Annotated in this window: 57 protein-coding genes and 1 pseudogene (2 of these 58 running past the window's edge); 24 read left to right on the top strand and 34 right to left on the bottom strand. The window is 71.5% G+C overall.

All coding sequences use genetic code 11. The annotated features are described in order from the left end of the window. Positions 1-105, top strand: the 3' end of a protein-coding gene (locus CUC05_RS15895) for an AMP-binding protein (protein WP_205712371.1). It extends 2,682 nt beyond the left edge of the window; only the last 105 of its 2,787 coding nucleotides appear in the window; its start codon lies beyond the left edge, outside the window; the stop codon is at positions 103-105. Between the two features lie 69 nt (positions 106-174). Here the strand turns inward: CUC05_RS15895 and CUC05_RS15890 are convergent, their stop codons facing one another. Next, positions 175-756, bottom strand: coding sequence for a Uma2 family endonuclease (locus CUC05_RS15890; protein ID WP_157965638.1), 582 nt, complete (start codon positions 754-756; stop codon positions 175-177). A 135-nt stretch (positions 757-891) separates the two neighbouring features. On the opposite strand from CUC05_RS15890, the gene CUC05_RS15885 reads away from it, so the two are divergent. Then, complete coding sequence (locus CUC05_RS15885; RefSeq protein WP_108667103.1) at positions 892-1,941, top strand: LLM class flavin-dependent oxidoreductase; 1,050 nt, start codon at positions 892-894, stop codon at positions 1,939-1,941. A gap of 7 nt (positions 1,942-1,948) precedes the next feature. On the opposite strand, the gene CUC05_RS15880 is transcribed toward CUC05_RS15885, so the two are convergent. From CUC05_RS15880 to CUC05_RS15860, 5 genes are all read right to left on the bottom strand, one after another. Then, positions 1,949-2,620: a hypothetical protein gene (locus tag CUC05_RS15880; RefSeq protein WP_108667102.1), complete on the bottom strand. Its 672-nt coding sequence runs from the start codon at positions 2,618-2,620 to the stop codon at positions 1,949-1,951. 69 nt (positions 2,621-2,689) lie between these two features. Further along, a complete protein-coding gene (locus tag CUC05_RS15875) occupies positions 2,690-3,235 on the bottom strand; it encodes a hypothetical protein (protein WP_108667101.1) in 546 nt (181 codons plus the stop codon). Between the two features lie 198 nt (positions 3,236-3,433). Continuing rightward, a complete protein-coding gene (locus CUC05_RS15870) occupies positions 3,434-4,669 on the bottom strand; it encodes an MFS transporter (RefSeq protein ID WP_108667100.1) in 1,236 nt (411 codons plus the stop codon). 42 nt (positions 4,670-4,711) lie between these two features. Continuing rightward, the gene (locus CUC05_RS15865) at positions 4,712-5,368 is read right to left on the bottom strand and encodes a nuclease-related domain-containing protein (RefSeq protein WP_157965637.1); all 657 of its coding nucleotides are present in this window, start codon (positions 5,366-5,368) and stop codon (positions 4,712-4,714) included. Between the two features lie 95 nt (positions 5,369-5,463). Next, positions 5,464-7,713, bottom strand: coding sequence for a cell wall-binding repeat-containing protein (locus CUC05_RS15860; protein WP_108667098.1), 2,250 nt, complete (start codon positions 7,711-7,713; stop codon positions 5,464-5,466). A gap of 89 nt (positions 7,714-7,802) precedes the next feature. Between CUC05_RS15860 and CUC05_RS15855 the strand changes: the two genes are divergently transcribed. Both CUC05_RS15855 and CUC05_RS15850 read left to right on the top strand, forming a co-directional pair. Further along, the gene (locus CUC05_RS15855) at positions 7,803-8,267 is read left to right on the top strand and encodes a GNAT family N-acetyltransferase (protein ID WP_205712370.1); all 465 of its coding nucleotides are present in this window, start codon (positions 7,803-7,805) and stop codon (positions 8,265-8,267) included. A 180-nt stretch (positions 8,268-8,447) separates the two neighbouring features. Beyond that, a complete protein-coding gene (locus CUC05_RS15850) occupies positions 8,448-9,107 on the top strand; it encodes a hypothetical protein (protein ID WP_108667096.1) in 660 nt (219 codons plus the stop codon). Between the two features lie 31 nt (positions 9,108-9,138). On the opposite strand, the gene CUC05_RS15845 is transcribed toward CUC05_RS15850, so the two are convergent. The 4 genes and pseudogenes from CUC05_RS15845 to CUC05_RS15835 all read right to left on the bottom strand — a co-directional run bounded on the left by CUC05_RS15845 (position 9,139) and on the right by CUC05_RS15835 (position 14,408). Then, positions 9,139-12,804 carry a DUF3427 domain-containing protein gene (locus CUC05_RS15845; RefSeq protein WP_240606269.1) on the bottom strand — a complete coding sequence of 1,222 codons (3,666 nt, stop codon included), beginning with the start codon at positions 12,802-12,804 and terminating at the stop codon, positions 9,139-9,141. 120 nt (positions 12,805-12,924) lie between these two features. After that, positions 12,925-13,059: pseudogene (locus tag CUC05_RS26130) on the bottom strand (HIT family protein); the annotation flags it as partial. A gap of 203 nt (positions 13,060-13,262) precedes the next feature. Next, entirely contained in the window at positions 13,263-13,784 is a 522-nt protein-coding gene (locus CUC05_RS15840) for a nuclease-related domain-containing protein (RefSeq protein WP_157965636.1), read from the bottom strand. Positions 13,785-13,967: 183 nt separating this feature from the next. Further along, positions 13,968-14,408, bottom strand: coding sequence for a hypothetical protein (locus tag CUC05_RS15835; protein ID WP_157965635.1), 441 nt, complete (start codon positions 14,406-14,408; stop codon positions 13,968-13,970). Between the two features lie 337 nt (positions 14,409-14,745). Here CUC05_RS15835 and CUC05_RS15830 point away from each other — a divergent pair, with 337 nt between their 5' ends. Beyond that, positions 14,746-16,854, top strand: coding sequence for a DUF6351 family protein (locus CUC05_RS15830; protein ID WP_108667093.1), 2,109 nt, complete (start codon positions 14,746-14,748; stop codon positions 16,852-16,854). Between the two features lie 70 nt (positions 16,855-16,924). On the opposite strand, the gene CUC05_RS15825 is transcribed toward CUC05_RS15830, so the two are convergent. Then, positions 16,925-17,764 (bottom strand): sigma-70 family RNA polymerase sigma factor, encoded by an 840-nt coding sequence (locus tag CUC05_RS15825; protein ID WP_108667092.1) that lies wholly within the window; start codon positions 17,762-17,764, stop codon positions 16,925-16,927. A 187-nt stretch (positions 17,765-17,951) separates the two neighbouring features. After that, on the bottom strand, positions 17,952-19,211 hold the full coding sequence (locus tag CUC05_RS15820; protein WP_205712369.1) for an alkaline phosphatase PhoX: 1,260 nt from the start codon (positions 19,209-19,211) through the stop codon (positions 17,952-17,954). 70 nt (positions 19,212-19,281) lie between these two features. Between CUC05_RS15820 and CUC05_RS15815 the strand changes: the two genes are divergently transcribed. Both CUC05_RS15815 and CUC05_RS15810 read left to right on the top strand, forming a co-directional pair. Further along, positions 19,282-20,589: a carboxymuconolactone decarboxylase family protein gene (locus CUC05_RS15815; protein WP_108667091.1), complete on the top strand. Its 1,308-nt coding sequence runs from the start codon at positions 19,282-19,284 to the stop codon at positions 20,587-20,589. Positions 20,590-20,721: 132 nt separating this feature from the next. Next, entirely contained in the window at positions 20,722-21,249 is a 528-nt protein-coding gene (locus CUC05_RS15810; protein ID WP_108667090.1) for a hypothetical protein, read from the top strand. 42 nt (positions 21,250-21,291) lie between these two features. Here the strand turns inward: CUC05_RS15810 and CUC05_RS15805 are convergent, their stop codons facing one another. From CUC05_RS15805 to CUC05_RS25905, 5 genes are all read right to left on the bottom strand, one after another. After that, positions 21,292-21,507, bottom strand: coding sequence for a hypothetical protein (locus CUC05_RS15805; RefSeq protein WP_108667089.1), 216 nt, complete (start codon positions 21,505-21,507; stop codon positions 21,292-21,294). Between the two features lie 6 nt (positions 21,508-21,513). Continuing rightward, positions 21,514-21,966 (bottom strand): organomercurial lyase, encoded by a 453-nt coding sequence (gene merB / locus CUC05_RS15800; protein ID WP_108667088.1) that lies wholly within the window; start codon positions 21,964-21,966, stop codon positions 21,514-21,516. A gap of 108 nt (positions 21,967-22,074) precedes the next feature. Further along, positions 22,075-22,407: a YciI family protein gene (locus CUC05_RS15795; RefSeq protein ID WP_157965634.1), complete on the bottom strand. Its 333-nt coding sequence runs from the start codon at positions 22,405-22,407 to the stop codon at positions 22,075-22,077. Positions 22,408-22,521: 114 nt separating this feature from the next. Beyond that, positions 22,522-23,691, bottom strand: a complete 1,170-nt coding sequence (locus CUC05_RS15790; protein WP_108667086.1) for a flavin-containing monooxygenase — start codon at positions 23,689-23,691, stop codon at positions 22,522-22,524. Positions 23,692-23,836: 145 nt separating this feature from the next. Continuing rightward, the gene (locus CUC05_RS25905; RefSeq protein WP_108667085.1) at positions 23,837-25,564 is read right to left on the bottom strand and encodes a LuxR family transcriptional regulator; all 1,728 of its coding nucleotides are present in this window, start codon (positions 25,562-25,564) and stop codon (positions 23,837-23,839) included. Between the two features lie 130 nt (positions 25,565-25,694). On the opposite strand from CUC05_RS25905, the gene CUC05_RS15780 reads away from it, so the two are divergent. Further along, complete coding sequence (locus tag CUC05_RS15780; RefSeq protein ID WP_170128036.1) at positions 25,695-26,534, top strand: nuclear transport factor 2 family protein; 840 nt, start codon at positions 25,695-25,697, stop codon at positions 26,532-26,534. A 48-nt stretch (positions 26,535-26,582) separates the two neighbouring features. Here CUC05_RS15780 and CUC05_RS25150 read toward each other — a convergent pair whose 3' ends face one another. Next, entirely contained in the window at positions 26,583-26,828 is a 246-nt protein-coding gene (locus CUC05_RS25150) for a hypothetical protein (protein WP_170128035.1), read from the bottom strand. Positions 26,829-27,060: 232 nt separating this feature from the next. Here CUC05_RS25150 and CUC05_RS15775 point away from each other — a divergent pair, with 232 nt between their 5' ends. The 4 genes from CUC05_RS15775 (at position 27,061) to CUC05_RS15760 (ending at position 32,611) form a co-directional block, all read left to right on the top strand. Further along, on the top strand, positions 27,061-28,182 hold the full coding sequence (locus CUC05_RS15775; protein ID WP_170128034.1) for an N-acyl amino acid synthase FeeM domain-containing protein: 1,122 nt from the start codon (positions 27,061-27,063) through the stop codon (positions 28,180-28,182). Then, positions 28,179-30,011, top strand: a complete 1,833-nt coding sequence (locus tag CUC05_RS15770; RefSeq protein ID WP_108667082.1) for a cyclic nucleotide-binding and patatin-like phospholipase domain-containing protein — start codon at positions 28,179-28,181, stop codon at positions 30,009-30,011. The genes CUC05_RS15775 and CUC05_RS15770 overlap by 4 nt, the downstream gene beginning before the upstream one ends. Beyond that, a complete protein-coding gene (locus CUC05_RS15765) occupies positions 30,008-31,315 on the top strand; it encodes a cytochrome P450 (protein WP_157965632.1) in 1,308 nt (435 codons plus the stop codon). Before CUC05_RS15770 ends, CUC05_RS15765 begins: the two co-directional genes overlap by 4 nt. Positions 31,316-31,429: 114 nt before the next feature. Continuing rightward, positions 31,430-32,611: a TlpA disulfide reductase family protein gene (locus CUC05_RS15760; RefSeq protein WP_108667080.1), complete on the top strand. Its 1,182-nt coding sequence runs from the start codon at positions 31,430-31,432 to the stop codon at positions 32,609-32,611. A 13-nt stretch (positions 32,612-32,624) separates the two neighbouring features. On the opposite strand, the gene CUC05_RS15755 is transcribed toward CUC05_RS15760, so the two are convergent. Together CUC05_RS15755 and CUC05_RS15750 are read right to left on the bottom strand one after the other, a co-directional pair. After that, positions 32,625-32,930, bottom strand: coding sequence for a hypothetical protein (locus tag CUC05_RS15755; protein ID WP_108667079.1), 306 nt, complete (start codon positions 32,928-32,930; stop codon positions 32,625-32,627). Positions 32,931-33,020: 90 nt separating this feature from the next. Then, positions 33,021-34,184 carry a PrnB family protein gene (locus CUC05_RS15750; protein WP_157965631.1) on the bottom strand — a complete coding sequence of 388 codons (1,164 nt, stop codon included), beginning with the start codon at positions 34,182-34,184 and terminating at the stop codon, positions 33,021-33,023. Positions 34,185-34,318: 134 nt separating this feature from the next. Between CUC05_RS15750 and CUC05_RS15745 the strand changes: the two genes are divergently transcribed. The 3 genes from CUC05_RS15745 to CUC05_RS24770 all read left to right on the top strand — a co-directional run bounded on the left by CUC05_RS15745 (position 34,319) and on the right by CUC05_RS24770 (position 36,525). Then, a complete protein-coding gene (locus CUC05_RS15745) occupies positions 34,319-34,921 on the top strand; it encodes a hypothetical protein (RefSeq protein WP_157965630.1) in 603 nt (200 codons plus the stop codon). Beyond that, complete coding sequence (locus tag CUC05_RS15740) at positions 34,918-36,204, top strand: HNH endonuclease (protein ID WP_108667076.1); 1,287 nt, start codon at positions 34,918-34,920, stop codon at positions 36,202-36,204. Before CUC05_RS15745 ends, CUC05_RS15740 begins: the two co-directional genes overlap by 4 nt. Before the next feature lie 108 nt (positions 36,205-36,312). Further along, positions 36,313-36,525, top strand: coding sequence for a hypothetical protein (locus tag CUC05_RS24770; protein WP_157965629.1), 213 nt, complete (start codon positions 36,313-36,315; stop codon positions 36,523-36,525). 194 nt (positions 36,526-36,719) lie between these two features. On the opposite strand, the gene CUC05_RS15735 is transcribed toward CUC05_RS24770, so the two are convergent. Next, a complete protein-coding gene (locus CUC05_RS15735; protein WP_157965628.1) occupies positions 36,720-37,100 on the bottom strand; it encodes a CBS domain-containing protein in 381 nt (126 codons plus the stop codon). Positions 37,101-37,260: 160 nt separating this feature from the next. On the opposite strand from CUC05_RS15735, the gene CUC05_RS15730 reads away from it, so the two are divergent. Then, complete coding sequence (locus CUC05_RS15730) at positions 37,261-37,617, top strand: hypothetical protein (protein ID WP_108667074.1); 357 nt, start codon at positions 37,261-37,263, stop codon at positions 37,615-37,617. After that, positions 37,614-37,952, top strand: a complete 339-nt coding sequence (locus tag CUC05_RS15725) for an MGMT family protein (RefSeq protein WP_108667073.1) — start codon at positions 37,614-37,616, stop codon at positions 37,950-37,952. Before CUC05_RS15730 ends, CUC05_RS15725 begins: the two co-directional genes overlap by 4 nt. A gap of 217 nt (positions 37,953-38,169) precedes the next feature. Here CUC05_RS15725 and CUC05_RS15720 read toward each other — a convergent pair whose 3' ends face one another. Further along, complete coding sequence (locus tag CUC05_RS15720; RefSeq protein WP_157965627.1) at positions 38,170-39,594, bottom strand: S1C family serine protease; 1,425 nt, start codon at positions 39,592-39,594, stop codon at positions 38,170-38,172. 187 nt (positions 39,595-39,781) lie between these two features. Between CUC05_RS15720 and CUC05_RS15715 the strand changes: the two genes are divergently transcribed. Then, complete coding sequence (locus CUC05_RS15715; protein WP_108667071.1) at positions 39,782-40,294, top strand: GNAT family N-acetyltransferase; 513 nt, start codon at positions 39,782-39,784, stop codon at positions 40,292-40,294. Next, a complete protein-coding gene (locus CUC05_RS15710) occupies positions 40,291-41,202 on the top strand; it encodes a GNAT family N-acetyltransferase (RefSeq protein ID WP_108667070.1) in 912 nt (303 codons plus the stop codon). Before CUC05_RS15715 ends, CUC05_RS15710 begins: the two co-directional genes overlap by 4 nt. Positions 41,203-41,218: 16 nt before the next feature. Here the strand turns inward: CUC05_RS15710 and CUC05_RS15705 are convergent, their stop codons facing one another. From CUC05_RS15705 to CUC05_RS15685, 5 genes are all read right to left on the bottom strand, one after another. After that, on the bottom strand, positions 41,219-41,884 hold the full coding sequence (locus tag CUC05_RS15705) for an SDR family NAD(P)-dependent oxidoreductase (RefSeq protein ID WP_108667069.1): 666 nt from the start codon (positions 41,882-41,884) through the stop codon (positions 41,219-41,221). Beyond that, positions 41,881-43,182 carry an NAD(P)/FAD-dependent oxidoreductase gene (locus CUC05_RS15700; RefSeq protein ID WP_108667068.1) on the bottom strand — a complete coding sequence of 434 codons (1,302 nt, stop codon included), beginning with the start codon at positions 43,180-43,182 and terminating at the stop codon, positions 41,881-41,883. The genes CUC05_RS15705 and CUC05_RS15700 overlap by 4 nt, the downstream gene beginning before the upstream one ends. Positions 43,183-43,299: 117 nt before the next feature. Beyond that, positions 43,300-43,710, bottom strand: a complete 411-nt coding sequence (locus CUC05_RS15695; RefSeq protein ID WP_108667067.1) for a nuclear transport factor 2 family protein — start codon at positions 43,708-43,710, stop codon at positions 43,300-43,302. A gap of 76 nt (positions 43,711-43,786) precedes the next feature. Beyond that, positions 43,787-45,469: a TM0106 family RecB-like putative nuclease gene (locus CUC05_RS15690; protein ID WP_108667066.1), complete on the bottom strand. Its 1,683-nt coding sequence runs from the start codon at positions 45,467-45,469 to the stop codon at positions 43,787-43,789. A 75-nt stretch (positions 45,470-45,544) separates the two neighbouring features. After that, positions 45,545-45,790 (bottom strand): hypothetical protein, encoded by a 246-nt coding sequence (locus CUC05_RS15685; protein ID WP_108667065.1) that lies wholly within the window; start codon positions 45,788-45,790, stop codon positions 45,545-45,547. A gap of 159 nt (positions 45,791-45,949) precedes the next feature. Here CUC05_RS15685 and CUC05_RS15680 point away from each other — a divergent pair, with 159 nt between their 5' ends. Next, positions 45,950-46,426: a VOC family protein gene (locus tag CUC05_RS15680; protein ID WP_108667064.1), complete on the top strand. Its 477-nt coding sequence runs from the start codon at positions 45,950-45,952 to the stop codon at positions 46,424-46,426. Positions 46,427-46,432: 6 nt separating this feature from the next. On the opposite strand, the gene CUC05_RS25145 is transcribed toward CUC05_RS15680, so the two are convergent. Then, positions 46,433-47,134: a DUF6308 family protein gene (locus CUC05_RS25145; RefSeq protein WP_170128032.1), complete on the bottom strand. Its 702-nt coding sequence runs from the start codon at positions 47,132-47,134 to the stop codon at positions 46,433-46,435. Between the two features lie 78 nt (positions 47,135-47,212). On the opposite strand from CUC05_RS25145, the gene CUC05_RS25140 reads away from it, so the two are divergent. From CUC05_RS25140 to CUC05_RS15660, 3 genes are read left to right on the top strand one after another with little or no spacing between them, the layout of a single operon-like run. Continuing rightward, the gene (locus CUC05_RS25140; protein ID WP_170128031.1) at positions 47,213-48,013 is read left to right on the top strand and encodes an arginine deiminase family protein; all 801 of its coding nucleotides are present in this window, start codon (positions 47,213-47,215) and stop codon (positions 48,011-48,013) included. Between the two features lie 46 nt (positions 48,014-48,059). Continuing rightward, a complete protein-coding gene (locus tag CUC05_RS15665) occupies positions 48,060-48,386 on the top strand; it encodes a TfoX/Sxy family protein (protein ID WP_108667061.1) in 327 nt (108 codons plus the stop codon). Then, positions 48,383-49,423 (top strand): oxygenase MpaB family protein, encoded by a 1,041-nt coding sequence (locus CUC05_RS15660; protein WP_108667060.1) that lies wholly within the window; start codon positions 48,383-48,385, stop codon positions 49,421-49,423. Before CUC05_RS15665 ends, CUC05_RS15660 begins: the two co-directional genes overlap by 4 nt. Positions 49,424-49,605: 182 nt before the next feature. Here CUC05_RS15660 and CUC05_RS15655 read toward each other — a convergent pair whose 3' ends face one another. Continuing rightward, positions 49,606-50,052 carry a DUF3293 domain-containing protein gene (locus CUC05_RS15655; protein WP_157965626.1) on the bottom strand — a complete coding sequence of 149 codons (447 nt, stop codon included), beginning with the start codon at positions 50,050-50,052 and terminating at the stop codon, positions 49,606-49,608. A 119-nt stretch (positions 50,053-50,171) separates the two neighbouring features. Then, positions 50,172-50,795 carry a hypothetical protein gene (locus CUC05_RS15650; protein ID WP_157965625.1) on the bottom strand — a complete coding sequence of 208 codons (624 nt, stop codon included), beginning with the start codon at positions 50,793-50,795 and terminating at the stop codon, positions 50,172-50,174. A gap of 56 nt (positions 50,796-50,851) precedes the next feature. On the opposite strand from CUC05_RS15650, the gene CUC05_RS15645 reads away from it, so the two are divergent. Then, positions 50,852-51,298 carry a cupin domain-containing protein gene (locus tag CUC05_RS15645; RefSeq protein WP_108667057.1) on the top strand — a complete coding sequence of 149 codons (447 nt, stop codon included), beginning with the start codon at positions 50,852-50,854 and terminating at the stop codon, positions 51,296-51,298. A gap of 114 nt (positions 51,299-51,412) precedes the next feature. Here the strand turns inward: CUC05_RS15645 and CUC05_RS15640 are convergent, their stop codons facing one another. From CUC05_RS15640 to CUC05_RS15625, 4 genes are all read right to left on the bottom strand, one after another. Next, positions 51,413-53,215, bottom strand: coding sequence for a DEAD/DEAH box helicase (locus tag CUC05_RS15640; RefSeq protein WP_108667056.1), 1,803 nt, complete (start codon positions 53,213-53,215; stop codon positions 51,413-51,415). A 140-nt stretch (positions 53,216-53,355) separates the two neighbouring features. Next, entirely contained in the window at positions 53,356-53,595 is a 240-nt protein-coding gene (gene mbp1 / locus CUC05_RS15635; RefSeq protein WP_108667055.1) for a microaggregate-binding protein 1, read from the bottom strand. A gap of 146 nt (positions 53,596-53,741) precedes the next feature. Then, positions 53,742-54,668 (bottom strand): hypothetical protein, encoded by a 927-nt coding sequence (locus CUC05_RS15630; RefSeq protein WP_157965624.1) that lies wholly within the window; start codon positions 54,666-54,668, stop codon positions 53,742-53,744. 320 nt (positions 54,669-54,988) lie between these two features. Next, a protein-coding gene (locus tag CUC05_RS15625; protein WP_157965623.1) for an AfsR/SARP family transcriptional regulator crosses the window boundary here: on the bottom strand, positions 54,989-55,034 show its end. 2,978 nt of this gene lie beyond the right edge of the window; the window shows 46 of its 3,024 coding nt (coding positions 2,979-3,024); the start codon falls outside the window, past its right edge — the gene reads right to left on this strand; it ends in the stop codon at positions 54,989-54,991.

Here is a 55,034-nt window from a genome sequence, read left to right as displayed (position 1 = left end):
GACCCGATCCTCCCCTCGGGGTCGGGCTGGGCCGCAACGCTGCAGCTCCGCGATGCCGCCCGCGCCCACATCGGCCTGCACTGCGGCGAGACCGACCTGGGCTGAGCGGCCGGTCGCGTCCGGCCAGGGGTGTTCGGTCGCACCTTGCAGCGACAACAGGCCAAGCGGCGTGCCTCAGGCGGTCAGCGAGAACACCGTGGCGAGCGGGACCGTGACCCCGAGCACCTCGACCTCGGCGTTGCCCGGCATGGCGTCCACGTCCCTGGCCTCGACGGTCCGGTAGGCCCCGTCGACGGGGTCGGTGTGGACGACCAGACGACGCTGGACCAGGTCCAGGACCCAGTACTCCGGCACGGCCGCCTCGGCGTACAGGCGGGCCTTCACGACCAGGTCGCGCCGGCGGCTGGAGTGGGCGACCTCGACGACCAGCTCGGCAGCGGTGACGGCGTCGGTGATGGCGTGGAAGTCAGCGGTCCTGACGATCGCGAGGTCCGGTACCGGCTGGCTGAACTCGCTGACGGCGTACGGGTGGGAGACGCCCACCATCCGGTCGGGGTCGAGGTGACGGGCGACGTGGTTGGTCAGCCACATCACCACCTTCAGGTGCGGTCCACCCTCGGCTGCCATGGCCACGATCACCCCGTCGATCAGCTCGACCCGCTCGTCGTCGAACCAGCCGTCGGCACCCCAGGCGTTGAACTCCCGACGGGAGATCGGGCGGATGGTGTCTGACAGCTCGGCGAGCACCTCGGTCATGGCCATGACGGTAGTGGGACACGTCCGGGAACGTCCGTCAAGGTCGCTTCGGCTGTGGACAATGGGGACGGGAATGCGGCATCCACCCATATCGTTATAGTTCTAACTATTGCTGCTGCGAGTGGAGGAGAGGTCATGGAGTCCCGCATCGAGCTGGGTGTCGACACCTTCGGCGACGTCACCGTCGACGCGTCGGGGAACCGGCTGCACCCGGCGGAGGTCATCCGCAACGTCGTGGAGGAGGCCGTGCTTGCCGAGCAGGTCGGCCTGGACTTCATCGGCATCGGCGAGCACCACCGCGACGACTTCGCCGTGTCCTCGCCGGAGGTGGTCCTCGCGGCCATCGCGGGCCGGACCTCGCGGATCAAGCTGGGGTCGGCCGTGACGGTGCTCAGCTCGGACGATCCCGTTCGGGTGTTCCAGCGGTTCTCCACCCTCGACGCAGTCTCCAACGGGCGGGCGGAAGTCATCCTCGGCCGGGGGTCCTTCACCGAGTCCTTCCCGCTGTTCGGGCTGGACCTGCACGACTACGAGCGGCTGTTCGAGGAGAAGCTGGACCTGTTCGCCCGGCTGCTGGAGGAGGGCCCGGTCACCTGGCAGGGCACCGTCCGCGCGGGCCTCGACGAGCAGGTCGTGTGGCCGCCCACCGAGGGTGGGCTGAAGGCATGGGTCGGCGTCGGCGGCAGCCCCGAGTCCGTCGTCCGGGCCGCCCGCTACGGCCTGCCGCTGATGCTGGCCATCATCGGCGGCTCACCCGTCCGCTTCACCCCGCTGGTCGACCTCTACCACCGAGCCCTGGACCAGCTGGGGAAGGACCGCCAGCCCGTCGGGGCGCACCTGCCCGGCCACATCGCCGAGACCGACCGTCAGGCGCTGGACGAGCTGTGGCCCCACCACCGCGCCCTGCATGCCCGCATTGGCGCCGAGCGGGGCTGGCCGCCCATGACCCGCGAGCAGTACGAGGCCGCCGCCGGGCCCGAGGGGGCGCTGATGGTGGGCTCGCCCGAGACCGTCGCCGCCAAGCTGGTCGAGGCGGCGAAGGACCTGTCACTGGACCGCATCGACCTGAAGCTGTCCGCCGGCACGCTGCCCCACGAGGCGATGATGCGATCCATCGAGCTGTACGGCCGCGAGGTCGCCCCCCGCGTCCACGCGGCGCTGGCGGAGGAGGTCTCCGCCAGCTGATCGCACGTCAACCGGCGGCCGCCGCCAAGAACTGGCTGGCCAGGTCCGTCAGCTCGTCCAGCGTGTAGCCCTCGAAGGTCTTGACGATCAGGACGAACCTGTCGTTCAGCAGGACGTGGACCCCGTTGGTCGCCTCGGTCGAGGCCGTCAGGGCCGGGCGACCGAGGCTGGTCAACGGGGCGACCTCGGTGTTGGGGTTGCCGGGAGTGGACTGGGCGAGCAGGGTCTCGCCGGTGGCGTCGTCGGGGTCGTCAGCGACCCACGTGCCGAAGTCGATCGTCCGGCCGTCCGACGGCAGCCACAGGCAGCGGTCGTCCCCGGGCTGCAACGGCACGTCCGTGGCGTCGTTGACGGCGCTGAAGTCGAGGTCGGCCACGACCCCGCAGATGGCCTCGCCGGTCGGCTCCAGCTCGATTGGACCCAGCGGCTCGGCAGCGACGGCCGGTGCGCTGCTGTCGTCGGTCGTGGCTGGCTTGGTCGTGGCCGGCTCGGTCGTGGCTGGCTCGGTCGTGGCGGTGTCGGTCGCCGGGGTGTCGGCGGTGGGGGTTGCCCGTGTGTCCTCGGACTCCACGGTGGCGGTCGCCTCGCCGGCGGCGTCCGCCCCGGCGGAGTCGTCGCCGCATGCCAGGCAGGTCAGCAGCAGCAACAGGGCAAGCACGGAGGTGGAGGCGTTTCGCATGCCCGCACTCCACACCGGGGCCGCATCGGCGGCATCAGGGGGGTACCCCGAACCTCGCGGCGCGGCAGGTCAGGTGGCGAAGGCCTGCTCGAACGCGGCCTCGAACGCCGGGGTCGCCGGACCGCTGTAGCCGCAGTAGTTGACGGTGTCGTTGGAGGCGGTCAGCAGGTACCGCTGGCCGACCCGCAGGTCGAACCCGGCGATCAGGCCGTCCATGCCGGCGGGGGCATGCAGCATGACCGTCTCGGCCTCGCCACCGGCGAACCAGCGGTCGACCGACAGGGTGACCGTCCCCTCCTCCACGCTCGTGGCGGTGGCCGCGAAGGCGGGGGACATGTCGGCGAGGATGGCGAGCTCGAACGGCAGGCAGCTGGCGAGGGCGTCGGCCTGGCCGAGGGACAGCTCGAGGGTGTCCTGCGGACCGGTCGTGGGGTCGGCGTCGGCGTCGGTGTCGCCGACGTAGAGGTAGACGGCCGTCGTCAGCGCGGCGATGGCCACGGCGAGGGCGATCGCGGCGGTCGACCGGCCACCCGGGCCGAGGCCGTGGATGGGCGGGGGCTCGTCGAGGACGATGATGGTCGGGCGTGGCGCGGCGGGGAGCTTGGCGGTCTGCATGGCCTCTCCAAGTGGTGGTGACGACGCGGCGTCACGGGGGTGTGGAACCTGGCGGCCCGGCGGGATTGGGTCCGTGGTCGGGTCGACATCCGCACGACGTGTCCGGGGTGGACCACGTTGCTCGGGGGTGTCAGCACTTGAGACGCGCAACCCCTCGGGAGGGTTCCCAGCGCCTCCGCGATTCGGCTGGCCGGGGGTCTACGCGGTCGCGGGCATCGTCTCGCGCATCCTCACCGCGAGGGCCGCGGCGCCCAGCAGCAGGGCGGCGGTGGTGACGAAGGCGCTGGTGAAGCCGAACCCCTCCACGAGGGCGCCGAGGACGAGCGGCCCGCCGACGGAACCGAGGTCTCCGGCCGTGTTGAGCACACCGACCGCCCTGCCGGCCCGGTCCCTGCGGACCACGTCACCGACGATGGCCGCGGGCAGGGGGTTCGTGGCGCCGGTCACCAGCCCGAAGGCGGCCATCGCGACGAGGAACGGCCAGGTGCCGTCGAGGACGACGAAGCCGAGCGAGACGATCGCGAAGGTCGTGAAGCCGATGATCCCCACGGGGCGTCGACCGCGGATGTCGATCAGGCGGCCGGCGGGGACGACCAGCAGCAGCTGGCCGACCGAGGCGACCGTCAGGCCGATCCCGAGCAGCGCCGGGCCCAGGGACAGCACGTCCTCGGCGAACAGCGGCACGACGGAGAACCGCAGGCCCGAGAGGGTCCAGCGGACGGCGGCCATCATGACGAGGGCGGCGATCAGCTCGCGGGTGCGCAGCAGCTGGCCGAAGCCGGCGAACGGGTTCCTCGAGCGGTCGGGCAGTGCGTCGTCGTCGGTCGGTGCCTCGGGGCCGGGCAGCCGACTGAAGGCGACCAGCCCGGCGATGCCGCAGGCGGCGGCGTAGATGACGAACGGCCAGCGCAGGCCGAGGGGTTCGGCCAGCGCGCCGCCGACGGTCGGGCCGAAGGAGGACCCGATGAGGAAGGAGGACTGGATGGTGCCCACGGCGCGACCGCGGAGGCTGGCCGGGGCGGTGACGAGGGTGAGGGTGACCAGCGCGCCGAGGAACAGGGCGCTGCCGAACCCGCCGATGCCGCGGGCGAACAGGAACCACCAGTAGGTCGGGGCAGCGGCGCTGGCCAGCGAGGACGCCCCCACGATCAGCGCCCCCCAGCCGACTGCCCGCCGCATGCCGATGGTGTCGATCAGCGGCCCCACGGCCAGGTTTGACACCAGCCGCACACCGGCGAACACGCTGACGATCGCCGTGGCCGCGAACACCCCCACCCCGAAGGACCGGGCGAACGCCGGGATGATCGGGATGACCAGCCCGAACCCCAGCCCCACCACCACCCCGATGGCCAGCGCCGCGGTGAACCCCGGGACCGCGCGCAGGTCGGCGAGGCCGGGTCGGCTGTCGGTCGGCGCGTCGTCGTGTTCGGTCATCGGGACCCGAGCATGCCCGACCGACGTGGGGGCAACAGGCTGTCAGGAACGAGTGGGCGGCCGCTTCGGAACGGGCCAGGTGCTCGGCCGCAGTGCAGCTGCACGCAGGACCGCTGCGTGGTGGGGGTCCATCGTCACAGGACGTCTGTTCAGCCATCGGCAGATCACCTGGTCAGTGGTGATGCCGACGTCTCGCGGTAGCTGTTCGATCGTGATCCGTCCCCGTCGGGCGATGAAGACGAGGACGGGGAACACGAAGACCCTGCGGCCAGTCGCCGCCGACAGGAGCCGTGCGGTCGTCGCCGCCTCCCAGCGTGCCGTTCGGAGGTAGGACGTCTTCTGACCGCTGACCATGACCGTCCGTTCCCCCACCCAGACGCGTCCACGCAAGTTCTTGGTGTTGAGCGCGTACGCACCGGTCGGGCCGATGACCAGGTGGTCCAGGTTCGAACCCCTCTCGTTCAGCGGGAGGTCGTGGACCACCGTCCACCGGTCGTCCAGCGTGGCGAGCGAGTGACCGACCTGCTCTTCCCCCTCGGCCCCCACGCGCCACGCACGTTCGGCATCGTGCGCACCGAGCAGTCGTCGAGCCAGCCTGAGCCAGCCAGACGTTGCGCTCGCGGCATGGGCCTGCATGGCGCGCGCGCCCTGTCCCGCCCGGGGCTGGCGAGGAGGCACGGGACCGGTCGTCCATTCCATGGACCGCTGCATCGGCTTCCGAACGAAAAGTCTTGAATGAATGGGTGGTTCGTTCTTCAGCCGCGAAACGGGGGACGCCCCCTGTGCGCAGCTGATCAGCGGGTTGTCCGCGCCGGCCCGCCCCTGAACCGTGCGGCGACCTCCTGGTAGACGGCAGGGTCGACGGTGTCCTCGACCGCGAGCAGCTGCAGGCGGGTCCCGCCCAGCCGGTCGAGCTCGGTCAGCACCGACGGCGCGATGACGTCGTCGCCGACCAGCAGCAGCGGCGCGGCGTGGGCCCATGCCGCTGACGCCGCGATCAGCGCCTCGCCGAACCGGTCGCCGGAAGCCATCAGCACCGCGTCGGCCCCGCGGTGGAACCGGTTGGTCGAGACGGCCACCGAGGTCTGCTGACGGGCGGGGCCGGCCAGACGGATGACGTTCGGGGCGTAGTCGGTCAGCGCGGCCAGCATCGAGTCGGGGATGACTGACTTGCCGCCGAGGACGACGATCTCGTCCGGCTCGAGGCTGCGGAGGGCCGCGTCGGTTTCGGGTGGCATCCGTCCACCGTCGACCAGCAGGACGGGCGCGCCCTCGACGGCGGCGGCTGCACCACCCGACAGGGCGTCGGGGTAGTTGACGCCGGTGGCGACGAACACCGTGCCGGCACCCTCCAGCCAGCCGGCCTCGGTCAGGACCTGTGCGGTGTGGAACCGGTTGGTCCCGGCGATCCGACCCGTTGGCGCGCCGCGTTCCCCGGTGGAGGGGAGGCTGGAGGAGGGGACGACGGCCTCGCCACCGACCACGACGACCTCGGCGAAGGACGGGGCCAGCAGCTCCAGCAGCCGGGCGTTGCCGTCCGGGTCGTCGGGGTCCACCAGCACCGTCAGGCCGCGGGTGCGTCCGGCGAGCCCGGCGACGGCCAGCCCGTCAGGGAAGTTGGCGTCGGTGGCGACGTAGAGGGTGAGGTCGCTGGATGCCGCGCCACGCTGTCCGGGCGGCGGTGTCGGGTCGAGCCCCCCGAACCCGAGGTGGCTCAGGGTCGCGGACAGGAAGCCGATGGCGAGGGCCTGCTCGTCCCGGCCGCCACGCAAGGTGGTACGGCGGTCGCTGACGTACCGCAGGAGGTGGCTGATGCCGTCGGGATCCTCGTAGGCGATGTAGAGCTCGCGGTCGGCGGGGTCGTCGAGAAGGGTGATCTCCGCGGGGACGGTCCCGCGCAGCTCGCACCCCGTCGCGGTGCGCCGGTGGAGGGTGACCTGCCCGCGGGCGACGGCGTCGTCGACGGCCTCGGTGACCCTCCAGATGTCGGTGTGGGCCGGCGGGCAGGTCGGGTCGCCCTGCGTGGTGAGGCGGCCGAGGAACGGCTCTGCCGGGTCACCGGTCCAGCGGATGGACACCTCGCGGATCTCACCGGTGGTCGTGCGCCAGTCGCCGGCCAGGTCAGGGTGGTCGGCGGGGTCGGCGGTGTGGTCCCCGGGTGGGGGAGGGTCGACCGGCGACCCTCCGGCGAGGCGACTGAACCCCATGTACCCGGTCCCGCCGGGGTCGGGGAAGGCGGCCATGGTGAGCTGGCCACCGAAGGTGAAGAAGCCGACGCTGCCGCCGCCGGCATGCTGGCTGCAGTCCTCGTGGGCGCCGAGGCGGAACCCGTCGACCATGCCCCAGGCCCGGTTCTGGCCGGCGCCGCCGGGGATCAGCCCGTGGCCCCACACGAGCCCGTCCCACCAGACCTCACCCGGGACGAAGCACGACCCCTCCTCCGCCTCGACGATCGTCGCCGTGAAGGTGGGGGAGGTGCCCGTGATGCGCAGGACGGTGCGCCCGGGCGGGCTGTCGGGGGCGTCGGTGTCGTGGAGCAGCCAGTCGCCGACGACGCGGTGCTCCACCTCCACCCAGTCGTTGTTGCCGTGGTCCAGGCGCATCCGGCCGGTGGGGGTGTCCCAGGTCAGGAACGGATCGGTGGAGGGATCGGACATCTCCAGCTCGACGTGGTGCTGGGTGCAGTCGGCGTCGAGGGCGAGACCGTCGAACGTAGTGGCCCGGTCCGACCGCGGGACCATCTCGGTGACGAGGACGGTGCCGGGGGCCATGCAGGGCTCGTACCCGCCGTCGACGACGGTGGCCTCGAACACGGCGGGCCTGATCTCGACCCACTCGACGACGACTCCCTCGACCCGGTGCTCGACCGCGGCCCGCGGATGGCCGTCGCCGTCGACGGGGTAGTGGTCGGAGGTCACGATCCAACGGTCCTGCAGGTTCGAGGACGGGTCGTCCGGGCTCGGCTCGCCGGCGGCGGGTGCGGGGGTGGGGAGGAGTGCTGCGAGCAGGGCAGTCAAGGCGAGGACGACGGATGACGGACGCACGGCTTCGACCTTCCGGGTGGTGATGGCCCGACCGAACGCAGCGTCCCGAGCAGCGACGGGAGTGTCAAGGAATGGGTCATGCTGGTGTCGTGATCAGGCGGTTCCAGCCCGAGGACACCGACGCCGTCGTCGACGCGTGGCGTCGGGCAAGCGCGCTGGCCCACCCGTTCCTCAGCGACGAGTTCGTGGTGGAGGAGGAGCGGCGCACCCGCGAGGTCTACCTGCCACGGGCCGAGACGTGGGTGGCTGAGGTCCAGGGTCGGCCCGTCGGGTTCGTCGCGCTGGTCGGGGACGAGATCGGCGGCTTGTTCGTCGACCCGGCGTTCCACGGGCAGGGGCTGGGCCGGGCGCTGGTCGACAAGGCGGTCGAGCTGCGCGGGGCGGTGCGGGTGGAGGTGTTCACCGCCAACACGATCGGCCGGCGCTTCTACGCCGCCTACGGGTTCGTGGGAGAGGAGGAGTGCCGACACGAGGAGACGGGGGAGATGCTGCTGTGCCAGCGGTACGAGCCGGGTTCCCCTGGTGCCGTTGACGGTCGGCGGGGGTCGGCGTAGCGTTTCGTACACGGCGTCCTGTCACGCCGGACCTCCACATCGGGCCTCCACGCGGCCCGGTCCCGGGGAGGCAAGGTCACCGAGTGGTCGACAGGAGTGGTTGATGGACTTCCGTCGTGTGCTCGACGCATCGGTGGGGCGTGGCGAACCGGTGTTGGTCGGGCCAGGGACGAGGACGTCATGACCACACAGCAGACCTTCAAGCGCCGTGTCCGCGAGCGGATGGCGAGGACCGGCGAACGATACGCCCAGGCGAGGCGGGTGCTGCTCGAGCAGCAGGCCGCGGCGCCGCGGGTTGATGGCCGGGCCTGGGTGTCCCAGCCGGAGATGTCGGACGAAGCCATCCGGTCCAACACCGGGCGAGGGTGGGACGAGTGGTGCGACCTGATCGAGGCCTTCGACGGGCACACCGACGGGCACTCGGCGGTCGTCGAGCACCTGATGGAGGTCCACGGCCTGACCGGCTGGTGGGCACAGGGCGTGACGGTCAGCTGGGAGCGCATCACCGGTCAGCGGCTGCCGTTCCAGCAGTCCGATGGGCTGTTCGCCTCGTCACGGACCAGGACGGTGGCGGTGGACGCCGATGAGCTGCGCGAGCTGTTGCTGGACGCGGATGGCCGCGACCACCTGTTCGGCGGCATGCCCACCGAGCTGCGTTCCCGCCCCACGTCCAAGAACGTGCGCATCGCGATGGAGGAGGGGAGCGTGGAGTTCACGCTGACCCCCAAGCCCGACGGCCGCACCGCCGTCAACGTCGCCCACACCCGTCTGCCCGACCACACGGTCGTCCCCGCCTGGCAGGACTTCTGGACCGAGTGGCTGGAGGCGCTGGAGGGGTAGCGCCACCAGCCGCGCCGGCCGCAACCCCCTGCTACGCCAGCAGGGCAGAGGTTGCTTGGATTGGCGTGCTCAGTCGGAAGCGGACGGACATCGGCTTGGCGCCCCTGTGGTCCAGTGGGGTCACCAGGCCGCAGTACTCGAAGGCGACGTCGGACTTGCGGCGGCGGAGCCACGCGTGAATGCGGGTGCCGTCGCTCGGCGCGTTCAGGATCTCTCGGCCCTTCTTGTTGTCGGGTCCGACGCTCGACTGCGACGACCACACGAGGATGTCGCCGCCCTCGAGGTGGTCCTCGTAGTCCCCTCCTTCCTGCATGTTGCCCTTGTGCAGCGTGACGAAGAGCAGGACGTCCTGGTCCAGCGAGACATGGCCGGTGTTCCAGTTGCCGGGATTGAACTCCTCGCCATACAACGGCGGGATGTCCTGTCGCTTGAACGCCTCGCCCAGGTGACGGGCCAGCGGGTTGTACTCCCTCTGGTCGAGGGTTCGTAGGTACTCGGCGACAAGGGTCATCCAGCTGGCGGCCGAGATGGGTGGTGCGGAGGGGTTGTCGGATCGCAGCACGAATCCGTCCTTTGTCCGGTCGAGCGTCTTGAGTACCGCGCTCGGCCCTTCGCCGGCGTCGTACTCCACCAGAACGCGCCGCCCCACCAGCGCGGCGCGATCCTGCCCGCTGATCCAACGCATCAACAGCCGGTCCCCTGACTTCACAGGGTCGGGTCCACCAGCCATCGAGTCGCCGTGTGCCGTCACCACGAACTCTTCGCTTGGCGACCGGTCCTCACCGCGGGTGTCGGCGATTTCGATTGCCTGACCTGCGACCAGCAGATCCGTCGGTTGACCGAACGCGCCGCACGCCACCTGATAGGTCGGGAAGAACGGCAGGGCGGTCCCGCCGCCGGCGGCGACCGCCCCAATCGGACGCATCACCCATTCACCGTCGATCTGGGAGAGACGGACTCGGTGCAACGTCCCCGGTCGCCCGGCGTTCGGGCCGAACCAACCACGCAGGAGTGGCCAGAGCGCGTTCCCCTGTTGGCCCAGCACCTCGGCCGTGTTCAGCGCAATCTTCACGAAGTTCCCGACGTACCGCTCGCCATCGGCGAGGAACGGCGTCGGCCCCTCGGGCACCTCGGGGTTCCGGGTGCGGTCGAACCGCAGGATGGGCTTCCCGCTGCTGTGGGAGACCGTCAGCTCGATGTCATGCCCTCGACTCGGAGTGCGGCGGAGCAGGTAGTCGCCGAGGCGCCACTCGATCAGCTCGGCGAGCATGGCCTCGACCGCGTCCCGCAGGTCCTCCGGAACGCTGAAGTTCGGAAGGAACCGGTCATCCTCCAACCGGAATGCGGGCTGACCCTTCCCGAACTCCCCGGTCCACGCCGCCATGGGGTTCTTGCGCCAGAAGACGGCCCACTGCTCATCGGTCAGGGCCGACACGTCTGGGAGGGAGGACGATTGGACGTCGCTGACCAGCCTGGGGTCGGCCTCAACGATTCGGCGGGACGCCGCGGCGAGTTCGTGCGAGTCCATCCCGTCGTGCAGGGCCCCTTCGTGCAACAAGGCCTTGAGCAGCACCATCTTGTAGGACTTCGTCATCGAGGTGGCCTCGACCTCGGCGACGAGTGAACGGAACCGGTCCCACGCCTCGGTCTCCTGCTCTGTGAGAAGCGACTCGTTCCGCAGCAGGCCGAACCAGCCCCCGTGGGACCGCTTGGCGCTGGCGGGGTTGTATCCCGAGCGGAGGGCTTGCATCGCTGTCGGACGTTCACCGAACTCCTCGGCGTGGTCCTGGACGTAGGCGACCAAGGTCGAGCCGGGCTCGTAGCGCTGCCGGCTGGTGGCCAGCTCGCGCAGCAGGTCGACCGCCCCCAGCTCCCAGGTGACCGAGCACCCCGCTGGCAATTGCCAATCCCCGTCTTCCAGCGCGGCCAGGATGTTCGCGGCGCTGGGCGTCTCCGCCATGCCGAGTCCCAGCAGCGCCCGTGGCTTTGCGAGAAAGGACCGGTGGTTGCCGAGGAAGTCGACGACGACCAGCTTCTCCTTGTTGTCACCAAGCCGGAGGCCGCGGCCGAGCTGCTGGAGGAAGATCACCGGTGAATCGGTTGGGCGGAGCATCAGGACCGTGTCGATCGCCGGCAGGTCGAAGCCCTCGTTGAAGACGTCCACGGCGAACAGCACGTCCAGCTCGCCGTTCTCCAGCTTCCTGACGGACCCACGGCGCGGGTCGGAGGACGGCTTGGAGTGCACCGATGCAGTCCGAAGGCCCTGCTGGCGGAACCACTCAGCCATGAAGTCGGCGTGTGCGGTGGTCTGGCAGAACGCGAGCGTTCGCTTCCCAGCCCGGCTGGCCCATTCCCGGTGGGCGTGGGCGGCCCGATCGTGGGTCTCGATGGCGGCCGACAACATCGCCGGGTCGAACTTGCCGTTGCGCCAGGGGATCGGCACGAAGTCCACGATGTCCTTGATGCCGTGGTACTCGAAGGGCACCAGCTCGTTGCGGTTGATGCCCTCGACGAGATTGGCCTCGTAGACGAGGTTGTCCCCGCACAGGCCGAGGAGGTCCGCACCGTCCATGCGTTCCGGGGTTGCGGTGAGACCCAGCAGGAACGCCGGGTCGAAGTGGTCGATCACCTTTCGGTACGACGAGGCCGCCGCGTGGTGGAACTCGTCGACAACGACGTAGTCGAAGTCAGACGCCTCGAACTCATCGAGGTGGCGATGGAGGGTCTGCACGCTGGCGAACACGACATCGGAGTCCTCCTCGCGTTCCTGTGCCATGAACATCCCGAGCGACCGATCGGGCTGGACCTTGCGGAACACGTCGAGGCTCTGGCGGAGGATCTCCTCCCGGTGGGCAAGGAACAGCACCCGGCCGAACTGCGGGCGGGCGGTGTCGAACGCGGCGAGCCAGGTCTTGCCGAGACCGGTGGCCATCACCACGAGGCCGGCCCGGTGCCCGTCGGCTCTGGTGGCCTCCAGCGCCGCGAGCGCTTCGGCCTGGAGCTCGCGCGGTGTGTAGGGCTGAGCGACCTCCACGGTCACGTCGGCGGGGTCCACACCGGCAGGGACGAGCTCCTGGATCCCGGAGTCGTCGGTTGGGGTGGTCGTCTCGGCTGCGAGATCGACGTCAGTCGACGGATCGAGCAAACCCGGAGGGGGTGGCGCGGTCCGGGAGAAGGGACGGTGACGTTGGTACTCCTGGATCCACCGTTCGGTGAGCGGCACCGTCCAGGCATGCGTCCAGAGTTCCTCGAAGGTCTCCAGCATGGGACGCACGGTGTCCAGGCCCACGTTCCACTCGATGCCTCCTTCGAGCCCTGACGCGCTCAGGTTGGAGGATCCGACCCAGGCAGCGGCCTGGTCGTCGGTGGAGGAGTGGAACAAGTAGCCCTTCGGGTGGAAGCTGCGGACACCGCGGCTCTCGAACACGCGGAGCTGGACCCTGCCGGGATACTCGGTCCCCAGGTCGTGCAGGAGGCGCAACGCTCGGGGCTCGGTCCGGTACAGGTAGTCGGTGGTGAGGACGCGTAGCTGCGATCCTCGTTCGACGGCGTCGGCGAGGGGGTCGGCGATCACCTTGAGGCCGGACTCCATCACGAAGCTGACGACGAGATCGACCCTGTCGTACGTGCTGGTTTCGAGCAGGCTGAGCAGTGCCGGACCGAGGGGTGCGGACGTGCCGTCGGCCAGACGAACCACCCCACTGTCAAGGCTCTCGGAAGACGTCAGTGACCCAACGCCACGGGACGCCGAGGTGCCGAAGCGTGGGATCACGTGAAGGTGGAGGTGAGGGATCTGCTGGCCGGCGGAGTGACCCGAGTCGAACCCGACCGTGTAGCCGGTGGGGCCGTGCTGATCGTCGAGCAGGCGCTTGACGTCGCCCACGAGCGAGAGCAGGTCGGCCTGCTCCTGTGGCGTCGCTTGCCACCACGTTTCGATCAGCCGGCGAGACACCAGCAGGGAATGCCCGGCGACTGGCGAATCAGGCGCCGCGATCGCGAACGCAGATGCGTTGCCGGCGAGGTGTTCGCTGGGCGGGATGGCAAAGAACGGAGAGAGGTCTGACACGGCCACACTTCGGTCGGCGATCGAGAACTGCCGGGGCAGTATGCCAAGCGGTGTTCGTCAGGGATGACGGCGCGTGTGAGGAGCTCTTCTCACCAGTCCTGCGGCAACGACGGCACGGGCCATGTCCGCGCCAGTCGCGCGCTGCGCTGGACTGCCGCCAGTGGGTTCGGGTCAAGAACGTTCCGCTGTGACTTCAGCCATCGGTTGATGGTCCAGTTCGTGGTGATGCCTACGTCGGATGGGCGTTGCTTGATCACGAGCTCGCCACCCACGAAGACCAGCGCCGGCCGGACGTCGACCGTCTGGCCCACGGCGGCCGACAGCAGGCTCGCAACGGTCTTGGCTTCCCACCTGGCGGTTCGGAGATATGGGGTGCGTTGGCCGTTGACCATGACCACCCGTTCGCCAACCCAGATCTTGCCGCGCACCTTCTTGGTGTTGAGGGCGAAGACTCCTCCGGGCCCGATCGCCAGGTGATCCAGGTTCGAGCCCTTCTCGTTGAGTGGCAGGTCGTGAAGGACGGTCCATCGATCGTCCAGCTTCGCCAGCTTCCGTCCAACGGCCTCCTCGTCCTCGGCACCTCGACGCCACGCCCGCTCGTCATCGTGCACACGAAGAAGTAAGCGGGCGACCCGTAGCCACCCAGGTGTGGCTGCTGCTGCGTCGGCCTGCATCTCGCGAGCCCCCTGACCCGGCCGACGGTCGAGCCAGGAGGGTTCGGTAGTCCACGTCATGCAGACAGCAACGGCTGAGAAACGGCGAGTCTTGAATCCTTCCTTGGGAAGGTCAGTTGGTCAGCTGTGGACCGTCCCGAGCGGACGGCGCAACCGCTCGTGGTTCAGGTAGTCGGGGTGGTGCTCGTCGAGAATGTTCGGCTGGATCCAGTCGGCCAGCTGCAGCAGGCGGTCGGGACGCAGAACCCCGAGGTCGTGCTGATCGAGCTGGGTGTACAGGCACTGGTCGGGGTCCAGGTGCAACGCCGTGAACGGCACCCCGGCGTTGAAGGCGTAGTCCGGTGAGGTGAACCAGAGGTGGGTCCGGTCGGACTGCCCGAGGGTGAACCAGCGGTCGTCCCGCACCTCGCCGGGGCAGACAGCGAGGCTGATCAGGCCGGGTACCTCCAGGCAGAACCAAGAGTTCCACTGATCATCGGCGTTGCGCCAGACGCGCGGCAGGCGGCCGGGACGGCGGTCATCGGGCATGCGGACGGACAGGTGCTTCAGCACGGAGAACACGCGCGGCTCCTTCGAGGGTCGCTTGTCATCGGGGATGACCATCGGTGGGCACGACCGCACGACGCGGTCGGGCCGGGTCATTTGATGCGCGTGTTCACGTCCGGGACCCTACCCCGGACGGAGGGTCCTCACGGGCCCGCGATCACCACCGCGCTGAACGGTCCGGCGCCCTACCACTGTCAGGTCCATGCCTCGACTCCGTTCGTGCAACAGAGACCGCGTCTCCACCTCCGCCCCACCGGCCGGGCCGGCAGGAGAACGCCGGTCCCACGACGAAGGGGCCGGTCGAGTCGTCCCGCACGAGCCGATGGGGCGGCCGAACCGAACAGGGGCACACATGCGCACGATCGTTCCGAGGATCTTCGCGGTCCTCGCCTTGCTGTCCACGCTTCTCCTCACCGTCCCGGTCAGGGCCTCAGGGCCCGAGCTCACCATCTCGACGCTCTCCACCCGCGCCGACCTGGTCTCCGGCGGCGACGTCCTCGTCGAGATCAGCCCGACCCCGCCCGCCGGCACCGTCATCGACCTCGACGGCACCGACGTCACCGACGCGTTCGCCACCGGACTCGACGGCCGCTATCTCGGCCTGGTCACCGGCCTCGCCGTCGGCGACAACACCCTCACCGCAACCCAGCCGGACGGATCCGGCGCCACGCTGACCCTCACCAACCACCCCATCGAGGGCCCGGTCTTCTCCGGCCCGCACCTGCAACCGTGGGACTGCCGCACCGCCGAGAACGGCCTCGGTGAGCCGACTGACGGGCACTGCAACGCCCCCAGCATCGTCGACTACCACTACGTCCCCACCGGCGGCACCAGCTACCAGGCCTACGACCTCAGCAACCCGCCGACCAACGTCGCGACCGTCACCAACGACCGCGGTGACACCGTCCGCCACATCGTCCGCCGTGAACGGGGCAGCCTGAACCGCGGCCTCTACGCCTTCGCGTTCCTCCACGACCCGGCCACCGGCGAGCCCGACCCGCGCAATCCGCAGGACGGCTGGAACCGCAAGCTCTACTACCCCTTCGGCGCCAGCTGCAACACCAACCAGACGCAGGGGTCGATGCCCAGCGTGCTCAACGCCACCCGCCTCGCGGAGGGCTTCGCGATCGCCACCTCCTCCCTCAACGTCCTGGGTCACCACTGCAACCCGGTGCTGTCCGCCGAGACCGCGCTGATGCTCAAGGAGCGGGTCGTCGAGACGGCCGGCCCGATCCGCTACACGATGAGCACCGGCGGCTCCGGCGGCGCCATCGGCCAGCTGCAGGTCTCCAACGCCTACCCCGGCATCACCAACGGCCTCATGCCCGGCTCGACGTTCCCCGACGTCTGGTCCACCGCGATGGAGGTCCACGACTGCGTGGTCCTCGAGGCAACCGCCAGCCCGATGACGCCGCTGCAGAAGGCCGCCGTCGACGGGCACGGTCCGCCCCAGTCCACCTGCGGCGCGTGGGTCGGCACGTTCGCCCCCGGCTCCATCCCCTTCAACGGCTGCTTCTCCGACTCCGGCGTCCCGACGACCAACACGCCCGACCCGACCCGTGACTACATCCCCGTCGTCCAGTCCGACGGCTGCCGGGCCACCATCCAGGACATCCAGGCCAACGTCTGGGGCCGCGACGCCAACGGCTTCGCTCACCGGGCCCTGGACAACGTCGGCGTCCAGTACGGTCTCGTCGCCCTGAACCTGCCGGCCACCGACCCCGGCAAGATCACGATGCAGCAGTTCCTGGACCTCAACACCCGCGTCGGCGGCGTCGACATCGACGGGGTCCGCCAGGTGGCGCGCACCGCGATGGACCCGGCCACGGCCGAGATCGCCTACCGCTCGAGCATGCTCAACGACGGCCGCGGCCTGGCCCGCACCGCCATCATCGACTTCGCCGCGTCCCTCAACGTGGAGATCCACACCCCGTACCACGCCTACGCCATCGAGGAGCGCATGGCGCGGATCGGACACGAGGACAACCACGTGATCTGGCACAACGGTCCGTCGGGCACGGCCTGGGACACGATGGACGACTGGCTGGCGTCGGTCGAGGCAGATGGCGGCATCGACCCGCTCACCGGCCTGGACCCCGACGTGGTCAAGGACACCCGACCCACGATCGCCGAGGACTCCTGCTGGAGCTCCGGATCGCAGGAGGACCTGTCGGCCTGCGCCCCGGAGGTGTTCGCGGACTCCCGCATCCAGGCGGGCATGCCGCTGTCGCACGACGTGCTGAAGTGCACGCTCAAGCCGATCGACCCGGCCGACTATGCCGGTGCCGTGCCGCCGGTCACCCCGGCTGACCTGCTGGTCCTCGAGCAGGTGTTCCCCGACGGTGTCTGCGACTACTCCGTCCCCGGCGTCGGCCAAGTGCCGTCGGTGCAGTGGCTGACCTACAACGACGGCCCGGGCGGTCGTCCGCTGGGGCCACCGCCGACGTCCACGGCCTTCTAGGCCACGCCCCGGAACGAACCGACGCCGCCCCCTGCGAGAGGGGGCGGCGTCGTGGGGTCGTGACGAGGGATCAGGCGGCCATGGCCGGCACGCGGTCCAGGCGCATGGTGATCGTGGAGGCGGTGGCGACGGCGTCGTAGTAGTCGGCGCGACGGCGGGCGGCGCGGCCGTTGGGGTAGTGCTCGGCCGGCGCGGGGGTGTCGTCCAGGGTGATGGTCATGGCGGCACGGATCAGCTCGAAGGCCTCCGCACGGATCTGGCTGATCCGGGACTCGGTGACGCCCATCTCCGCGGCGATGTCGGCCATGGACCGCTCCTCGAAGAAGTAGGCGGTGATGACCTCCTGCTGCCGCTCGGGCAGCGCGGCGATGGCGTCCAGGAGGATCGCCTGGCGCTCGCGGCCGAGGATGTCGGCCTCGGGGGTGATCTCGTGGGACGGCAGGATGTCGTCGATGCCGTCCTCGGTCAGCGACTCGTAGTTGAGGACGGTCCCGCGGTGCACGTCGTCGACCAGGCGCTGGGCCTCCTCGGCACCGACCCCCATCTCCTGCGCGGTCTCCTCCAGGGTGGCGGTGCGTCCCTCGCGGGCCACGAAGGCGGCCTGCGCGGCCTGCATCCGACGGGCACCTCGTCGCACCGAGCGGGACGCCCAGTCGCGGGACCGCAGCTCGTCCAGCAGCGCACCCTTGATCCGCCGTCGGGCGAACCGGTCGAAGGGCACCCCGGTGGAGGCGTCGTAGGCCTGCGCGGCCTGGGTCAGCCCGAGCAGGCCGGCCGACATCAGGTCCTCGCGGGGCACGTGCCGGGGGATGCGCGACGCCATGCTGCTCACCTCGTACCCGACGAGGGGCATGTTCGTGCGGATCATCTCGTCGAGGTGGGCGGTGGCGGCGGGGCGCGTCGTCTGCATGCCCCTACCGTGTGGGCGGGAACGGCCGGCGACTATCCGCCGAGGGGTTGAGATTCCAACCGAATCAGGCGCGTTTCGACGCAGCGTACGTAGTCAGTCGTGACCAGGAACGCCCGCTCCTGTCGCACCGGTTGCACGGTGTCACTGCCTGTATCGGCCGATGCCGGACGGTCCTGAGGACTTCGACTCAGATGTGTGTCGTCGTCGCGGCGATGCCGACCCGCTGGGTGCGGAACGGTCCGGTGACCTCGTAGGTCAGGCCGTCGCCGGGCCCATCGAGGCCGGCCCGCTGGGAGGAGAAGTACAGCCGGCTGCCGTCGGGCGAGAAGCAGGGACCGGTCACCTCCGACCCCTCGTGCTCGGGCCCGGGCATGCGGACCAGCGGCACGACCTCACGGGTGTCGGCGGTGATCAGGCGGATCTCCATGTCGCCACCGTCCTCGGCGACCAGCACATCACCCGACGGGGCGACGGTCACGTTGTCGACCCCCGTGAGGCCACCGTCGGGATCGGTCTCGGCGTGGTACAGCGTGGTGATCGTCTGGGCCTCGACGTCGTGGACCCACACCCGGTTGTCGCCCTTGGTGGTGAAGTAGACGAACCCCGAGTCGTACCAGATGCCCTCACCGCCGTTGAACGCCGTCCCCGCCGTCCGTTCGCGCAGGGGCGTGGCCGTCGGGTCGTCCACGTCGACCCACTCCACGCTGCCGTCGTCGGCCAGCACGGCCGCCTGCAGGACGCCGTCGCCCTCGTCCCGGGCTCGCATCCGGCCCTCGGCCATCGCCTCGTCGAACCGTCCCTCGGCCATCACCCACCGGTAGAACAGCCCGGCGGGGTCGTCCTCGGTCAGGAAGAGGTGCTGGTTGACCGGGTCGACCGCCACCGCCTCGTGGTTGAACCGGCCGAGCATGGGATGGGGTTCGCCCGCCCACGACCCGTCGGGCGGGCACTCCCACACCTGTCCGCTGTCACCGGCCTCCTCACACGACAGCCATGTCCCCCACGGGGTGATCCCGCCGGCACAGTTGCGCGAGGTCCCCTGCAGCACCGGGTAGGCATCGATCGTCGACCCGTCGGCGGCGAAGCGGATGCCGCCGACGCCACCCGCACCCTCGCCGACCTCGGAGTTGTTGACGTAGCGCCAACCGCCGTCGTCCTCGGGGAAGCAGGCCGCCCCGTCCGGTGCGGGGTGCCACACGTACGACGACGCCCCGTCGGCCAGCCCCACCCGCAGCCCGGACGCGGCGATGATCCGCGACCGGAAGCCCTTCGGCAGCATCAGCCCGTTGGCGTCCGGTCCGAGCAGCGCGCCGTAGGGTCCCTCGCCCCGCACGACCGGGCCGGCCAGCAACGTCCGGTACTGCGCCGGCGAGCAGGCCAGCACCGCCCCCAGGACGGTCGCCTTCAGCAGGGTTCGCCGTCGCAGGGCGGTCTGGCCGATGTGCATCGCCGCGATGCTAGATGCCCACCCCCGACATGCGCGGGTGGGGTAGCCTCCGAGACGAGGAGGCACCCGGATGGGGACGTTGGCAGAGGCGCTCGAGCCGTTCTCGGCGACGCGTGCGGAGGTCGCCTACCGCTACCCCGGCCCGACCGGCCTCGTCTCGCGGATCCTCGGGGTGATCCCGCACTCCTTCGGCCTGCTGGTCATCTGGCCGCCGGCACTGCACACCACGACCCTGTCGGTCCCCACCCTGTTCGACGTGCCTGCGGTCGACCTGGGCCGGTCCATCGACCCCGACCTGCGGGCGATGGTGGCCCACGCCTCCAGCCGGGCGTTCGGGTGCAGCTACTGCACCGCCCACACCGCCATCATGGGCAGCGTCGTCCGCGGGCCCGCCGAAGCCCCGTCCATCGACGACCGGGTGCGGGCGGTCACCACCCCGCAGCAGCTCGACCCGCCAGCCCGTGCAGCCGTGGAGTACGGCACTGCCGTTGGCTCGATGCCGCCCGTCGACCTGTCCGTCGCCACCGACGACCTGGCCATCCACCACGACGCCGACGCCGTCGAGGCGATCGTCCTCACCGCCGCCTGCATGGGGCTGCTCAACCGGCTGTTCGACACGCTGGGCGTCCCGCTGGAGACCGCGGTGCAGCATGCCGCCGGTGACACGCTGGCCGAGCAGACCGGCTGGACCGCCGGCAAGCACGAGCAGGAGGGACCACGGTCCGACGACGGCGAACGGCTGGCCATCGCGTCCCGCGTGCTGATGCTCAGGGAGGTCCCGGCTGCCGAGGCCCACGCCAGGCGACTGCTGGAGGACGTCCCCTCACGCGGAGGTCCCCAACGACGCCTCCTGCGGGAGGCTGCCGGGTTCGTGCCCTACTGGATGGACACGATCCGTCGCCGGAAGGCGCGCCGGCTGTTCGTGCACTGGACGGTCGAGCGGCTGCTCGCCGACGGGGTCGACGACGCCGTCGACGCCGCGTGCAAGGCCACCTTCGGGTTCGTCCAGGCGAGCACGGTGGGCAACACGGCCCTGGCCGGTCACATGGCCTTCCTCGCCCTCCGGGCCGGGGTGTCCGTGGAGGACCTGCTGGCCGCACGCGACGGCGACCACGACATCGACGACCCGGCCGGTGCGGTCATTGCGTTCGCCCGGGCCACCTCTGGTGGGGCAACCACGCTCGACGACGACCTCGTCGATGCGCTGCTGGTCCACGGCAGCGCGGCGGGCCTCGTCGAGCTGGTCACCCTCGCCGCCGTGCTGACCGCGATGCACCGCTACACCGCCAGCGTCCCGCCGGTGCAGCCGGAGCCGGAGCTCGAGGCGCTCCTGGTCGAGCACGGGGACGCCCTCGGGCTCACCGGCGCCACGACCTGACCACGGCCTGCCGGTCGCGCCGGTCCCGAGGGGACGGTCAGCCGGGTGGCTCCGCCGACATCAGCGCCGCGAGCTGCACGCGGGAGCGGATGCCGAGCTTGCGGAAGGTGCTGGCCAGGTGCGGGTCCGAGCATGTCGTTCGTCCTGTCAACCGTGTTCCTGGTCGCCACCGCCCTGGCCGCGTCGGTGCACCCCGTCCAGTCCCGAGGTCCACGTCCCGATCGCCATCCGGTGGAGGTCGAGGGCACGGGCGTCCACCACTTCAGCACCGCACGAACCCACTCCACGACGCAGGACGAGGACGGGGTCGTCGTGCAGCGCAGCACCGACACGGTCAGCCTCGACGGTGACCTCTTCGGCACGGTGCTGTACCACTCCACCGCCCGCATCGACGAGGGGGCCGGCACCGTCGTCGTGACGGGTGCGCAGCTGTTCTCCGGCACCGTCCTGGGCGGTTCACCCACGGTGATGTTCGACGACCGCTTCCGGTTCGACATCGACCTCGCGACCGGCGCGACCCACGGCGAGGTGCACTTCGAGCCCAGCGCCGATGCCCGCCACGAACCCCGGGTGTGGTGCGACCTGATCGTCGCCGGCATTGGCCGGACCCCCGAGGGCGACAGCACCTTCAGCTACCGGGGGACCTGCCGGACCGGATGAGGGGGAGGCGCCGCCGTCCCGAGGCCGTTCGGGGCGGCGGCGTCAGCCACCCGGCAGCGTCCAGTGGGGGCCGGTCAGGCCGAGGCGGTCGAGGATCGCCTGGCCCTCGTCACGGCTGCGCGGGGTCCAGTCCGGCGACAGCCGGTTGCCCCACCACGCATGGGCCAGGGCCGACAGGGTCGACAGGCTGGTCGTGGCGCCCCGCGGGCGACCGTCGAGCCACCGGGTGACGTGCTCCTCCGACCGGAAGAGGGCCATCGTCAGTCAGGTGAACGCGATGTCGTCCCACCACCGGCTGGCCGGCACGAGGCAGTGGAACAGCATGTCGTCGTCGACCGGGCGCTGGTCGCGGACCTCCACGATCAGGTCGTCGCCGCAGTCGGGGCAGCTCGTCTCGATCCGGCCGTCGACCCCGAGCGCGGCGCACACCCCGAAGGCATCCCACGCACAGTTGGCGTCCCACCAGCGGTCGTCGGCTCGCACCCGGAAGTTCGTCGGCTGGGCCGCGAACGGGTTGGCCATCAGCAGCTCGGCCGGGCCGTCCCGATCGACCAGCACCAGCGCGTGGGCGTCGTGGAGTCGGCGCCAGGCGTCCTCGACCTCCTCAACGGAGTGGCCGGCCACGGCCTCGGCCACGTCAGCCGGTGTGGGTGCTGACCCGCGCTCGACGAACACCGCGTAGGTGGCGTTGCGCACCGCGAGGTCGCGTGGGTCCACGTCGCCACGGTCCTCCTGTTCGTCGGCCGGGTCAACCGCGACTTCGCAAGCGGACGACACCGCCCGGACCCCCGCCGGGTCCGAGCGGCCGCCACCGAGGAGATGGGACTACATCTCCGGCATCGGCGCGATCTCGAAGATGTCGACGGCGAAGTTGCCGCTGCCCTCGCTGAGGAAGGGGTGCCCCTTCACGTGGGCCCTGGCGCCGTCGATGTCGTCGGCCTTGATGATGGAGTAGCCCGACAGCGGCGTGGCCGTGCCGTCGGTGCCGTCGTCGACAACGGACGTGGACTGCGCCAGCGGTGACCCGACGTCCACCAGCGCTTCGCCGGTTCGCCCGATCCACTCGCCCCACGCGGCCATCACGGCCTCGTGCTGCTCGGGGGTCATGTCGGCGGTGTCGGTGGACTCGCCCTTGTAGGTCAGCAGGTAGTTCGGCATGGCGTGCTCCCTTGGTTCGGTGGTGACGACATCTGCGCCGTCACCACCAACGACGAACACCAGCCGACGGATTCGACACCCGGCGAAGGTTTGCCTCGACCAGCCGGCTGCGCGTCAGGCCGTCGCCGCGACTCGCCGGTCGTCGACGGCCAGCGACCGCATGCGCTGATCCAGGTGACGGGCCAGCCGGGCGGCGTCGGCGCCGACGCCGTGGATCATCTCCGACGCCATCGTGTGGAGGAACAGCAGGCCGAGGAAGTACAGGCCCGGCTGGTCATCGGCCACGCCGCTGGTGTGCCGCGGCTCACGGTCGCCGTGGACGGGAAGGTCGACCCACGGGAACACCGGATCGAAGCCCGTGCACCAGACGATGGCGTCGACGTCGAGCATGCGTCCGTCGGCCAGCCGCGGGCGGCCGTCGACGACCCCGTCGACCCGCGGAGCCCGTTCCACCCCTGCGGCAGCCAGCTCGTGGTTGCGGACCCGGATCAGCGGTCCGCCCGACGACAGGATCTCCGGCCGCTTGCGGCGACCCACCGGGCTGTTCACCGACAGGATCCGCCGGAAGACGAAGCGCAGCACGAACCTGACGCCGACGGTTCGCCCGAAGGGGCTCTCGATGCGGAAGGGGATGTGGCCGGTGTCACGACCGGCCAGGACGATCCGTCGCGGACCGTCGGCGGCGCGGGCCAGGTCCATGCAGACCTCCGACCCGGAGTTGCCGGCCCCGACGACGAGCACCGTCCCCGTGCCGACCTGGTCGGGTGCGCGGTAGGACGCGGAGTGGACCTGGACGATCCGTTCGTCCAGCTGCTCGGCGAACGCGGGGACGTGCGGACGCTGGAAGCCCGACATCGCCACGACCACGTTGTCGGCGGTCCACCGGTGGCGGCCGGCGCGGACGACGTACCGGCCGTCGATGTGTCCGACGTGGTCGACCACCGTGCCGAGGTGGATCGGCAGGGCGAACCGTTCGGCGTAGGCCTCCAGGTAGTCGGCCATCTCGTCCTTGGTCGGGAACGTCGTGGGCGGGGCGGGGAACGGCATGCCGTCCAGCCCGTCGTACCGGGCGGGGGTGAACAGCCGCAACGAGTCCCATCGCCGCCGCCAGGCCTCGCCGACCCGCTGGTGGGCATCGAGGATCAGGAACGTTCGGCCGAGCTGCTGCAGGTGGTACCCCATCGACAGGCCGGCCTGCCCGGCGCCGATGACGATCGTCTCGACGTGCCCCTCCTCGACGTGCCCGTCCTCGATGCGTGTCGTGTCGTCGTGCGTGGTGTCCATGACGGTCCCTCCATCCGATGTGTCCCGACTGCTGATGGACGTGACGCTACGGATCGCCGGCGTGCCCGGCGTCGCCGGAATCAGCCAACCAGGCACCATGCACCGATGGTTGATCCTGACCATCGGGAAGTTGGAGGGCGTCGGGTCAGACCAGCCCGTGCTGGTACCCGAACGCGGCTGCAGCGGTCCGTGAGTCGACCCCGAGCTTGGTGTAGATGTTCTGGAGGTGGCGGGCGACGGTGTGCTCGCTGATGACCAGCTCGGCGGCGATGGCCTTGTTGCTCGCCCCGCCCGCCACGAGCTGCAGCACCTCGACCTCGCGGTCCGACAGGCCACCCGGATGCTCCGCAGCGCTGGTCGTCGCCAGCCGCTCGATCCGCGCCAACTCGGTCGTCGCGCCCAGCGCCTCCATCACCTGCCGTGCCGCGTCGAGCTCCAGCCGGCAGCCGTCCTCGTCGCCCAGGGCCCGGCAGGCCTGTCCGATGCCGACCCGGACGCGGGCCTCCTCGAACGGATCGTCCACCTCGTGCCAGTACGCCCACGCCCGGCGCAGCCAGCCGAGGGCGGACGCGGCATCGTCATCGGCCAGCAGCACGACCCCCCGGACCCCGGCGGCCACCGCGGACGCCACCGGCGTGCCGACGCGGCCGGCGGTGGCGTCCAGCTCGTCGGCGAACGCTCGCGCCTCCGCCACGCGATCGCGGGCGAGCGCCACCTCCGCGCTGGCAGCCAGCAGCGGGACACGCAGGACCGGCCCGTCGACCTCCTCCAGCGACCGGCGCAGCGACCCCGCCGCCGCCTCCGGTTGACCCTGTGCAAGGCGCAGCAGCGCGAGGCCGGGCTGGACGGCCCGCCCGTGCTGGCTGGCGCGCTGGTAGCCCTCCTCCGCCTCGTCGTCGCGTCCGCGGAGTAGGTCGAGCTCGGCCTGCTGGTGGTGGGCGTCACCAACGGCCGGCTGGGGTGGTGGCCCGGCCAGGTGGACGCAGGCCTCGTGTGCCGCCGACACGGCGGCCGGCCAGTCGCCCTGGTGCTGGAGGATCTCCGACCGGTGGACGAGGCACTGTCCACGGAAGGGGACCATGTCTGGGTGGTCGGCGCACCACGAGGCCAGGGCCGCCGTCCACTCGCGGGCCCGGGCCACATCGGCGATGTCCCGGCAGCAGGCAATGGTGGCGCAGTACACGATGCCGGTGACGAGCGGGCCGACCTCGCCGGCGGTCACCGCGAGCATGGCCTCGTCCAGCAGCGCCACGCCGTCGTCGACCTCGCCCCGCAGCAGCCATGCCTGTCCGAGGCCCAGCCTGCCGAGGGTCGCCAGGTCGACGATCGCCCGGTCGAGGGTCGTCCTGTCGCCAGCGGGATCGTCGGCGCGGTCGTCGGCGCGGTTGTGGGCGCGGTCGTGGGCGCGGTTGTCGGCCAGCGCGACGGCGCGGCCGAAGCACTCCATCGCCGTGTCGGCGTCGCGGCTGCCGAGGGCCATCAGGCCCCGCGGCAGCAGCAGGTACCCGTGCTCGACGGCCTCCGGCTGGTCCGCGAGCAACCGTGCAGCCCGGGACAGCCAGCCGTTCGCGCGTGCCGGCTCGCCCCCCTGTGCCAGCACCGTCCCGAGCCAGAACGCCGACCTTGCCGCCCGGCGGGGATCGCCCTCCTCGAGGTGGGTGTCGATGGCCCGCTCGCGTGCTCGGTGGTGGAGGTCGTTGCGTCCGACGAGGTGGGCGGCGTCGGCGAGGTCGTCCAGCTCGACGCCCGACAGCGTCCCCGCCTCGGCGGCCGGCGCCAGGGTGTCGACGACCGATGACCAGCTGGGCGCGAGCTGATCCGGCCCGCCCGGCGAACCGGTCGGGGCCAGCCCGTCGCCCGTGATCGGAGGCACCGTAGCGAGGATGCGCCCGGCTCCTCGGGGCGGTCAACGGAACCCGACACGTTCTGCTTGATCCCCCCGCGGTGCGGGCGCAGCATGGATGGGTCAGCAACCCAGCTGGCCTTCGGATGGGAGATCCGCCATGACCCCGACAGCACACTCGGCGGAGCACAGGGCGGAGGAGAACCGCAAGGCCTTCCTCGCCTTCTACGACGCCTTCAACCGTCACGACACCGGCGCGATGCGCGAGATCGTCGCACCCGACTACGTCGAACACGAGCAGGGGCCGCCTGGCATCTCCACGACCGGACGGCAGGGCGTCATCGACTGGGCGGAGACGATGTGGGCGGGCATGCCCGACGTGGCCTTCCACGTGCACGACGTCCTGTCCGACGGCGACCGTGTCGCCGGTCGGATCACCGTCACCGGCACCCACACCGAACCGCTGTGGGGCATCCCGCCGACCGGTCGGAAGGTCCACTTCGACGCCCTCGACATCGTCCGGATGGAGGACGGCCTCGCCGTCGAGCACTGGGGGGTGACCGACACCAGCACGTTGATGTCCCAGATCGGCCTTGCACCCGCCGAGGGAGTGCTGGAGACCGTCCAGGCCATCTACGAGGCGTTCGGCGCACAGGACGTCCCGGCGATCCTCGACCTGATGGCCCCCGATGTCGTCTGGGAGGAGGGGCTGCTGGACTTCGGTGTCCCGTGGTTGCGTCCGGGCACGGGACGTGACGTCGTCGCCGCGTTCTTCGGCGTCGTCGCCGAACGGCTGGACATCACCCGGTTCGAGGTCCGCACGATGCTGGCATCCGGCGACCAGGTGGCTGCCGTCATCGACGTCGAGGCCACCGACCGCGTCTCGGGCCAGGACCTGAGCGACCCGTGCGAGGTGCACCTGTGGACGGTGGAGGACGGGAAGGTGACGGCCTTCCGCCACCACGTCGACACCCACCGGCACGTCCTCGCGTCGCGCTGACCGCGGAGTCAGTGCCCACGGGCATGACCGGCCCCGTGTCGGGGCCGGTCAGGCGGCCGTGGTGTCCCACTCCTCGATCGACACCACGACCGCGCTGACCGTCACCATGTCGTCGGAGACGTACCGCAGGCGTTCGCCCAGCTCGACGGGGGCGATGAGGAACCCGGCGAACCACCAGGCGTGGCCGACCTGCACGAAGACCCGTCCGCCACCGCCGATGGCGTGGAGGGGGTCGCGGACCGAGGCGGTCCGGAGGACCCGGGTGATCCCGTGCATCGTCGTCGTGGCGGTCATGTCGTCTCCTGTCGCGTTGGGTGAACGTCGCTACGACCCGCCGCCCCTCGCGGAGTTGCGAAGTGTCCGCCGAAATCGGCATCGACCGACACGAGGCATGCAGTTGTTCGCGCAGGGGGACGATCTGACTTCTCAGCTTCACTTCGATTGGCGGTCGGCCACTTCTCCGTTCCGCCGGCACGGCCGAGGACCGGAGGGTTACCGTTCGAACGGCCGAACGAGGGAGGCCGCTGTGGACATCCAGGTCAGGTATGCCGAGACCGAGTCCGAGCGCGAGGCGGTGTACCGGCTGCGGTACGACATCTACAACCGCGAGATGAACCTCGAGAGCCCGGCCGTCGACCACGACCGGCGGGTGCTCACCGACGCCAACGACGACACCGCACGGATCCTCTACGCGACCGTCGACGGCGAGCTCGCCGGCACCCTGCGGATCCACTGGGGTGGGGATGCCCCGTTCCCCGACGAGTTCGAGGAGACCTACCAGTTCGACCACTTCCGCCCGGTGGTGGCCGACGAGGAGATGGTGGTCTTCTCCCGGCTGATGGTGCGCAAGGAGTACCGGGGGTCGATGGTCCCCGTCGAGTTCTTCGCCCACATCGCCCGGTTCTCCATCGAGCAGGGGGCTCGGCTGACCTTCTGTGACTGCCAGCCGCATCTGCTGAACCTCTACACGATGATCGGCTACCGCACCTACGCCACGACGTACAACGACATCATGATGGGCCTGCTGGTCCCGCTCGTCGTCGTCGTGGAGGACCTGGCGCACTTCCGCGCCATCGGCTCACCCCTCCTGCAGTTCTCGGGCGAGGACTTCCGGCCCGACCCACCGACGGACATCCTGGCCCTGCTCCCCGCCGCACCCACGGTCCAGCCCGTCCCCGGGGACGCCGCCGCGGACTGGGCCCGGACCTTCGGCCTGCTGGCGGAGAGCCACGAGGAGACCACGACCATCTTCGAGGGGCTCTCCGACGACGCGGTCAACCAGATCATGCAACGCAGCTTCGTGATCACCTGCGAGAAGGACGACCTGGTGATCCAGAAACGCGCGGTGGATCGCACCATGTTCATCGTGCTGGCGGGCCTGCTGGAGGTGCGGGAGGGCGACCGCGTCGTGGCGGTGGCCTCCAGGGGTGACGTGCTGGGGGAGCTGGCGTTCCTGCTGCACGGTGAGCGGCTGTCGGACGTGTACGCCGCGTCCGATGACGCCAAGGTGCTCAGCCTCAACGAGAAGGCCGTCATGTCGCTGATGGAGGAGCAGCCGGCGATCGCCGCACGGCTGTTCCTCAACCTCTCCCGTGTCGTGGCCGCCAAGGTGACCTCGCTCTACCACCAGGCCACCTCCTCGGCATGACCGAGCCGACGGGCCGCCTGCACGAACTCCTGCGCAGGACCGGGGTCTTCGGCGGGCTCGCCCCCGGGGTCCTCGACGAGGTGGTCACCGAGCTCGAGCTCGTGCCGCTTGCCAGCGGGGACATCGTGATGGCGGCCGGCGAGGAACCCGACGCGCTGTACGTGATCGTCAGCGGTCGGCTGGGGATCAGCCCAGCAGGGGACGACACTCCCAACCGCATCTCCTCGGGACGCGGCCAGACGGTGGGCGAGCTCGGGCTGCTGACGGGCGAGCCCAGGACCGCAACGGTGCAGGCGCTGCGCGACACGCTGGTCGCGCGACTGTCCAGGGAGGCCTTCGGCGCGCTGCTCCGGCGTCACCCCGAGGCGATGGTCCAGCACTTCGCGGCGCCGATCATCACGAGGCTGCGCACCGGGTCCGACGACGCCGATCGGCCCGCGGGGTTGGTGGTGGCCCTCGTCCCGGCCGAGGCAACCGTGCCGCAGCGCGACGTCGGCGAGGCCCTCGTCCGCGCCCTGTCCACGTTGGGTCCCACCGCCCACCTCGACCGGGAACGGGTCGACGCACAGCTCGGGTCGACCGGGATCGCCTCGATCACCCGCCAGGACCCTCGCAACGACGACCTGGTCCTGTGGCTCAACGAGCAGGAGGCCACCGAGGCGACCGTCTGCTACGAGGCCGACCCGCAGCTGACGCCCTGGACGAAGCGCTGCCTTCGGCAGGCCGACCTGGTCCTGGTCCTCGGTGCCGCCGAGTCCCCGCCCGAACCCGGGCCGATCGAGCGGTGGTTGGCCGAGGACCCGGGCAGCCGACACTCCCAACGAGCCGTCCTGCTGATCCACCCGGCCGGGGCGTCTCGGCCACGACTGACGTCGCGGTGGACGACCTCGCGGGACCTGCGCGCCTGCTATCACGCCAGGCGCGGGTCGGAGGAGGACTACCTGCGGGTCGCGCGGCTGCTCACCGGGCACGGCGTCGGGCTGGTGCTCAGCGGCGGGGGTGCCCGTGCCCTGGCCCACATCGGGGTCATCCGGGCGCTGGCGGAGGCCCGGGTTCCCATCGATGCCGTGACCGCGGTCAGCGGCGGGGCGATCGTGGCCGGCCTGCTGGCGATGGGCCACGACGCCGATGCGATCACCGAACGGGCACGGGCCGCGATCGACCGCATCGACTACACGTTGCCCGTCCACGCCCTGACCAGCGGGCGCAACTGGACCAACTCCATGCGCACGCTCTTCGGCCGCACCGCCATCGAGGACCTGTGGATCCCCTTCACGTGCCATTCGGCCAACCTGTCGGAGGGCCGGGCGGAGGTCCACGCGTCCGGGTCGCTGATGCACGCCGTGCGCGCCAGCACCGCCATCCCCGGGCTCCTGCCCCCGGTCTTCCACGACGGCGACGTGCTCGTCGACGGCGGGCTCATCGACAACCTCCCCACGGCACGGATGCGCGCCATGCCCGGGATCGAACGGGTCATCGCCGTCGACGTGGGCAGCGCGGACCCCGACTGGGTCGTGCCGCCGTTCGACTACAGCCTGTCCGGATGGGGGTCGCTGTGGCAACGGGTCTCGCCCCGGTCCCAGGGCGTGTCGGCCCCGCGGCTGGCCGAGACGTTGCTGCGATCGATATCGATCACCAACACCGCGACGACGAAGGACGCGGCAGGCCGGTTCGACTGGTACCTGCGGCCGCCCGTGGAGGGGTTCGGACTGCTCGACTTCGCCGCCATCGGCGAGCTGGCGGCCGTCGGGCACGCCAGCACCAGGGACCAGCTCGTCGACGATCCACCGCCCTTCCTGGCCGCCCACGGACTAGGGTCGTCGTTGTGAAGAGCAACTCCACTTCTCGTCCGTCCCTCGCCGACCGCATGCGCCAGCAGGGGATGCACCTGGCCTACACGGCCGCCCGCACCGCCATGCGCGTCACCGGCGACCCCACGTCGAGGTTGCTGGAGGGGCAGGACCTGCTCCGCGACCCCTACGCCGTGTACGACGACCTCCGGGCGCGCGGGCCGCTGCTGACCAGCCGGTTCCCGGGCCTGGCCGTCTCCACGACGCACGCGGTCGCCGACGCGGCCCTGCACGACCTGCACGTCGGCCCGCCGCCGGGCACCGAGCTGCCGCCGCACCTGCGCTGGGACAGCCCCCTCTCCCCGTCGTTGCTCGATACCGACCCGCCGGGCCACACCCGCATCCGCCGCCTCGTCGCACAGGCCTTCACCCCTCGCGCGACCATGCGCATGGAGGAGCAGGCGCAGGCCATCACCGCCGAGCTGCTGGATGCCGCCGAGGCGAAGGCGCACGCCGGCGGGCAGGTCGACCTGATCGCCGACCTGGCCGCCCCGCTGCCCATCCGCATGATCTGCTCGATGCTCGGCATCCCCGAGGACCGGACCGACCGCTTCACCGAGTGGGGCAGCGCGCTGGCCCTGTCGCTGGAGCCCGTGCGACCGCCCGAGATGCAGCGGCGCATCCAGGCCGCCGGCGCCGAGGTGCGCACCTTCATCACCGGACTGTTCGAGGAACGACGTCGGGCCGGCGACCCCGGCGAGGACGTCCTCGGTCGGCTGCTCGCGGCACGCGACGGCGAGGACCGGCTGACCGACGAGGAGCTGGTTGCCACCACGATCCTCCTCCTCGGTGCGGGGTTCGAGACCACCGTCAACCTGATCGGGTCGGGCACCCTCGCCCTGCTGCGCAACCCCGACCAGCTGCGGATCGTCGCCGAGGATCCTGCCAACACGGTCGGCAACGCCGTGGAGGAGCTGCTGCGCTACGACAGCCCGGTGCAGATGACCGGCCGCCTGGCATGGGCAGACACCGACCTGGCCGGCTCGACGATCGCCGGCGGCACCTCGGTGATGGTCCTGCTCGGGGCAGCCAACCGCGACCCCGACGTGTTCGAGCGTCCGAATGTGCTCGACGTCACGAGGCCCAACGCCAAGGCCCACCTGGCGTTCTCCTCGGGGGTCCACCACTGCCTCGGCGCCCCGCTCGCCCGGCTCGAGGCGCAGACCGCCTTCGCCCACCTGCTGTCGCGCTTCCCCGACCTGCGCCAGACCGCCCCGGCCCGACGCCGGACCACCCGGGTCCTGCGCGGGCTGGAGACCCTCCCCGTCAGCCTGACCGGCTGAGGCCGCCCACGAGCCACGGTCGGGCGATCCGGCCGGTGCGAGGACGGCCGCTCCATCCGTCGCCGCCGGGAGGCCAGTGGGAAGGGGCTGGGTTCGCCGTAGGTTGTGGGGGGCATGGTCGTGCCCTGGCAGCTGATCGGGCGACTCGTCGCGGCGCTGGCCGTGGGCGTGGTCGCCCTCCTCGTCGTGGGCGCCCGTCGCCAGCGGCTCAACGCGGCGGTCGACGTCGTCCTGACCCTCGTCGTGGGGGCGGTGGTCGGCGGTCGGCTGATGGTGCTGGCCCTGGACGCGGCGCTGCTGGGGTCGTTGCCCGACCCTCGGGCGCTGCTGACCCTCGGTCCCGGCCTGTCGGTCCCGGGGGCGGTGATCGGCGCGTCTGTGGCGGGCTGGCGGCGACGTGCCGTGGTGCCGGTGGCGGTGTGGACGGATGCGGCGGTGGCCATCGCGGCCGGGCTGGGGACGTTCGCCGCGGTCCACCTGCCCGGCGGGCTCGTGGCCAACCTCCTCGGGGTGGTGGCGTTCGCTGCCGGGGCCGCCTGGCTGTGGCGCAGCGATCCGGCCCGGTGGCATCCGGGGCTGCGGCTGCTCGCCGTCGTCTCGACCGTCCACCTGGTGTCGACGGCGTTGACCCCGAGCCTGCCGACGGTCGACACCGACATCGACGTGGTCCTGACCCTCGTCGTCTGCGTCGCCGCCCTGCTGACCCACCCGCGGGTCGGGGCGGGGATGCGTCGGGGTGGCAGCGTGGCCGCCGGGGTGCTGGCGGGGATCGTGGTGCTGTCGGCGGTGCTGACTGGGCCGTCGGGCCCGGCGTCGTCGGACATGGCCCTGTCGGACATGGCCATGCCCGAGGGGGGAGGGGACGCGTCGCTCGTCGGGGCCATCGTCGCTGATGGCGCGGCTGCTGACGTGCCGGCCTGGGGTGGGGCCGAGCTGGCGGCCTTCGTCGGCCAGCAGGATGTGCCGGTCGTGGTGAACCTGTGGGCGTCGTGGTGCCCGCCGTGCCATGCCGAGGCCGCCACCCTTGCCCGGGCCGCCCGTGCGCTGGATGGCCGGGCGGTGGTGCTGGGCGTGCTGGTCGACGACGACGCGGCCGACGGGCAGGCCTTCGCCGACCGCTACGGATTGGGGTTCCCCACCGTGGTCGACGCCGGGGTGAGCGACGCCCTGGGCATGGCCGGCCTGCCGACCACGGTCGTGCTGGACCCCGAGGGTGAGGTCGTCCAGCGTGTCGTCGGGGGACTCAGCCAGGCCACACTGGCCGACGCCGTCGCGCGGGCCGGCGCGGCGGGCTGACGGTGGTTGACCGCTAACGGCCCGCGATCAGCTTGTAGGAGCTGACGAGCACGGCGGACTGGGCGTCGGGGGTGTGGCCTTCCTCGCACCGGTCGGCGATGCCCTCCTGGAAGCGCGCGAAGGCGGCGCTGCGGGGCAGCGGGTTGTCGCCCTCGATCTCGGCGATGTGGACGAACGTGCCGTCCTCGAGGCGGAACGTGGCGTAGCGCAACCCGTAGGGCTGCTCGTCGGCCAGCTCGGCGAAGACGTCGCGGACGAGCGCCTCGTTGTGATCGGCCTGCTCGGCGGTGGGTCGGTACCTGACGACGACGTGGGACATGGCGACCTCTCGGTGGTGGTGTGCACCATCAGGTGTACCGCTGTTGGTCCTGCCGGCGGGCCCCGTTGCGTCAACGGCGGGTCGCGGTGGTCAGCCTCGGTGTCCGGGTGGGGGCAGTCGGCCGGCGGCCGTGTCGGTGCGCGCGTCTCGCAGGAACACCGCGAAGTCGGTCCCGCCGGTCCCCGTCGCGGCCGTCTCACCGGAGGGGGCCACGACGTACTCCATCGCCAGGGCCATGTGGCGGCGACGGAAGATCTCCAGCTCGGCGACCGTGGTGTTGTAGCTGTCCCGTAGGGTGGAGGGGCCTGCCGCGTCAGCGACCTCGCGGATCCTGGAGGCCGTGCCGAGGTCGGCCAGGTACCGGCGGTGGGCGGGGGGCATGTAGTCACGCATCAGGCGCAGGAACGGGCCGGCGGAGCTGCCGTCGTGGTCGACCCCGAGGGCGGCGTCGAGCGCCTGGACGAGGGAGCTCTGCCCGGCGCTGCCCCCGGCCAGGACCAGCGGGTCGGGGGAGACGCCCTCGTAGACCACGCCGGGCTCGGGCCAGCCCGCCAGGAAGGGCCGCAGGCGGTGGTAGAAGATGTGCGGGTCGCACCACTCCCGCATGCGGGCCAGGGCGGTGGTGAGGGACGGCACGAGGTCGGCCACGGTGACCATGAGTGCCTCCACCGTGTCGACGTCGTGGTGCGTCGAGGCGACCGCGGCGTCGTGCAGGGCAGTCAGGACCGGGGCGCCGGCCAGCTCCACGCCGAGGGTTGCGGTGAAGAACCACGTCTCGTCGGTGCCGCCCATGACGGTCTGCAGCAGCTCGCTGTTATCGGCCGAGACGGGTTGGGTGGGGTCGATGCGTCGCCAGTTCCACAAGCACATCGAGGCGTGGTGGACGATCGGCTGGCGGTCGAGGGCCCTGGCGAGCTGCCACAGCGGTCGCGCCAGCTGGACCGGCATCCGCAGGTCGCCGTCGGGGTCGCTCCACACCCAAGCGTTGGCGAGCGTGGTCAGGACGAGGAGGGCACGTTCCTGTTCGTGACGGGTAGTGGCGGCGGTGGCGTCGACCTCGGGCATGGCGTCGATGGCGGCACGGACCCGGCCCCAACGCAGCAGGCCGGGCACGTCGTCGGCGACGACAGCCAGCGGGGCGAAGGCGTCGGGGAGGTCGATCAGCGGGTCGGTGTCGGGGACGAAGCCGGTGGTCGGGCTGACCTCGTAGGACGACAGGTCGGCCAGCGTCGACAGGGGTGGTTCGGCGGCCATGTGTCCATCATCCCAGACCCGTTCGAGGTGGTGGGCGAGCGTGCTCGTTGGGGTGCGAGAGGGCGATGTCACACCCCCCGCGTAGGTTGCTCGGTACATCGAGAACTGGGTTCCGGGAGGAGGTGAACGCGACGATGACCACGGTGGTTGAGGAGGTCGAGCCGACCCGGTGGGGTGGCCGGTTGGCGGAGGTGTGGTTGTCGGAGGAGGACGTCGTCGCCTACCTCGCGGAGGAGGTGCCGGCATCGGGTGGTGGGGTGCCCGAGCTGTGGCTGGCGGGGGAGGACGGGGCGGACTACACGGTTGGTGAGCCGTCGGATGGCGGGGCTGGGGGGCTCGGCGGTCCGGAGGGTGCCGGTGCGGCGGGTGATCCGGTGGTGTTGGTGGGTAAGGCGCTGGGGGTCCTGGGCCGGTTGAACGACTGGCTGGCGGGCATGGCTGCTGGCACCGCCTCGGGGGTGACCGGCGACGGTGGTTCGGGGATCGTCGAGCCGGGGTCGGTCCGTCGTGCGATGGAGGGACTCGCGGGGGTGGATGCGGCGTTGTCGGCGGCGCGTTTGCGGGGGATCGTGGCGGCGGATGTGGCTGGTCTGCCTGAGTGCGATGGTGCGGTGTCGTTGTCGGCGTGGGTGGCGGGGGTGTTCGGCCTGTCGGGTGCAACGGCGGCACGTGAGGTGCGTCTGGCGGTCGGCCTGGCTGACGAGGGGGAGGTGTTGGACCGGTTGCAGGCGGGGTGATCTCGCGGGATCATGCGGCGGGGTTGGTGGCGGCGGCGGAGAAGCAGGCGGCCGATCAGGACGCCGCCGCCCGCGCCGAGGCCGCACGGCAGGACGCCGAACGCCAGGAGCGTCGTCTGGCTGATGAGCGGGCACAGGCAGACGCCGCGACGTTGGCGGAACGGATGCGGCTTGCCCGCGAGGCCGCTGCTCGGGAGGAACAGCTCGCCCGCGAACGCGCCGAAGCAGCCGCCGTACAGGCGGCCGCCGACGAGGCGGCCCGGAAGGCCCGGCAGGAGGCGTTGTTGGAATCAGCGGTGGCGGGGGCGTCACCGGATCGGGTGCGGACCGAGGCCAACACGATGCGAGCGGCCGATGTGGCGGCGTTGGAACGGGCTGCCGCGGCGCAGCGGGCCCGCCGATCGGTGACCTTCGGGTCCGACCGGATCACCGGGCAGACGGTCCTGCGGGTCATGCTGACCGACACCGACCGCGAGCTCCTCCACGCCGGCATCGAAGCCGCCCATGTGTTCGACCCGCCCGACACCCCCGAGGCGGAACGACGAACCCCGGAGCAGCGTCGCTATGACGCGTTCCTCGACCTGATCACCGCCGGGCTGCAGGCGGGTGAGCTGCCCACGTCGCGCGGCATCAAGCCCCACGTCACCGTCACCGTCCCGCTGGCCACCCTGACGGGTGAGGCAGAGGTGGCGGGGGTGGCAGGGTTCGGGACGGTGGTCTCGCCGGAGACGGCCAGGCGGTTGGCGTGTGATGCCCGGTTGACCCGGGCGGTGATCGATGCCCGGGGGATGCCGTTGGACATCGGTCGGACCACCAGGGCGTGGACGACAGCCCAGCACACCGCCGCCAACCTGTTGTTCGGAGGGTGTGCGTTCCCGACTGCTGATCGGACGCCGTGTGGTCGGCCGATCGGTTGGACTGATCTGCATCACGTCCAGTGGTGGCGTCACGACGGGCCGACCGATCAGGACAACGGGGTGCCGTTGTGCCGCCATCATCACAACGCGGTGCACCACGACGGCTGGCTGCTGGACTTCGACCTGCCCACCGGCACCGTCACCATCACCCGCACCCGTGACGGGGAGACCGTGACCCGGACAACCAGGTTCCCCGACGACAACCCCAGACCCAGCATCCCCGACCAGACAGCCACGTCAGGACCCGACCGCACAGCAGGGTCCTCGGACCGGACCGCCCCGGGCCGGACGGCACCAGGTCGGACCTCCCCGGATCGGACTGGCCCGGACCGGGACGATCCCGGCGACGGACGACTACCGATCTGACCCGCACCCCGCCGCCGGCGGGGCCCTCGGGCTGCCCGCGCAGTTCCGCGCAGGGTCGGAACAGGCGTACACCGATGGGGGACCGGTGGTCCGCTACGAGCCGAGGTCATGGGGCTTGTCAAGAAGGTCTGTCCACGCTGCACCCGACGGGTGGACAGGCTGCACCGCACACCGGCCATGCAGGAGGCCTGCGAGGACTGTCTCGACGACGTGCTCGGCCTCGCGGCGGGCGTGCTGGCCGGCGGGGGCGTTGGTGGGGCGATCGCCACCCGAGGGTGGTACCGCCACATCAAGGCCTGGCGGCGTCGGCAGGGCCCCTGAGCACCCGTCGAGGGCGCACCCCGCGGCGGACTGTCCGCGGCGCTGCCGGTGGCGGTTCCGGCCCTGTTGCCACACTCCGCCCTCGCGCAGGGGCCAAATGGCGAGAGGCCCACGCGACGCGTAGGCCTCTCGGATCCGGGATGCCGTGCTGACGGCGGCTCTGCCACCGACAACGGGGGACGGTGGCAGACCCGTCAGCTGGTTGCCAACTTCAGCTCGTGGTTCAGCTGGATCATGGCCACCAGGCAGTTGGTGGTCGTGAGGATGCCGACGAGCGCGTTGTCCTCGTCGACGACCGGAACGGCGTTGATGCCGTTGGACAGGAGGGTCCGTCCGGCCTCGACGAGCTCGTCGTCGGGGTGGACCGTGATGGGCTCCAGGGACATGACGTCCCGGACGAGGACATCGTCGTGGTCGGGCAGGTCACGATCGCTGAGGATGCCGATCAGCCGACCGTCGGACGTCACGGGGAGGTGGTGGACCTCCAGGGTGTTCATGCGATCCCATGCCGCGCCAACGGTTTCGTCGGGGTTGACGGACGTCGGGTTGGGGGTCATGAAGTACTGCACGTGCATGGCGATCACCTGCTCGGTTCGGGGCGGGTCCCCTGAGGGGCTGTTGACCCCAACGATGCCGCCGCTGGACGGTGTGCACGAGGGTCGAGGGTCCCGGCCCGGTCGGGACCGACGGCCCCACCGGTGTCGGGTGGGGCCGCAGCGGGAAGGACTGACGGCGATGGCGAGCTACGAGGTCAACGTCGATGCGGTCGAGAAGGTCCGCGACATGATCGATGCCCGGCAGTACGTGCTGGACAGCGAGTGGGGTCGGGTCCAGCCGGACGCCGACGCCGAGAACGCCTACCTCGAGCGGCACTCCTGGCCGGCGTACGCCGCGTGGCACCTGGGACTCACGGTGGGGGCCAGCGACCGGACCAAGGGTCGGTACGCCTTCGTGGTGGGCGACTTCCGCCGCGTCCATCGTTCGGGGCTGCTGGCCTGCCGATACCGAGCCACCCAGTGGCGTCACAAGGCCGTCGAGCTGGCCGCCCACGACCTGCTGCAGCACCTCGACCGTACGGCCGGGATCGGATGACCCGCGTCATCCCACCGCCACCGGGATTCCGACCACATCCCGACCGGCATCGGTTGACCCCCTTCCAGCGGGCCGTCGTGGCAGTCGTCTCCGCGCTGGAGCCCGGAGACGTCGCCACCTACGCCGAGGTCGCCGAGGAAGCCGGCCATCCCGGAGCCGGCCAAGCCGTCGCCAACGTGCTGCGCCGGGTTCCGGACCTGCCGTGGTGGCGGGTCGTGCCTGCTGGCGGCCGGCTGTACCGCACGCATGCCCGTGTGCAGGCGCCCCTGCTCCGCGCCGACGGGGTCGTGCTGGTCGAGGACCTGACCGGCGCGGTGCACGTCCACATCGGCTGAACACATCGACGCCCCGACCGTGGGGGTCGGGGCGTCGGGTCGGGGCGTCGGGTCGGGGTGTCGGATCTGGGTGTGCGATCTGGACGTGTGGCTTGGGTGGTGGGTCGGGGCGAGGTGGCGGCGGCGTCGACCGGGGCCCGGACGGGGTCGGTCGAACGGACCTGGTCAGCCGATCAGCTGGGCCTCGCCGAGGGAGGCCTCGACCTTGGTCAGCCGATCAGCTGGTCGCCTCGCCGAGGGTGGCCTCGATCGTGGCGCTGGCGTTGTCGCGGACGACGTCGAGATGGATGACCTCGCCGGGCTGGTGTGCCCGGATGGCCACCGAGAGGTCGGCGATCGTGTCGACGGGGTCACCGTCGACGGCGGTCACGATGTCGCCGGGCTGCAGGCCGGCGGCGGCCGCGGCCGACCCCGACTCGACGGAGGCGATGACCGCGCCGGCCTCGACGTCCAGGTCGTACAGCTGCGCGGTGCGCTCGTCGACGGTCTGGCCGGAAACACCCAGCGCGGCGTGCACGGCGCTGCCGGTGGCGAGGATCTGGTCGGCCACGTTCTGCACGGTCGCCACGGGCACGGCGAACCCGACCCCGGAGGAGGTGCCGGAGCCGGACAGGATCGCGGTGTTCAGCCCGATCAGCTCACCCTGTCCGTTGACCAGCGCGCCGCCGGAGTTGCCGGGGTTGATCGACGCGTCCGTCTGGATCAGGTCACCCAGGACGCCGGTCTGCCCGCCGAGGGTCCGGTTGGTCGCCGAGACGATGCCGGTGGTGACCGTGCCGTCCAGGCCGAACGGGCTGCCGATGGCCACCGTGGTCTCACCGACGGTCGCCTCCTCCGTCGCGAACGGGATCGTCGGCAGGTCGACGGCGTCGATCCGCAGGACCGCCACGTCGGTGGTGGGGTCGGTCCCGACGACCCGGGCGTCGTGGGTCTCACCGCTCGGGAGGGTCACCTGGACTGCCACGGCGTCGGCGACCACGTGGTTGTTGGTGACCAGCAGGCCGTCGGCGTCGTAGACGACCGCGGACCCGGAACCCTGACCCGCCCGCGTGGTCACGCTGACCAGCCCGACGGAGGGGGACACGGCCGCGGCGACGTCGCTGATCGACATGGCCTCGGCGACGTCGGTGTCGGCAGCGCCCGTGCCGTCGACGATGAACGACGCCGGCACCCGGTCCGCGGTCGCGGACTCGTCGACGGTGGACCGGGCGATCGGGAACGCCACCCCGGCGGCGACCACCGCGGCGAGCGTGGCCGAGACCAGCGGCGTCACCCACGGGCGGCGGTTGGGCTCGGCAGCCGTCGCGGTCGACCCGGAGGGGCCGACAGGCGGCACCGCGTCGTACCCGGTGGAGGGGGTGCCGTCAGCGGGCTGTGGGGCGGCGGGGCCGTACACCGGCGAGGCGGGGTAGCCGGGGGGCGGGCCGTATCCGGGTACGGACGACGATCCGCCGCGCTCGACCGGCTGCGCCTCCCACCGGTCGCCCGGGTGGCCCGAGAAGGCGTAGCCGCCATTGGCCTCGCGGGGGGCGCCGGCCGGGGTCGGCGACGCCACCGGCTGTGGCGACGGGCCGCTCTGCGGGGTCGGGCCACCCTGCGCGGTGGGGTCGGGCTGCTGGCTGGGGTCGAGAATGGTGGACACGGGGGCCTCCAACGAGGGTGCGGTGGTGTGGAGCCGGTCGGGGTCTCGGCCGGGTACGACATCCACCATGCGGACGTCGACGTCAACCCGTGCCTCCTCCTCTCCCAAGACTGGGTAATGGCGGTGCACCGCTTCGCAAAGCCGGCATGGGGTTCCTCGCGGCCGCGTCTGCTGCTTCAATGCGCCCGTGGAGTTCCGGCGCCTGACCGACGACGACCTGCCGATGCTGCACCGCTGGCTCAACGAACCTGGGGTCGTCCGGTGGTGGGAGGGGGACGATGTGTCGTGGCTGGGTGTGGTCCGTGAGTACGGCTCGACCAACACCGACCCGGTCGAGCACTGGATCGCCGTGCACGACGGTGAGGACATCGGCTGGATCCAGGCCTACGCCGCCGCGGACTTCGCCGACGAGGACGAGACGACCCAGTGGTTCCGGCTCGGGGTCCGGCGCACGGCCGCCGGCATCGACTACCTCGTCGGTCCGACCGCCGGCCGCCACCGGGGCCTCGGCACGCTGATGATCGCCACGTTCGTCGAACGGATCGTCTTCGGCCAGCACCCCGAGTGGACCGAGGTGTGTGCGTCCCCGATGTCGTCCAACGTTGCGTCCTGGCGGGCGCTGGAGAAGGCCGGCTTCACGACCCGCGGGACGTTCTTCGACGAGGACGGCCCCGCCCGACTGATGGTTCGCCACCGATGATCGACGTCCCCGGGCTGCCCGACGGCCTGATCGCCCGACCGCCCACCCTCGACGACATCGACGCGGTCGTCGCCGTCTGCCGGGAGGAGGAGCAGCATGCCGGCGCGGTGCCGCACACCTCGGCAGCCGATCTGTCCTCGGAATGGCAGCGACCGTCGGTCGACCTGTCCGAGGACGTCGTCGTGATCGACGACGGCGAACGTCTGGTCGGGTACGCCGACCAGTTCCGTGGCCGGGCGTGGGTGGCGGTCCGTCCGTCGGCGAACGGTCGCGGGATCGGCACCTGGCTCCTGCGCTGGACCGAGGCGAACGCACGACGCCGGGGGTGCCCCGACATCGGACAGACCATCGCCGACACCGCACACGACGCCCAGGCCGTCGTGCGAGCGCACGGCTACGAGCCACGGTTCGAGTCGTGGGTGTTCACCTTCCCGCTCCAGTCCCCGCTTCCCGACCTGCGGCTGCCCGACGGGGTGACGATCCGTCCGGTCCGCCGACCGGCCGAGGACCGGGCGATCCACGAGGTCGTCGAGACGGCGTTCAGCGAGTGGCCCGGCCGGGGGGCCGGCCACGACTTCGAGGACTGGGTCGCCGAGGAGCTCGACCGGGACGACGTCGTGCCCGAGCTCCAGCTCGTCGCGGTCGAGGACGGTCGGGTCATCGGTGCGGCGGTCTGCATCGTCGACGGCGACGAGGGATGGGTGCAGCAGCTCGCCGTCGCCCGCCAGCACCGGGGAAGGGGGCTCGGTCGGGCGTTGCTGGCTGCGGCGTTCAGGGGCTTCGCCGAGCACGGGATGGCCTCCGCAGGGCTGTCGACGGACTCGCGGACGGGGGCGAAGACCCTCTACGAACACATCGGCATGACGGTGACGGAGTCCTACACCCGCTGGGGCCGCAGCCTGACATGACCCCACTGACCGAATCTCAGAACGCAGATGAGGGCAGGTCCGTGGCGTCACCCAGGATGGCGTCGACGATCGTCGCGGCGACGTCGGCCGGGTCCTTGCCGTTGGGCATCCTGGGCGCCTCTCCGGCGATGGGGCGAGTCGCCAGTCCGGTCTCGGTGTGGGGTGGTCGGGCGTCGATGACCCGCACCTTCTGCCGGCGGGCCTCCCGGGCCAACGCCTCGTCGAAGCTGCGCACCGCGGCCTTGGACGCCCCGTAGGCGGCCATGTTCGGCAGGTTCTGCTCGGCGATCACGCCGGAGATGTTGACGATTGCCCCACCCTCGGCCAGCACGGGCAACGCCGCTCGGGCGAGCATGATCGGCAGGAACGTGTTGGTCAGGAACAGCTCCTCCATCGTGTCCAGCGACAGGTCGGCGACCGGTCCGAACGCGACCAGCCCGACGGCGTTGACGACCACGTCCAGCCGGCCGGCATGCGCGACGGCGGCATCGACTGCGCGCTGGCACGACGCGGGGTCGCGGAGGTCGAGCGCAAGACGGTGGCCCTCCACCTCGAGCTGGTCCAGGCGTTCCTGCCGGCGCGACACGAGGGTGAGGGTGGCGCCGCGTTCGGCGAGCAGGCCGGCGATGGCCGAGCCCAACCCTCCGGTGGCACCCGCGACGAGGACGGATCGGTCGGTCATCGAGCTGGCTTCCTGTTGACGGGGGAGGGGCTGGCGGTCAGGGACGACACGACGGCCTCGCCGCAGCGGCGGCCCGAGAACAACGCCCCCTGGATGGAGGCGGTGTCGCGGTGGTCGCCACAGACGAACAGGCCCTCGCCGAGCGCCACGGGTTGCTTCGGGCCGAACGGCGGCAGCTGGGTCGGCTGGCCGTGGGGGATCACGTCGGTGCGGAGGTGGGTCCAGCGGTCGACCGCAGCGCCGAACATGCCCCGCAGCTGAGCCCGCACGGGCTGCTCGAGGTCGGCCTCGGCGTGTCCCGGGCAGGCGGCGGCGATCAGCGCACGGCCGGGGGGCGCGTAGGAGGGGGCGACGTTGCTGTGCACGACCACGTTGAGGGCGGGGCCACGGCCCGTGCCGTCGAGCACCAGGTAGCGCCCCTCGACCGGTGGGGTGTCCGCGGCGAACCACACGCAGCCGGCCGGGTTGGACCCGACCTCGGGAAGGTCGAGCAGGCGGGATGCCGCCGGGCCCTCGGTCGCCACGACGATCCGGTCAGCGGTGACGCGCTGGCCGCCGGCGACGGTGACCTCACCCGGTTCGACGGCCTCGACCGCACGGTCGAGATGGACGGTGCCCGGGTGGAGTCGGGCGGCCAGCTGCGCGGGGATCGCGCCCATCCCCTCGGCGGGCACGGCCACCTCTCCCTCGAACAGGCACTTGAGGACCACGTCGAACATCCGTCGGCTCGTCGACAGGCTCGGGTCCAGCTGGATGCCCCCGACGAACGGGCGGAAGAACTGCGTGATCATGCGCTCGCCGAACCCGTCGTGGCGCAGCGCGTCGAGGGTGCTGCCGTCGGGCTGGCGCAGCAGGTCGGTGGCGTCGGTGCGGGACAGCCGGAGGCGGGTGCGCAGCAGGCGGAGCTTGTCGGCCAGCGTTCCCACCCGGGCGGTGACCGTTGGCAGCGCCGTGGACGGGTCGCGCAGCGGATCGCCGACCATCGCCATGGACCGGCCCGTCCACACACGGGCGCCCGGCCCGAAGGACTGCAGGTCGAGGGCGTCGACGTCGAGCTGTCGGTGCAGCTCGGGGTAGGCGGTCAGGAGGACCTGGAAGCCACGGTCGAGCCGGAAGCCGTCGACCACGTCGGTGCGCACCCGCCCGCCGACACCGTCGGAGGCCTCCAGGACCACGACGTCGTGGCCGGCACGCTGGACGGCCGTCGCCGCGGCCAGCCCGGCAAGGCCGGCGCCGACGACCACCACCTCCGCGCGCGAGGGAAGCGGACGATCCGGGGGCTGGGCAGGGGGCGGCACGGTGCGGCAGTCATACCCACCCCGACCACGGCCGGCACCTCGACCCGCCATCCCACGCGTGTCGGGTTCCTGCGACGGGCGGCCCGATACCCGACACGCGGTCGGGGGGACACCGGGTCAGTGGCGGGACCAGAACACCTTGTCGGCCTGCTGGTCCCACAGGTACTCCCAGATCTCGGTGACCTGGGTGTCGTCGGTGTGGATGACCTGCACGATGTTCTGTACCAGCGTCTCGCCGTCGCGCTCGACGGTGGCGTGGACCAGGACCACGACGTGCTCGGGCGTCCACAGGATGTCGTGGACCTCGATGGTGTCGTTGGCGGTGTCCGGGCCGCCGTCGGCGACCCCGCTGATCCCGAGGACACGGTCGCGTCCGACGTAGTCGCCGGCATGGCGGCCGTCACCGGACACGTGCAGCACCACGTCGGGATGATGCAGGTCGTGCAGGGCCTCCCGGTCTCCGGCGGCCATGGCCTCGTAGACACGGTTCACGACGTCCAGGTTCGGGTGCGACGCAGCGTGGCTCATCGCGGCGGATGCTACTCCTGCGGCGTCGGTCGGGGTGGGGGTTGTCGGGACCTCGTCGGGCTGCCTGCTGGACACATCAGGCGCTGGGTGTCAGGTCCTCGACCCGCGGCAGGTCCTCCCACGTCCGAGCGAGGTGCTCGCGAACCCATCGGGTCGCCGCCACGTCGTCGGCGTTGTAGTCCAGCAGCCGTTGTCGCTGCCGGTTGTCGCCCGCGACCGCGTCGGCGTACCAGACCATGGACTGCCCGCCGCCGGGTTCGTCGTCGCGCCACGCGAAGCCCATCCGCTCGGCGACGACCTTGAGCCCCAACGACCCGCCGGTGGTGACGTGGGCCCGGGCCACGCGGTGCAGGTCGACCCACTCGGGGGACCCGATGAACGCCTCGACGTCGACGCCGACGCGAGGCCCGTACAGCCGCAGGTAGCGGTCCTCGGCACCCCCGCCGGCCCAGCAGTACGCGGCGAAGGACCGCTCGGCGTCGATGGCGGACGAACGGACCCCCTGAAGCCAGTCCCAGAACTCCACGAACACCGCGGAGTCGTCCAGATCGGCCGAGAAGTCGGCGAACGGGACGTAGCGCGACGATGCCCCGTCGAGGGTGTCGGTGACCAGGCACCCCCACAGGTAGACCCGCCCGTCGGGCGTCGACTCCATGTCGACGTCGACCTCGACGTCGGCGCGGGGCAACGACAGCCGATCCGCACCCCTCACCCGGGCGAGGGACACCCCGCTGGTCTGGACCCGCGCATGGTCGGCGGCCTCGCGGATGGCGTTGGTGGGCAGGGTCACCGGATCGGCGAGCGCCAGCGCCGACCGCGTCGTCAGGCCCGAGGCATGGAGGCGCTGCCGCACGTCCCAAGTGACCTTCGGCAGCAGGGTCAGCTCGTCGGCGTCCTCCATGCGCGGGGCGCAGACACCCTCGAACCGGCATCGATCGCATTCGCTGGAGCGGGCCGGGACGACCAGCGGATCCTCGTCGGTCAGCCCGTCCACCCGGTCGGTCGCGAGCGCCGCAACGTCCAGGCGGAACCCGAACTCGCGGTCGTACTTCTCCAGGGTCGACCACCGACCCGACACGTTGCGCCATGACTGGAAGGTCGGCGCGGTCAGGTCGACGAGGGCGAGGGTGCGGTCGGAGCCGATGACGCCGGCCCATCCCGGTCCGGCGTGCCCGTGGTGCTCCAGCAGGCGGTGGTAGTGGGCCAGCTGCAGCAGGTCGTCGGGACGCTTCCGGGTCCACGGCCCCTCGACCTCGGCGACCGTGGCGGGGTCGATCCCACCTGCCACGTCGGTGTGGGCGCAGGCCCGCAGCGGCCCGAGCGACCCGGACTTCCCGCCGGCGGTGACGAGGTGGGCCTTCACCTCGACGGGCATGTAGGCGGTCCGCCCGTCGGTGGTGGGGTGGGGCAGCCCGACCAGCAGGTCGGGGCGGCCGGTGCGGCGTCCGGCGTGGTCACGCAGCTCGGCCTGTGCGATGACGGGGACGCCCTCGGCCATGGCGGCGAGGGTGCCGGCCTCGTCGCCCGTCAGGTCCGGCAGGTCGCCCACGGCCGCAGCGACCTCGGCCATGACCTGGTCCTCGAACGCCCGGCCCTCCTCGATGCGCACGAGCACGTCGACGGGCAGCGGCTGCTCCACCACGTGCTCGGGCGGCTCGATCATCAGGTGGGTGCGCAGCGGACAGCGCGTGGCGGCGCGCGCATCCAGCAGCGGTGCTCGGCGGACGTCTCGGTTGGACAGGGGCTTGGCGGCGCTCATCGTGCCCGGGAGTGTGACCCCTCCCCGTCGTCAGATCCGACAACGACCGTCCGGCGACCGTGCCGCGGCGGCGGGTCAGGCGGCCGAGCTCGCGACCGGGTCGTCGCTGACCACGACGGAGGAGAAGCTCACGACGTGGTCGCTGATGATCGTCATGCGGGCCCCGATCCGGACCGGGTCCATGATCGTGCCGATCGGTTGCCAGCCGTCACCCGTCTGGGCGTAGATCCGCCAGCCGTCGCCGATGCCGTAGACCGTCTCGTTCGGCGAGGCGGTCTGGATGATGCGCCGGACGGGCGAGGACGTGGACGTCATGGGCATGGCAGGTGGCTCCCGTTCGTGAGGGTGGGTCGTACGGTCGTTGGACCGTCCGGAGCGGCGAAAGTTTCGTGGCGGTGGGTCTGGAAGGACCACGGCGACGGTGGGAGGATGCCCAGTGACGGAGATACTGAACTGCCTTCAGCACGAGGAGTGACGCGCATGGCCGACATCCGCTACGACCGACCGGGCCACGAGGGCGTCATCCCCTACCTGATCGTGGAGGGGGCTGCGTCTGCGATCGACTTCTACACCGCGGCGTTCGGGGCGGAGGAGAGGATGCGGCTCGCGATGCCGAACGGGCGGGTCGGGCACGCCGAGATGGCCATCGACGGCCATCCGTTCTACCTTGCCGACATGTCCCCGGAGATGGACGACGGCCCGACCCGCAGTCCGGACCGGACGGGGTCGACGTCGGTGATCCTCCACCGCTACGTGCCCGACGTCGATGCCGCCGTTGCGCGTGCCGAGGAGGCGGGAGCCACCGTGCTGCGACCGCCGAAGGACGAGTTCTACGGCGAACGGGCGGCGACCGTCCAGGACCCGTTCGGCCACCAGTGGAGCCTGCACACCCGAACGAGCGAGGTCTCCATGGAGGAGATGGTCGCGGCGGTGCAGGGTGGTCCCGCGGAGGCGTAGCCCCGCTCAGGTGGTACGGACGTCCAGGATCACCGAGTGCAGGCGCAGGCGGTTCAACGGCACCGCACCGGGACCGGACCGGGGGACGATCGTCTCGCGGTGCCAGTCCTCCAGCAACGTCCACGCCTCGGCCTGCTCGACCAGGTCGTGGTGGGTCTGCTGCCAGGCCTGCGACCGCTTGGTGAAGTGCCCCACGGTCCGCCGGTCCAGCAGCGGATAGACGGTCGGCAGCTTGTGGTGCAGCACCGCATGGGTCGTCCGCATGCCGACCCCGCGGACGTTCATCAGCAGCGCCCACGGCCGCCACAGCTCACCGTTGGTGGTGGCCATGCCGCCCTTGCCGAACAGCTCGGCGCTGGACATCTCCCACAGCACCGGGGCCGGATCGGGCAGCGCCAGCAGCGCCTCGTCGAGCGCAGGGCGCAGGCCGAGGACCGCGTCGACGGCGTCCTGGTCCATGCCGTCGCCGAGCCCGGCGCCGACCAGCACGTCGATGGGGTCGAGGGTCCGTCCGGGACCGGCCGGCACGCAGTCGAAGCTGCGGTAGCCGTGCGCCCGGAAGATCGGCGCCGGCGTGCCCGGGTCGACCGGCCGGGTGCGGTCGGGCTCCCAGCGACCGGCGGGGGCCCCGCAGTATCGGCCGATGCAGGACTGGGCGGCCTCCAACGACAGGGTGTCGCCGGCCACGGTCACGTGGGTGGATGCCATAGCGTCTCCTCGCAGCGCGCAGGAGGTCCACGCGAACGCCGAACCGTACCGCTCCGGACCGGCGTAGGCTCCGGCCGCATGGCCCCGCCGTTGCTGCCACCGCCCACTCGCGCGATCGTCCGCCTGCCCTCCAGCAGAGCAGCCGATGGCTTGACCGACGCCGACCTCGGGGCCCCCGACCCGGAGGTGACCGCGGCCCAGCACGAGGCCTACGTGACGGCGTTGCGCGACGCGGGCCTGGACGTGACCGTCCTGCCGGCGGAGGAGGACCTGCCGGACGCCCACTACGTCGAGGACGCGGCGGTGCTGCTGGGTGAGGACGTCGCCGTCCTGACCCGACCCGGCGCGCCCGAGCGGCGAGACGAACCGGCCCGGTTGGCCGACGCACTGCCACACCCGACCGTCGTGTCCTTGGCCGACCTCGGCGGGCCCCACGCGACGCTGGACGGCGGCGACGTGCTTGTCGCCCACGACCGGATGCTGATCGGGGTGTCACGTCGGACCAACGAGGCGGGCGCCCGGGCGCTGGCCGCGATCGTCGCCGAGCACCGGGCCGGCTGGCCGGTGCACCTCGTGCCGTTCACGGGCGTGCTGCACCTCAAGACCGGCACGACCGAGGTCGTCCCGGGCCAGCTGCTGCTGGCCCCCACGATGCAGATCACCGATGCGTCGGGGCTGGACGGGCTGCTGCAGCACGTCGTGGCCGCGGCCGATGCCTACGCCGCCAACGTCGTCCCCCTCGGCCACACCACGCTGGTGGCGGCCGGCTTCCCTGACGTTGCCGCCTTGGTCGGTCGCCACGGCCCGATCACCGAGGTTCCCATGGGCGACTTCGAGCGCATGGACGGCGGCCTGACCTGCCTCTCCCTCCGCTGGTGACCCCGACCGACGTACGCTCGTCCCAGCCGACCGACAAGGAGCCGACATGGGCGAGAAGGGTGCACGGCTGACCGCCGAGTCGACCGCGCGGGCCGCGCAGCTGGTGGAGGAGTGGCAGTCCCTCGGACCGGTGACGAGCAAGCCCATGTTCGGCGGGCACGGCATCGTCCACGACGGGTCGATGTTCGCCATGGTCGACTCCCGGGCGCACGTCCACCTCAAGGCCAAGGGTGAGCACAGCCGGGTGTACGAGGATGCAGGGGCGGTCGCGCACGACCGCATGCCGTACTGGTCGGTGCCCGCCGAGGTTGCCGACGACGAGGACCTGCTGCGGGAGTGGGCCAAGCGAGCGATCGACGGCCTCGACCGGTGATCGGCGACCTGGCCGTCAGGACCTTTCCCCGCGGCGTGCCGGGCGTCCGCTCGGTCATGCAGCAGGGTGTGCATGCGATGTTCGGGGAGCCGTTCGACGCGACCGTCGACCCGGGTGACCCCGGGCTGATGGGGCCGGGGTCGGCCACGTGGCAGCTGCTCGGCGAACCCTGCGTGCTGCCGATGGGGTTCCGGGCGCTGCTGGTCCAGATGCTCCATCCGATCGCGCTCGAGGCGGTCCACACCCACGGGTCGTTCGCCGAGGACTTCCTGGGCCGCGTGAAACGCACCGCCCTGTACCTGCAGCTGGCCAACTTCGGCAGCACCGGGCAGGCCCTCGACATCAGCGCCACCGTGCAGCGGATCCACCGCCGGGTGGTCGGCCGCACCGCGCAGGGGGAGCCGTACTCGGCCGGCGACCCGCACTACCTGGCCTGGGTCGGCATGACGTTCACCGAGTCGACCCTCGCGGTGCACGAGGCGTTCGGCCGGCCTCCGGCGCTCGACGTCGCGGACCGGTTCGTGGCCGAGCAGGCCGTCCTGAACGCCCTGCTGGACCCGCGCGTGGACCTGGGCCAGCTGCGCGCCGATCCCGACGCAGGCGCCCGGCTGCGGGCCGGCGATGTGCCCCTCCCCCTCATCGTGGAGGGCTGGGTGCCGACCGACGTGGCCGGCCTGACCGCACGGTTGGCAGAGCTGCAGCCCGAGCTGGAGCTGCGTGAGCTCGGCCGGCGGTCGTTCCGGTGGTTGCTCGACCCGCCTGGCCTGCCGCTGGTCCAACGGGCGGGTTGGCGGGTCTTCGTGGGGAGCACCCTGGCCACCCTGCCGCCGCAGTGGCGCGACCTGCTGGACCAGCCGGACACCCCGGTGCGCGACGCCGTCGTGGCCCGCGGGACCCGCACGCTGTTCGACCTGTTCCGCGTCCTGCACGGTCCCCTGACACTTCCGGCGCGTGCCGCGACGCGTGTCGGACGGCAACGCACCGCTGGCAACGGCAACGCTGACGACGTTCTGGTCAAGCTGCAGCGCTCCATCTGACGATCCCCGGACGAACGGCGCGGGGCCTGCTCCGCCCGAAGCCCGCCGATGTCGACCGATCGAGAGTCAGTCGGTGTTGTCCCGCACGGCGCACCGCGCGCAACGTCATGCTCGTGGCCGGGGCGGTGACGGGTCGCCTCCGGGACCGCGTTCGTCGACTCGTTGACGCCTGACGTTGGCCGTCATCGGATGCGTGGCAGCCGGTGGGACGGGCCGCCGGCGCACGCGACGATGTCTAGGTGGTCGTTGCCGATCACGTAGACGGCGTGCTGTCCGAACGCCCGACCGACCGCCAGGAGGGTGTGGAGGGACGGACGACCGTCGTCGAGCGGGATGGCGAAGGAGTCCTCCGACCACCCGCCGTCGGTGGCGGTCCCACGGGCGGGCAGGACGGTGGCACCCATCGCCAGCAGCACGGCGGCCAGGTCGGCGTTGGCCTGCCGGTTGGTCGCCTCGTCGGTGACCCGGCTGCCCGGGTTCCACCCGGTGATCACCACGAACCGTGTCGGGAGATCACGACGGGCGGCCCGCCCGGCGACACGCGTCGGCGTCGGCAACCACACGTCGACGTCGGTGGCGGCGTACGCCTCGAGCACGTCGTGGAGGGATGGTTCGGCCGGCCGGGTCACCCCCCGGATTGTGCACTTCGCCCGGCCCGTCGGCCCACGTGCACCACCCTCGCGCCGGGCTGTGCAGCTCGGCCGGTGACCCGGCTGACCTGCACAACGCGGGGCCCCGTGAGGGGGTGTCAGTCGTGGGCGACCTCGACGGGGATGCCGCGGCGGACGGCCTCACCCACCACGGCCTCGGTCAACCCGCGCGACAACAACGAGGTCAGCGCCAGCGGACCCTCCAAGCGGACCCCGTCTCCGGACCGGGTGCGCACGCCGACCAGCACCGACGGGCTGTCGTTGATCACCGTGGTGGACACGTCGGCCACGACACCCGCCAGGCGGTCGACCACCTTGCCGGCCAGCCAGCGCAGCCCGGGGATCGGTACCCAGCGGCCCACCAGCGTCCCGGCGGTCCGCCCGACCAGCCGTCGAGCGGCCATGGCCGCCATCGGTTCGAGCTCGACGGCCTCGACCTCCTCCCACCAGGCGGTGTGGTAGCGGATGATCCCGCGGCTCTGCACCCGCGTCGGGTCCACCCTGACGCTGTAGCGGTTGCCCACCGCCGCGATGACCCGGCGTGCGCGGGGGCCGTGGAGGACCCCGCCGGCCCGGCGGCCGAGGTCGTCCAGCAACGGACCCAACCCCGCGACGAACGGTCCCTCCAGCGGCAGCTCGGGGGCCGGGTGCAGGGTCGCCCACACCCGCTCGAGGCGGGAGTCCGGCGGCGTCAGCGGGTCGGTCGGGGTGCGCGAGGTCATGTCCGGGGTGTTCCCCGCCGAGTGCCGGCCCACACGCCCACGAGACACTCGCGGGCATGACCGACCCGACCGCACGAGCGCTGATCGACCGACTGGGCCTGCAGCCCCATCCCGAGGGTGGCTGGTACGCCGAGACCTGGCGGGCACCCACCGTGGACGGCGGGCGTGCCACGAGCACCGCCATCCACTTCCTGCTGGAGGAGGGACAGCGGTCCCACTGGCACACCGTCGACGCCGCCGAGGTCTGGTGTCATCACGCCGGCTCGCCGGTGCGCCTCCTGCTGAGCGCCGACGGCCGGGCGGTGACCGCGCACCAGCTGGGCGGCGACGTCATGGCCGGACAGGATCCGCAGGTCGTCGTGCCCGAGGGCCACTGGCAGGCGGCCGAGGCGACCGACGGCTGGGCCCTCGTGACCTGCGTCGTTGCGCCGGGGTTCACCTTCGACGGCTTTGTGCTGGCCGAGCCCGGCTGGGAACCCGGCGCAACTCCGGGAGGGATGTGAGGGGCGGACGTCGAAACCCCAAGCGTGGTTCGGGCTGCCCGCTTGGACCGTGACGCCGGGCCGGCATCCCCACCCCCTCAGCCGGCCCGGCGTTCCCTCACCCGGTCACCGGGATCAGGTGACCTTGTCCTCGCGAACCTTGGCCTTCTTGCCACGGATCTTGGTGCGCATCAGCGAGCTGATCACCTCGTCGGCCGCGGCCGACGGCACCTCGACCAGGCTGAAGCGGCCGTGGATCTGGATCGCGCCGACGTCGCGGCCGGTCAGGCTGGTCTCGTTGGCGATCGCCCCGACGAGGTCCTTGGGTCGCATGCCGGCCTCGCGGCCCAGGTTCATCCACAGCTTGGTCGTGGGACCGGACGGGCCGCGGGACTTGCCGCCGCCGGATCCGCCACGGCTGTTCTTGCCCTGGTAGCCGCTCTTGTCGCCCTTGCCCTTGCCGCTGAACGAGGCCTGCGGGACGTCGTCGTCATCGGCGTCGCTGTGGGTCTCGTCGTGCGCGAGCTTGATGCCCGCCAGGGCGATCTCGACCAGGTCGAACTCGTCGGACAGGGACTCCACGACCGGGCGGAAGGTGTCGAGGTCGTCGCCGTCGGACAGCAACATCTCGCGCATGGACGCACGCAGCATGCCGAGGCGCCGGGCGCGCAGGTCGGCGACGGTCGGGACGGTCTCGACCTGCATCCTGCGGCCGGTGTGGCGCTCGATGGCCTTCATGGCGCGGTGCTCGCGCGGCTCGACCAGGGAGATGGCCATGCCCTCGCGGCCCGCGCGGCCGACACGGCCGATGCGGTGGGTGTAGGACTCCACGGCCGAGGGCAACGAGTGGTTGACCACGTGGGTCAGGGTGTCGATGTCCAGGCCACGGGCGGCGACGTCGGTGGCGATCAGCAGCTCGGCAGCGCCGGAGCGGAAGCGGTTCATGACCCGGTCGCGCATGCCCTGGTCCATGCCGCCGTGCAGCGCCTCGGCTCGGTACCCACGGCCGTTCATGGTCGACGTCAGCTCGTCGACCTCCAGGCGCGTGCGGCAGAACACGATGGTGGCGTCGGGGTCCTCGACGTCGAGGACACGTGCCAGCGCCGCCGGCTTGTGGTGGCGGGTGACGACGTAGGCCACCTCCTTGACCTTGGGTGCCTCGCCCTCGGCTGGCTCCTCCCGCTTGATCTGGATGCGCACGGGGTTGGTCAGGTGGCGGTCGGCCAGCCCGGCGATCCGGCGCGGCAGGGTGGCGGAGAACAGGGTGGTCTGCCGCTCGGACGGTGCCTGCTCGAGGATGGCCTCGATGTCCTCGGCGAAGCCCATGTCGAGCATCTCGTCGGCCTCGTCGAGGACGACGACCTCGAGGCTGTCCAGGGCGAGGGAGCCACGGCCGAGGTGGTCCATCGCACGTCCGGGGGTGGCGACGACGATGTCGACGCCCCGGTCGAGCTGCTTGAGCTGGCGGAAGATCGGCTGGCCGCCGTAGATCGGCAGCACACGGGCGCCCATGGCCTTGCCGTAGGTGTGGATGGCCTCCGACACCTGCATGGCCAGCTCGCGGGTCGGGACCAGGACCAGGCCGATCGGCTGCCGACCGCGGTCGACCTCGTCGGGGATCCGCTGCAGCAGGGGGAGGGCGAACGCGGCGGTCTTGCCGGTACCGGTCGCCGCCTGGCCGAGCAGGTCACGACCCTCCAGCAGCGGCGGGATGGCCTCGGCCTGGATCGGGGTCGGTTCCTCGTAGCCCAGCTGGTCGAGGGCGGTCACGAGCTCCGCGCGCAGGCCGAGGTCGGCGAACGCGGGCGGGGTGTCCCCGGGCGGGTCGACGTGCGCGTCCGGCGCGGAGTCAGCAGGCGCCTCCGCGGGGGACTCGGGAGTGGGGTCGGTGGTGGGTTCCGCGTCGGGAACGTCGTGTTCTTGATCGGGGGGTGTCACTGGAGAAGCCTTTCGAGGGACCACCGAGTGTGCCTGCTCGACACACAACAGCGCCCCCGACCGTTCGAGACGGTTCGGGGGCGCAGTGTTCTGCTGGGTCCGACTCAGGTGGCCTGACCCGTTGCTCGCCTGGTGGGAGCCTAGTTCTGGTGCGACTTCTGCTCGGCCTCTTCGGCCTTCGCCTCGGCGCGGGCCTTCTCGGCCTCGGCTTCCTTCTGGGCGGCGTCGCGCTGGGCCTCGGCCTTGTCCTGCTGGGCTTCGCCCTCGTTCTCGAGGTCCTCGTTGCCCGTCAGCACGCCTGCGGCTTCCTTGGCCTTGCCCTTGGCGTCCTCGATGACGCCCTTGGCGCCAGCTTCCGGTCCGGTGTCCTTGTCAGCCATGGTGGTTCGCTCCTTGGTGTGGTGGGTGTTGCCCTCTCGTCGAAGCGATGCCCGATGGCTGGGCTGACAAACCCCCGCGGGTGACTCGACCCCGACGAAGCGTCACCTGTGCTGCGAGGGAGGTCGAGGTGTCCCGTGATCGCCGGTCAGGCGCCGTTCACGGGCAGGATCCACCCCTCCTCCTGGACCGTCGCCGTGATGGCGAGGGCGCTCAGGTCGGGCGGGCCGATCGCCGTCAGCAGGCTGCCGTCCTCGGCCATCCGTCGGTAGGCCGCGACGAGCGCCAGGACCTGGGCGGCATCACGGACGGGATGCAGGGAGGGATCGTGCGGCAGGAGGCTCGGGTAGACCTCGGCGACCACCACCCCGGGGGACGGGAACCGGCCGGTGTCGTAGCCGGTGTCGAACGGCCAGACCAGCAGCTGCAGTTCGTCGAAGACCTGGCGCAGCCGATGGATGACGGGCAGGGCGACGAGGGTCTGCCCGCCGACCGACCCGGTGTAGGCCACCTGCCAGACGGACTTGGGCTGGTGGCCACGCTCGCGCCAGTGGCGTTCGGCGTGGCGAAGCTCGGCCAGCGGCCAGGCGTGCGGCGTGGCGACGGGAAAGGTCGGCTTGGTGGGGTGCAGGTGCGGGAGGGGCTGGGTCTCCGGGCGCCCCCAGAACGGCCCCTCCTCGGCACCGATGCGCGCGTTGAGCTGGTCGGCGACGACGTAGCGGTTGTTGACGTTGCGATCGTCGTCGGTAATCAGCTCGGCCAGCAGGGTTCGCATCCACGTCCACGGATCCTCGGCGGCCGGCATCCCGAGGGCCGCGGCGGTGCCGGCGGGGTACCCGAACGCCGCGTCGATCCCGCACAGCACATGGCGGCCGTCGGCGGTCAGGCGACCCAGCTCCTCCTCCATCCAGCGGGCTGCCTCGGCGCGGGTGCGGAACGCGACGACGCGGTCGGCCCGGTCGGGTTCCCCGATCGCCGCCCACAGCCCGTTGGCCCCTCCACCCTTGGGCCCACGGGTCGACGCCGCGCTCCAGTCGACCATCACGAAGGCGTCGGCGGTCCAGCGGTCACTCATCGAACGGGTCCTGACGAAGTCGGCGGCGGGGTGGGACAGTGCCCGGCAGAGGTGCATCGCACGACCGCATCGAACGGTTCGTCAGTGCCCTCCGGCTGACCCACCGCATCCGTCGAACTGTACCGCCACCGAACCCTGACGGATCTTGACCCACCCGGTGACGAGCGCTGACCCACCTTCCGGCCACGACCACGACAACGGTGCCCTGCCTCTGGCGGATTTGGACCCAGTTCGCGCCGCGGAGACACAGAACGGGTCGAATTCCGTCAACCGGGGGGGACCGACCCGGACCCGGCCTCGACCCGCAGTCGGCCTCGACGTCAGCGGCGGGCGGCGCCGGAGGCGACGGGGCGAGGGGGAGTGGTG

Origin of the sequence: Euzebya rosea, assembly GCF_003073135.1 — a bacterium.
GTDB lineage: Bacteria > Actinomycetota > Nitriliruptoria > Euzebyales > Euzebyaceae > Euzebya > Euzebya rosea.
Note: the sequence above shows the minus strand (reverse complement) of the source record. Positions and strands in the feature narration are given on the sequence as shown.

What these genes read in the sequence shown, in the direction of transcription:
- CUC05_RS15880 (WP_108667102.1), bottom strand. Translation starts at nt 2,620, where the DNA reads ATGCGAAACGCCTCCACCTCCGTGCTTGCCCTGTTGCTGCTGCTGACC.
- CUC05_RS15755 (WP_108667079.1), bottom strand. Translation starts at nt 32,930, where the DNA reads ATGTCCCACGTCGTCGTCAGGTACCGACCCACCGCCGAGCAGGCCGAT.
- CUC05_RS15760 (WP_108667080.1), top strand. Translation starts at nt 31,430, where the DNA reads ATGGTCGTGCCCTGGCAGCTGATCGGGCGACTCGTCGCGGCGCTGGCC.
- CUC05_RS15810 (WP_108667090.1), top strand. Translation starts at nt 20,722, where the DNA reads ATGTCGTTCGTCCTGTCAACCGTGTTCCTGGTCGCCACCGCCCTGGCC.
- CUC05_RS15890 (WP_157965638.1), bottom strand. Translation starts at nt 756, where the DNA reads ATGACCGAGGTGCTCGCCGAGCTGTCAGACACCATCCGCCCGATCTCC.
- mbp1 (WP_108667055.1), bottom strand. Translation starts at nt 53,595, where the DNA reads ATGGCTGACAAGGACACCGGACCGGAAGCTGGCGCCAAGGGCGTCATC.
- CUC05_RS15705 (WP_108667069.1), bottom strand. Translation starts at nt 41,884, where the DNA reads ATGACCGACCGATCCGTCCTCGTCGCGGGTGCCACCGGAGGGTTGGGC.
- CUC05_RS25145 (WP_170128032.1), bottom strand. Translation starts at nt 47,134, where the DNA reads ATGGCATCCACCCACGTGACCGTGGCCGGCGACACCCTGTCGTTGGAG.
- CUC05_RS15780 (WP_170128036.1), top strand. Translation starts at nt 25,695, where the DNA reads ATGACCCCGACAGCACACTCGGCGGAGCACAGGGCGGAGGAGAACCGC.
- CUC05_RS15650 (WP_157965625.1), bottom strand. Translation starts at nt 50,795, where the DNA reads ATGACCTCGCGCACCCCGACCGACCCGCTGACGCCGCCGGACTCCCGC.
- CUC05_RS15790 (WP_108667086.1), bottom strand. Translation starts at nt 23,691, where the DNA reads ATGGACACCACGCACGACGACACGACACGCATCGAGGACGGGCACGTC.
- CUC05_RS15820 (WP_205712369.1), bottom strand. Translation starts at nt 19,211, where the DNA reads ATGCACATCGGCCAGACCGCCCTGCGACGGCGAACCCTGCTGAAGGCG.
- CUC05_RS15680 (WP_108667064.1), top strand. Translation starts at nt 45,950, where the DNA reads ATGGCCGACATCCGCTACGACCGACCGGGCCACGAGGGCGTCATCCCC.
- CUC05_RS15795 (WP_157965634.1), bottom strand. Translation starts at nt 22,407, where the DNA reads ATGCCGAACTACCTGCTGACCTACAAGGGCGAGTCCACCGACACCGCC.
- CUC05_RS15630 (WP_157965624.1), bottom strand. Translation starts at nt 54,668, where the DNA reads ATGAGTGACCGCTGGACCGCCGACGCCTTCGTGATGGTCGACTGGAGC.
- CUC05_RS25140 (WP_170128031.1), top strand. Translation starts at nt 47,213, where the DNA reads ATGGCCCCGCCGTTGCTGCCACCGCCCACTCGCGCGATCGTCCGCCTG.
- CUC05_RS15885 (WP_108667103.1), top strand. Translation starts at nt 892, where the DNA reads ATGGAGTCCCGCATCGAGCTGGGTGTCGACACCTTCGGCGACGTCACC.
- CUC05_RS15690 (WP_108667066.1), bottom strand. Translation starts at nt 45,469, where the DNA reads ATGAGCGCCGCCAAGCCCCTGTCCAACCGAGACGTCCGCCGAGCACCG.
- CUC05_RS15735 (WP_157965628.1), bottom strand. Translation starts at nt 37,100, where the DNA reads ATGCACGTGCAGTACTTCATGACCCCCAACCCGACGTCCGTCAACCCC.
- CUC05_RS25150 (WP_170128035.1), bottom strand. Translation starts at nt 26,828, where the DNA reads ATGACCGCCACGACGACGATGCACGGGATCACCCGGGTCCTCCGGACC.
- CUC05_RS15865 (WP_157965637.1), bottom strand. Translation starts at nt 5,368, where the DNA reads ATGGAATGGACGACCGGTCCCGTGCCTCCTCGCCAGCCCCGGGCGGGA.
- CUC05_RS15695 (WP_108667067.1), bottom strand. Translation starts at nt 43,710, where the DNA reads ATGAGCCACGCTGCGTCGCACCCGAACCTGGACGTCGTGAACCGTGTC.
- CUC05_RS15645 (WP_108667057.1), top strand. Translation starts at nt 50,852, where the DNA reads ATGACCGACCCGACCGCACGAGCGCTGATCGACCGACTGGGCCTGCAG.
- CUC05_RS15850 (WP_108667096.1), top strand. Translation starts at nt 8,448, where the DNA reads ATGACCACACAGCAGACCTTCAAGCGCCGTGTCCGCGAGCGGATGGCG.
- CUC05_RS15805 (WP_108667089.1), bottom strand. Translation starts at nt 21,507, where the DNA reads ATGGCCCTCTTCCGGTCGGAGGAGCACGTCACCCGGTGGCTCGACGGT.
- CUC05_RS15685 (WP_108667065.1), bottom strand. Translation starts at nt 45,790, where the DNA reads ATGCCCATGACGTCCACGTCCTCGCCCGTCCGGCGCATCATCCAGACC.
- CUC05_RS24770 (WP_157965629.1), top strand. Translation starts at nt 36,313, where the DNA reads ATGGGGCTTGTCAAGAAGGTCTGTCCACGCTGCACCCGACGGGTGGAC.
- CUC05_RS15875 (WP_108667101.1), bottom strand. Translation starts at nt 3,235, where the DNA reads ATGCAGACCGCCAAGCTCCCCGCCGCGCCACGCCCGACCATCATCGTC.
- CUC05_RS15815 (WP_108667091.1), top strand. Translation starts at nt 19,282, where the DNA reads ATGGGGACGTTGGCAGAGGCGCTCGAGCCGTTCTCGGCGACGCGTGCG.
- CUC05_RS15745 (WP_157965630.1), top strand. Translation starts at nt 34,319, where the DNA reads ATGACCACGGTGGTTGAGGAGGTCGAGCCGACCCGGTGGGGTGGCCGG.
- CUC05_RS15725 (WP_108667073.1), top strand. Translation starts at nt 37,614, where the DNA reads ATGACCCGCGTCATCCCACCGCCACCGGGATTCCGACCACATCCCGAC.
- CUC05_RS15750 (WP_157965631.1), bottom strand. Translation starts at nt 34,184, where the DNA reads ATGGCCGCCGAACCACCCCTGTCGACGCTGGCCGACCTGTCGTCCTAC.
- CUC05_RS15830 (WP_108667093.1), top strand. Translation starts at nt 14,746, where the DNA reads ATGCGCACGATCGTTCCGAGGATCTTCGCGGTCCTCGCCTTGCTGTCC.
- CUC05_RS15665 (WP_108667061.1), top strand. Translation starts at nt 48,060, where the DNA reads ATGGGCGAGAAGGGTGCACGGCTGACCGCCGAGTCGACCGCGCGGGCC.
- CUC05_RS15730 (WP_108667074.1), top strand. Translation starts at nt 37,261, where the DNA reads ATGGCGAGCTACGAGGTCAACGTCGATGCGGTCGAGAAGGTCCGCGAC.
- CUC05_RS15710 (WP_108667070.1), top strand. Translation starts at nt 40,291, where the DNA reads ATGATCGACGTCCCCGGGCTGCCCGACGGCCTGATCGCCCGACCGCCC.
- CUC05_RS15825 (WP_108667092.1), bottom strand. Translation starts at nt 17,764, where the DNA reads ATGCAGACGACGCGCCCCGCCGCCACCGCCCACCTCGACGAGATGATC.
- CUC05_RS15770 (WP_108667082.1), top strand. Translation starts at nt 28,179, where the DNA reads ATGACCGAGCCGACGGGCCGCCTGCACGAACTCCTGCGCAGGACCGGG.
- CUC05_RS15870 (WP_108667100.1), bottom strand. Translation starts at nt 4,669, where the DNA reads ATGACCGAACACGACGACGCGCCGACCGACAGCCGACCCGGCCTCGCC.